Origin of the sequence: Pseudomonas sp. NPDC087814 (assembly GCF_044742865.1) — a bacterium.
Classification (GTDB): domain Bacteria; phylum Pseudomonadota; class Gammaproteobacteria; order Pseudomonadales; family Pseudomonadaceae; genus Aquipseudomonas.
Genome location: NZ_JBIUVK010000014.1, coordinates 55,616 through 109,545, shown reverse-complemented (window position 1 = coordinate 109,545; position 53,930 = coordinate 55,616). Strand labels below are relative to the sequence as shown.

The 53,930-nt window shown below is 61.0% G+C and carries 60 protein-coding genes; 37 read left to right on the top strand and 23 right to left on the bottom strand.

Going from position 1 to position 53,930, the window contains the following annotated elements; all coding sequences use genetic code 11:
• The first annotated feature begins 60 nt into the window (after positions 1 to 60).
• The 6 genes from argH to ACIOMR_RS13860 all read left to right on the top strand — a co-directional run bounded on the left by argH (position 61) and on the right by ACIOMR_RS13860 (position 6,603).
• Positions 61 to 1,488 (top strand): argininosuccinate lyase, encoded by a 1,428-nt coding sequence (argH, locus tag ACIOMR_RS13885; RefSeq protein WP_401194671.1) that lies wholly within the window; start codon positions 61 to 63, stop codon positions 1,486 to 1,488.
• Between the two features lie 269 nt (positions 1,489 to 1,757).
• Positions 1,758 to 2,636 carry an amino acid ABC transporter permease gene (locus ACIOMR_RS13880; protein ID WP_003211504.1) on the top strand — a complete coding sequence of 293 codons (879 nt, stop codon included), beginning with the start codon at positions 1,758 to 1,760 and terminating at the stop codon, positions 2,634 to 2,636.
• A 23-nt stretch (positions 2,637 to 2,659) separates the two neighbouring features.
• On the top strand, positions 2,660 to 3,424 hold the full coding sequence (locus ACIOMR_RS13875; RefSeq protein ID WP_003211502.1) for an amino acid ABC transporter ATP-binding protein: 765 nt from the start codon (positions 2,660 to 2,662) through the stop codon (positions 3,422 to 3,424).
• A gap of 25 nt (positions 3,425 to 3,449) precedes the next feature.
• Positions 3,450 to 4,271 (top strand): ABC transporter substrate-binding protein, encoded by an 822-nt coding sequence (locus ACIOMR_RS13870; protein ID WP_102605193.1) that lies wholly within the window; start codon positions 3,450 to 3,452, stop codon positions 4,269 to 4,271.
• A 147-nt stretch (positions 4,272 to 4,418) separates the two neighbouring features.
• Positions 4,419 to 5,588: an MFS transporter gene (locus ACIOMR_RS13865; protein WP_003211499.1), complete on the top strand. Its 1,170-nt coding sequence runs from the start codon at positions 4,419 to 4,421 to the stop codon at positions 5,586 to 5,588.
• A gap of 64 nt (positions 5,589 to 5,652) precedes the next feature.
• Positions 5,653 to 6,603: a hypothetical protein gene (locus tag ACIOMR_RS13860; RefSeq protein ID WP_401194666.1), complete on the top strand. Its 951-nt coding sequence runs from the start codon at positions 5,653 to 5,655 to the stop codon at positions 6,601 to 6,603.
• 12 nt (positions 6,604 to 6,615) lie between these two features.
• On the opposite strand, the gene ACIOMR_RS13855 is transcribed toward ACIOMR_RS13860, so the two are convergent.
• The 3 genes from ACIOMR_RS13855 to ACIOMR_RS13845 all read right to left on the bottom strand — a co-directional run bounded on the left by ACIOMR_RS13855 (position 6,616) and on the right by ACIOMR_RS13845 (position 8,562).
• On the bottom strand, positions 6,616 to 7,272 hold the full coding sequence (locus ACIOMR_RS13855) for a DUF6933 domain-containing protein (protein ID WP_102369730.1): 657 nt from the start codon (positions 7,270 to 7,272) through the stop codon (positions 6,616 to 6,618).
• 43 nt (positions 7,273 to 7,315) lie between these two features.
• Entirely contained in the window at positions 7,316 to 7,678 is a 363-nt protein-coding gene (locus ACIOMR_RS13850; RefSeq protein ID WP_003211495.1) for a hypothetical protein, read from the bottom strand.
• Between the two features lie 77 nt (positions 7,679 to 7,755).
• Positions 7,756 to 8,562, bottom strand: a complete 807-nt coding sequence (locus ACIOMR_RS13845) for a sulfite exporter TauE/SafE family protein (RefSeq protein ID WP_003211493.1) — start codon at positions 8,560 to 8,562, stop codon at positions 7,756 to 7,758.
• A 115-nt stretch (positions 8,563 to 8,677) separates the two neighbouring features.
• Here ACIOMR_RS13845 and ACIOMR_RS13840 point away from each other — a divergent pair, with 115 nt between their 5' ends.
• The 4 genes from ACIOMR_RS13840 (at position 8,678) to ACIOMR_RS13825 (ending at position 10,595) form a co-directional block, all read left to right on the top strand.
• Positions 8,678 to 9,448: an AraC family transcriptional regulator gene (locus ACIOMR_RS13840; protein ID WP_401194662.1), complete on the top strand. Its 771-nt coding sequence runs from the start codon at positions 8,678 to 8,680 to the stop codon at positions 9,446 to 9,448.
• A 103-nt stretch (positions 9,449 to 9,551) separates the two neighbouring features.
• A complete protein-coding gene (locus ACIOMR_RS13835) occupies positions 9,552 to 9,872 on the top strand; it encodes a helix-turn-helix transcriptional regulator (RefSeq protein ID WP_023659239.1) in 321 nt (106 codons plus the stop codon).
• A 47-nt stretch (positions 9,873 to 9,919) separates the two neighbouring features.
• On the top strand, positions 9,920 to 10,282 hold the full coding sequence (locus ACIOMR_RS13830) for a type II toxin-antitoxin system RelE/ParE family toxin (protein ID WP_003211487.1): 363 nt from the start codon (positions 9,920 to 9,922) through the stop codon (positions 10,280 to 10,282).
• The gene (locus ACIOMR_RS13825; RefSeq protein WP_003211485.1) at positions 10,257 to 10,595 is read left to right on the top strand and encodes a helix-turn-helix domain-containing protein; all 339 of its coding nucleotides are present in this window, start codon (positions 10,257 to 10,259) and stop codon (positions 10,593 to 10,595) included. The genes ACIOMR_RS13830 and ACIOMR_RS13825 overlap by 26 nt, the downstream gene beginning before the upstream one ends.
• A 28-nt stretch (positions 10,596 to 10,623) precedes the next feature.
• Here ACIOMR_RS13825 and ACIOMR_RS13820 read toward each other — a convergent pair whose 3' ends face one another.
• Positions 10,624 to 11,562: a GlxA family transcriptional regulator gene (locus tag ACIOMR_RS13820; RefSeq protein WP_102369732.1), complete on the bottom strand. Its 939-nt coding sequence runs from the start codon at positions 11,560 to 11,562 to the stop codon at positions 10,624 to 10,626.
• Positions 11,563 to 11,678: 116 nt separating this feature from the next.
• Between ACIOMR_RS13820 and ACIOMR_RS13815 the strand changes: the two genes are divergently transcribed.
• Positions 11,679 to 12,473: an SDR family oxidoreductase gene (locus ACIOMR_RS13815; protein WP_008432939.1), complete on the top strand. Its 795-nt coding sequence runs from the start codon at positions 11,679 to 11,681 to the stop codon at positions 12,471 to 12,473.
• Positions 12,474 to 12,479: 6 nt separating this feature from the next.
• Here the strand turns inward: ACIOMR_RS13815 and ACIOMR_RS13810 are convergent, their stop codons facing one another.
• From ACIOMR_RS13810 to ACIOMR_RS13800, 3 genes are all read right to left on the bottom strand, one after another.
• Positions 12,480 to 13,862 (bottom strand): amidase family protein, encoded by a 1,383-nt coding sequence (locus ACIOMR_RS13810; RefSeq protein WP_401194703.1) that lies wholly within the window; start codon positions 13,860 to 13,862, stop codon positions 12,480 to 12,482.
• 235 nt (positions 13,863 to 14,097) lie between these two features.
• Positions 14,098 to 14,862: a hypothetical protein gene (locus ACIOMR_RS13805; RefSeq protein WP_177049569.1), complete on the bottom strand. Its 765-nt coding sequence runs from the start codon at positions 14,860 to 14,862 to the stop codon at positions 14,098 to 14,100.
• Positions 14,863 to 14,985: 123 nt separating this feature from the next.
• Positions 14,986 to 16,044, bottom strand: coding sequence for an MBL fold metallo-hydrolase (locus ACIOMR_RS13800; RefSeq protein ID WP_008432945.1), 1,059 nt, complete (start codon positions 16,042 to 16,044; stop codon positions 14,986 to 14,988).
• A gap of 124 nt (positions 16,045 to 16,168) precedes the next feature.
• Between ACIOMR_RS13800 and ACIOMR_RS13795 the strand changes: the two genes are divergently transcribed.
• The 4 genes from ACIOMR_RS13795 to ACIOMR_RS13780 all read left to right on the top strand — a co-directional run bounded on the left by ACIOMR_RS13795 (position 16,169) and on the right by ACIOMR_RS13780 (position 20,191).
• Positions 16,169 to 16,789, top strand: a complete 621-nt coding sequence (locus ACIOMR_RS13795; RefSeq protein ID WP_003211473.1) for a TetR/AcrR family transcriptional regulator — start codon at positions 16,169 to 16,171, stop codon at positions 16,787 to 16,789.
• A 188-nt stretch (positions 16,790 to 16,977) separates the two neighbouring features.
• Positions 16,978 to 18,036 carry a diguanylate cyclase gene (locus ACIOMR_RS13790; protein ID WP_003211472.1) on the top strand — a complete coding sequence of 353 codons (1,059 nt, stop codon included), beginning with the start codon at positions 16,978 to 16,980 and terminating at the stop codon, positions 18,034 to 18,036.
• 239 nt (positions 18,037 to 18,275) lie between these two features.
• On the top strand, positions 18,276 to 19,595 hold the full coding sequence (locus ACIOMR_RS13785) for a PAS domain-containing methyl-accepting chemotaxis protein (protein ID WP_003211470.1): 1,320 nt from the start codon (positions 18,276 to 18,278) through the stop codon (positions 19,593 to 19,595).
• A gap of 80 nt (positions 19,596 to 19,675) precedes the next feature.
• Positions 19,676 to 20,191 (top strand): DUF1003 domain-containing protein, encoded by a 516-nt coding sequence (locus ACIOMR_RS13780; RefSeq protein ID WP_003211469.1) that lies wholly within the window; start codon positions 19,676 to 19,678, stop codon positions 20,189 to 20,191.
• A 38-nt stretch (positions 20,192 to 20,229) separates the two neighbouring features.
• Here ACIOMR_RS13780 and ACIOMR_RS13775 read toward each other — a convergent pair whose 3' ends face one another.
• Positions 20,230 to 21,114: a LysR family transcriptional regulator gene (locus ACIOMR_RS13775; protein WP_003211467.1), complete on the bottom strand. Its 885-nt coding sequence runs from the start codon at positions 21,112 to 21,114 to the stop codon at positions 20,230 to 20,232.
• Between the two features lie 79 nt (positions 21,115 to 21,193).
• Here ACIOMR_RS13775 and ACIOMR_RS13770 point away from each other — a divergent pair, with 79 nt between their 5' ends.
• Complete coding sequence (locus ACIOMR_RS13770) at positions 21,194 to 21,889, top strand: CTP synthase (protein ID WP_177054586.1); 696 nt, start codon at positions 21,194 to 21,196, stop codon at positions 21,887 to 21,889.
• Positions 21,886 to 22,209, top strand: coding sequence for an antibiotic biosynthesis monooxygenase family protein (locus ACIOMR_RS13765; RefSeq protein ID WP_401194651.1), 324 nt, complete (start codon positions 21,886 to 21,888; stop codon positions 22,207 to 22,209). Before ACIOMR_RS13770 ends, ACIOMR_RS13765 begins: the two co-directional genes overlap by 4 nt.
• 172 nt (positions 22,210 to 22,381) lie before the next feature.
• On the opposite strand, the gene ACIOMR_RS13760 is transcribed toward ACIOMR_RS13765, so the two are convergent.
• On the bottom strand, positions 22,382 to 22,705 hold the full coding sequence (locus ACIOMR_RS13760) for a DUF2025 family protein (RefSeq protein ID WP_177027667.1): 324 nt from the start codon (positions 22,703 to 22,705) through the stop codon (positions 22,382 to 22,384).
• A 232-nt stretch (positions 22,706 to 22,937) separates the two neighbouring features.
• On the opposite strand from ACIOMR_RS13760, the gene ACIOMR_RS13755 reads away from it, so the two are divergent.
• Together ACIOMR_RS13755 and ACIOMR_RS13750 are read left to right on the top strand one after the other, a co-directional pair.
• Positions 22,938 to 24,065, top strand: coding sequence for a glycerophosphodiester phosphodiesterase (locus ACIOMR_RS13755; protein ID WP_401194648.1), 1,128 nt, complete (start codon positions 22,938 to 22,940; stop codon positions 24,063 to 24,065).
• The gene (locus ACIOMR_RS13750; RefSeq protein WP_401194645.1) at positions 24,066 to 24,743 is read left to right on the top strand and encodes a helix-turn-helix domain-containing protein; all 678 of its coding nucleotides are present in this window, start codon (positions 24,066 to 24,068) and stop codon (positions 24,741 to 24,743) included.
• Here ACIOMR_RS13750 and ACIOMR_RS13745 read toward each other — a convergent pair.
• A complete protein-coding gene (locus ACIOMR_RS13745) occupies positions 24,684 to 25,613 on the bottom strand; it encodes a sterol desaturase family protein (RefSeq protein ID WP_401194642.1) in 930 nt (309 codons plus the stop codon). The two genes, ACIOMR_RS13750 and ACIOMR_RS13745, sit on opposite strands and share 60 nt — an antisense overlap.
• Before the next feature lie 140 nt (positions 25,614 to 25,753).
• On the opposite strand from ACIOMR_RS13745, the gene ACIOMR_RS13740 reads away from it, so the two are divergent.
• The 4 genes from ACIOMR_RS13740 (at position 25,754) to ACIOMR_RS13725 (ending at position 30,376) form a co-directional block, all read left to right on the top strand.
• Positions 25,754 to 26,059 (top strand): PepSY domain-containing protein, encoded by a 306-nt coding sequence (locus ACIOMR_RS13740; protein ID WP_003211453.1) that lies wholly within the window; start codon positions 25,754 to 25,756, stop codon positions 26,057 to 26,059.
• A gap of 185 nt (positions 26,060 to 26,244) precedes the next feature.
• Positions 26,245 to 27,420 carry a GAF domain-containing sensor histidine kinase gene (locus ACIOMR_RS13735; protein WP_134327194.1) on the top strand — a complete coding sequence of 392 codons (1,176 nt, stop codon included), beginning with the start codon at positions 26,245 to 26,247 and terminating at the stop codon, positions 27,418 to 27,420.
• A gap of 100 nt (positions 27,421 to 27,520) precedes the next feature.
• Complete coding sequence (locus tag ACIOMR_RS13730) at positions 27,521 to 28,543, top strand: transporter (protein ID WP_102369741.1); 1,023 nt, start codon at positions 27,521 to 27,523, stop codon at positions 28,541 to 28,543.
• A 216-nt stretch (positions 28,544 to 28,759) separates the two neighbouring features.
• Positions 28,760 to 30,376: an inorganic phosphate transporter gene (locus tag ACIOMR_RS13725; protein WP_401194639.1), complete on the top strand. Its 1,617-nt coding sequence runs from the start codon at positions 28,760 to 28,762 to the stop codon at positions 30,374 to 30,376.
• A gap of 123 nt (positions 30,377 to 30,499) precedes the next feature.
• Here the strand turns inward: ACIOMR_RS13725 and ACIOMR_RS13720 are convergent, their stop codons facing one another.
• From ACIOMR_RS13720 to ACIOMR_RS13710, 3 genes are all read right to left on the bottom strand, one after another.
• Entirely contained in the window at positions 30,500 to 31,474 is a 975-nt protein-coding gene (locus ACIOMR_RS13720; protein ID WP_401194636.1) for a biotin-dependent carboxyltransferase family protein, read from the bottom strand.
• Entirely contained in the window at positions 31,471 to 32,349 is an 879-nt protein-coding gene (locus ACIOMR_RS13715; protein ID WP_177042865.1) for an allophanate hydrolase subunit 1, read from the bottom strand. The genes ACIOMR_RS13720 and ACIOMR_RS13715 overlap by 4 nt, the downstream gene beginning before the upstream one ends.
• Positions 32,350 to 32,425: 76 nt before the next feature.
• Positions 32,426 to 33,184 carry a 5-oxoprolinase subunit PxpA gene (locus ACIOMR_RS13710; protein ID WP_003211441.1) on the bottom strand — a complete coding sequence of 253 codons (759 nt, stop codon included), beginning with the start codon at positions 33,182 to 33,184 and terminating at the stop codon, positions 32,426 to 32,428.
• Between the two features lie 232 nt (positions 33,185 to 33,416).
• On the opposite strand from ACIOMR_RS13710, the gene ACIOMR_RS13705 reads away from it, so the two are divergent.
• Positions 33,417 to 34,334 (top strand): LysR family transcriptional regulator, encoded by a 918-nt coding sequence (locus ACIOMR_RS13705; RefSeq protein WP_177019369.1) that lies wholly within the window; start codon positions 33,417 to 33,419, stop codon positions 34,332 to 34,334.
• Here the strand turns inward: ACIOMR_RS13705 and ACIOMR_RS13700 are convergent.
• Positions 34,255 to 35,226 (bottom strand): LysR family transcriptional regulator, encoded by a 972-nt coding sequence (locus tag ACIOMR_RS13700; RefSeq protein WP_008432970.1) that lies wholly within the window; start codon positions 35,224 to 35,226, stop codon positions 34,255 to 34,257. The genes ACIOMR_RS13705 and ACIOMR_RS13700 overlap by 80 nt on opposite strands.
• Before the next feature lie 112 nt (positions 35,227 to 35,338).
• Between ACIOMR_RS13700 and ACIOMR_RS13695 the strand changes: the two genes are divergently transcribed.
• Complete coding sequence (locus tag ACIOMR_RS13695; protein ID WP_003211435.1) at positions 35,339 to 36,097, top strand: SDR family NAD(P)-dependent oxidoreductase; 759 nt, start codon at positions 35,339 to 35,341, stop codon at positions 36,095 to 36,097.
• A gap of 57 nt (positions 36,098 to 36,154) precedes the next feature.
• Positions 36,155 to 37,063, top strand: a complete 909-nt coding sequence (locus ACIOMR_RS13690) for a LysR family transcriptional regulator (RefSeq protein WP_102605209.1) — start codon at positions 36,155 to 36,157, stop codon at positions 37,061 to 37,063.
• 57 nt (positions 37,064 to 37,120) lie between these two features.
• Here ACIOMR_RS13690 and ACIOMR_RS13685 read toward each other — a convergent pair whose 3' ends face one another.
• Positions 37,121 to 37,558: a multidrug/biocide efflux PACE transporter gene (locus ACIOMR_RS13685; protein WP_401194630.1), complete on the bottom strand. Its 438-nt coding sequence runs from the start codon at positions 37,556 to 37,558 to the stop codon at positions 37,121 to 37,123.
• Positions 37,559 to 37,647: 89 nt separating this feature from the next.
• Between ACIOMR_RS13685 and ACIOMR_RS13680 the strand changes: the two genes are divergently transcribed.
• On the top strand, positions 37,648 to 38,502 hold the full coding sequence (locus ACIOMR_RS13680; RefSeq protein WP_087693158.1) for a LysR family transcriptional regulator: 855 nt from the start codon (positions 37,648 to 37,650) through the stop codon (positions 38,500 to 38,502).
• A gap of 137 nt (positions 38,503 to 38,639) precedes the next feature.
• Here the strand turns inward: ACIOMR_RS13680 and ACIOMR_RS13675 are convergent, their stop codons facing one another.
• On the bottom strand, positions 38,640 to 39,482 hold the full coding sequence (locus ACIOMR_RS13675; RefSeq protein WP_003211429.1) for a LysR family transcriptional regulator: 843 nt from the start codon (positions 39,480 to 39,482) through the stop codon (positions 38,640 to 38,642).
• Between the two features lie 111 nt (positions 39,483 to 39,593).
• Between ACIOMR_RS13675 and ACIOMR_RS13670 the strand changes: the two genes are divergently transcribed.
• On the top strand, positions 39,594 to 40,319 hold the full coding sequence (locus ACIOMR_RS13670; RefSeq protein WP_178904005.1) for an SDR family oxidoreductase: 726 nt from the start codon (positions 39,594 to 39,596) through the stop codon (positions 40,317 to 40,319).
• A 138-nt stretch (positions 40,320 to 40,457) separates the two neighbouring features.
• Here ACIOMR_RS13670 and ACIOMR_RS13665 read toward each other — a convergent pair whose 3' ends face one another.
• From ACIOMR_RS13665 to ACIOMR_RS13650, 4 genes are read right to left on the bottom strand one after another with little or no spacing between them, the layout of a single operon-like run.
• Positions 40,458 to 41,669, bottom strand: a complete 1,212-nt coding sequence (locus ACIOMR_RS13665; RefSeq protein WP_401194700.1) for an RNA polymerase sigma factor — start codon at positions 41,667 to 41,669, stop codon at positions 40,458 to 40,460.
• 2 nt (positions 41,670 to 41,671) lie between these two features.
• Positions 41,672 to 42,154 (bottom strand): SRPBCC family protein, encoded by a 483-nt coding sequence (locus ACIOMR_RS13660; RefSeq protein ID WP_003213108.1) that lies wholly within the window; start codon positions 42,152 to 42,154, stop codon positions 41,672 to 41,674.
• 29 nt (positions 42,155 to 42,183) lie between these two features.
• Positions 42,184 to 42,528 carry a YciI family protein gene (locus tag ACIOMR_RS13655; RefSeq protein WP_003213107.1) on the bottom strand — a complete coding sequence of 115 codons (345 nt, stop codon included), beginning with the start codon at positions 42,526 to 42,528 and terminating at the stop codon, positions 42,184 to 42,186.
• Between the two features lie 42 nt (positions 42,529 to 42,570).
• Positions 42,571 to 42,990: a nuclear transport factor 2 family protein gene (locus ACIOMR_RS13650; protein WP_003213104.1), complete on the bottom strand. Its 420-nt coding sequence runs from the start codon at positions 42,988 to 42,990 to the stop codon at positions 42,571 to 42,573.
• Positions 42,991 to 43,136: 146 nt separating this feature from the next.
• Here ACIOMR_RS13650 and ACIOMR_RS13645 point away from each other — a divergent pair, with 146 nt between their 5' ends.
• Positions 43,137 to 43,622 carry an N-acetyltransferase gene (locus ACIOMR_RS13645; RefSeq protein ID WP_087693160.1) on the top strand — a complete coding sequence of 162 codons (486 nt, stop codon included), beginning with the start codon at positions 43,137 to 43,139 and terminating at the stop codon, positions 43,620 to 43,622.
• Between the two features lie 20 nt (positions 43,623 to 43,642).
• On the top strand, positions 43,643 to 44,248 hold the full coding sequence (locus ACIOMR_RS13640; protein WP_063027754.1) for a pyridoxamine 5'-phosphate oxidase family protein: 606 nt from the start codon (positions 43,643 to 43,645) through the stop codon (positions 44,246 to 44,248).
• Between the two features lie 46 nt (positions 44,249 to 44,294).
• Here ACIOMR_RS13640 and ACIOMR_RS13635 read toward each other — a convergent pair whose 3' ends face one another.
• Positions 44,295 to 44,780 carry a GyrI-like domain-containing protein gene (locus ACIOMR_RS13635; protein WP_087693161.1) on the bottom strand — a complete coding sequence of 162 codons (486 nt, stop codon included), beginning with the start codon at positions 44,778 to 44,780 and terminating at the stop codon, positions 44,295 to 44,297.
• A gap of 196 nt (positions 44,781 to 44,976) precedes the next feature.
• On the opposite strand from ACIOMR_RS13635, the gene alaC reads away from it, so the two are divergent.
• Complete coding sequence (alaC, locus tag ACIOMR_RS13630; RefSeq protein ID WP_003213096.1) at positions 44,977 to 46,194, top strand: alanine transaminase; 1,218 nt, start codon at positions 44,977 to 44,979, stop codon at positions 46,192 to 46,194.
• Between the two features lie 134 nt (positions 46,195 to 46,328).
• On the opposite strand, the gene ACIOMR_RS13625 is transcribed toward alaC, so the two are convergent.
• Entirely contained in the window at positions 46,329 to 47,684 is a 1,356-nt protein-coding gene (locus ACIOMR_RS13625) for a GntP family permease (protein WP_008431626.1), read from the bottom strand.
• Positions 47,685 to 47,768: 84 nt separating this feature from the next.
• The gene (locus ACIOMR_RS13620; RefSeq protein WP_401194620.1) at positions 47,769 to 48,302 is read right to left on the bottom strand and encodes a gluconokinase; all 534 of its coding nucleotides are present in this window, start codon (positions 48,300 to 48,302) and stop codon (positions 47,769 to 47,771) included.
• Between the two features lie 212 nt (positions 48,303 to 48,514).
• Between ACIOMR_RS13620 and ACIOMR_RS13615 the strand changes: the two genes are divergently transcribed.
• The 6 genes from ACIOMR_RS13615 (at position 48,515) to ACIOMR_RS13590 (ending at position 53,776) form a co-directional block, all read left to right on the top strand.
• On the top strand, positions 48,515 to 49,546 hold the full coding sequence (locus ACIOMR_RS13615) for a LacI family DNA-binding transcriptional regulator (RefSeq protein ID WP_167665540.1): 1,032 nt from the start codon (positions 48,515 to 48,517) through the stop codon (positions 49,544 to 49,546).
• A 341-nt stretch (positions 49,547 to 49,887) separates the two neighbouring features.
• Positions 49,888 to 50,124 (top strand): DUF6124 family protein, encoded by a 237-nt coding sequence (locus ACIOMR_RS13610; protein WP_178904008.1) that lies wholly within the window; start codon positions 49,888 to 49,890, stop codon positions 50,122 to 50,124.
• A 199-nt stretch (positions 50,125 to 50,323) separates the two neighbouring features.
• Complete coding sequence (locus tag ACIOMR_RS13605; RefSeq protein ID WP_401194617.1) at positions 50,324 to 50,956, top strand: glutathione S-transferase family protein; 633 nt, start codon at positions 50,324 to 50,326, stop codon at positions 50,954 to 50,956.
• 16 nt (positions 50,957 to 50,972) lie between these two features.
• Positions 50,973 to 51,710 carry an NAD-dependent epimerase/dehydratase family protein gene (locus tag ACIOMR_RS13600; protein ID WP_401194614.1) on the top strand — a complete coding sequence of 246 codons (738 nt, stop codon included), beginning with the start codon at positions 50,973 to 50,975 and terminating at the stop codon, positions 51,708 to 51,710.
• 11 nt (positions 51,711 to 51,721) lie between these two features.
• Positions 51,722 to 53,131, top strand: a complete 1,410-nt coding sequence (locus tag ACIOMR_RS13595; protein ID WP_177019375.1) for an MFS transporter — start codon at positions 51,722 to 51,724, stop codon at positions 53,129 to 53,131.
• Between the two features lie 135 nt (positions 53,132 to 53,266).
• Positions 53,267 to 53,776 carry a hypothetical protein gene (locus ACIOMR_RS13590; protein ID WP_008431614.1) on the top strand — a complete coding sequence of 170 codons (510 nt, stop codon included), beginning with the start codon at positions 53,267 to 53,269 and terminating at the stop codon, positions 53,774 to 53,776.
• The last annotated feature ends 154 nt before the right edge of the window (positions 53,777 to 53,930 follow it).

Below are 53,930 nucleotides of genomic sequence, written 5' to 3'. Positions count from 1 at the left end.
CATAAGGCCAAGCCACGTCCATCGGGCTTGTCACTTCTAAAAACAAGCGTGAGGAACACCATGTCTCAGCCCACCGATCGCCTATGGGGTGCTCGTTTCAAGTCCGGCCCGTCTGCTGCTTTGGCGGCGCTGTCCCGTTGCCCCGAGCGCTATTTTCGCCTGACGCCCTACGACCTGGCCGGCTCCCGGGCCCATGCCCGTGAGTTGCAGCGCGCCGGGTTGCTGGATGAGTCGGAAACCTTGCGCACCCTGGAAGCGCTGGACCGCATCGGTGAGGACTTTGCCGCTGGCCGCCTGCACCCGACGCTGGATGACGAGGATGTGCACACCTTCATCGAGCGGGTGTTGACCGAGCGTTTGGGCGCCCTGGGCGGCAAGTTGCGCGCCGGACGTTCGCGCAATGACCAGACGGCCAACGATTTGCGCCTGTTCCTGCGAGACCACGCGCGCACCATCACCACCGAGGTGTTGGGCTTGCAGCAGGCGCTGGTGGACCAGGCCGAGCAGCATATCGAGAGTATCTGCCCGGGCTTCACCCACTTGCAGCAGGCGCAGCCGATTGTGTTCGCCCATCACTTGCTGGCCCATGCGCAATCGATGCTGCGGGATGTGCAGCGCCTGGTGGATTGGGATGCGCGTACGGCGTTGTCGCCGTTGGGTGCTGCGGCGATGGCCGGCTCGGCAATTGCGCGCCAGCCGGAGCATTCGGCCAAGGAGATGGGTTACACCGGGCCGTGCGAAAACTCTATCGACGCTGTAGCCAGTCGCGACCACGTGGCGGAGTTTCTGTTTGTGGCAGGCATGCTCGGGGTGAATATTTCGCGGCTGTCGGAGGAGTTTTGCCTGTGGTCGTCGCGGCAGTTTCGCTGGGTGCAGTTGGACGATGCCTACGCCACCGGTAGCTCGATCATGCCGCAGAAGAAGAACCCGGACATTGCCGAATTGGCGCGGGGTAAAGCGGGGCGGTTGATTGGCAACCTGACCGGGCTGATGTCCACGCTCAAGTCGTTGCCGCTGTCGTACAACCGCGATTTGAGTGAAGACAAGCACAGTGTGTTGGACAGCGTGGATACGTTGCTGCTGGTGCTGCCGGCGATCGCCGGGATGGTCGCGACGATGAAGGTGCAGGTGGAAGAGCTGCGGCGTCAGGCGCCGATGGGTTTCACATTGGCAACTGAGGTGGCGGATTGGCTGGCCACTCGTGGTGTGCCGTTCAAGGAGGCCCATGAGATTACCGGTGCCTTGGTGCAGGCCTGTGAGAAGCATGAAATTGAATTGTGGGAAGCCTCGCCGGCGTTGTTGGCAGAGGTGGATACGCGGCTGACGCCGCAAGTGCGTGAGTGCCTGACCCTGGAAGCGGCGATTGCGGCGCGCAGTGGTTGGGGTGGGACGGCACCGGAGCGGGTAAGGGAGCAGATTGGGCGGTTGAAGACTGCGTTGGCTGTGCAGCAAGAGTGGGCACAGAGTTACACCGGTTTTCGGATTTGAGACAGCTTCACTTGTAGGAGCGAGCTTGCTCGCGAAAAACTCAAGAACGCCGCTGGGTGTCAGGTTTCCAGCGTTATCGTTCACGACCATCGCGAGCAAGCTCGCTCCTACAGGGTTAAAGATCGTTCCCACGCTCTGCGTGGGAATGCCGCCTTGGACGCTCCGCGTCCTGCCGCCAATGCAGGTGGTGACGCGGAGCGTCACGGGATGCATTCCCACGCAGAGCGTGGGAACGATCATCAGCGTAGTCAGTTGTTTGGAGAGTCACCATGAAACAAACCCCGGCAGAGCGCTTGCAAGCCGAGCGCCAGCAGACCGAGAACCAGTTCGATATCACCCAGTACGAGCACGTGCCCCGTCGCTATTACGGGCGGATGTTTTTTGCCACGTTGATCGTGATCGCACTGGCTGCCTTGCTGCGTGCATTCGCCAACGGTCAGATCGAATGGTCCTACATCGGTCAGTTCCTCACGTCCGAGGCGATCATCTGGGGCCTGGTGAACACCATCATCATGTCGATCCTGGCGATGGCGCTGGGCGTGGTGATCGGGGTGATCACGGCGATCATGCGCATGTCGGCCAACCCGATCCTGCGCTACGTGGCCATCACCTACACCTGGCTGTTCCGGGGTACGCCGCTGATTCTGCAACTGCTGTTGTGGTTCAACCTGGCGCTGATTTTCCCGGTGATCGCGATTCCCGGCCTGTTCAGCATCGATACCGTGGACCTGATGACGCCGTTCGTGGCCGCCCTCCTCGGCCTGAGCATCAACCAGGGTGCCTACACCGCTGAAGTGGTGCGCGCCGGCCTGTTGTCGGTGGACACCGGCCAGTACGAAGCCGCCAAGTCGATCGGCATGCCGAGCCTTCAGGCGCTGCGTAGGGTGATTCTGCCCCAGGCGATGCGGGTGATCATTCCGCCTGTAGGCAACGAGTTCATCAGCATGGTGAAAATGACCAGCCTGGCGAGTGTGATCCAGTACTCGGAGCTGCTGCACAACGCGCAAAACATCTACTACGCCAACGCCCGGGTCATGGAGCTGCTGATTGTTGCAGGCATCTGGTACCTGGCGGTGGTGACTGTTCTTTCATTCGGTCAGAGCCGCCTCGAGCGTCGTTTTGCCCGCGGCGCCGGCAAGCGCTCGTAAGCCCTGACTGAGGAGATTTGCCCATGAGAAGCATCGTCAAGGCCGTGAACCTGAACAAGTATTACGACCAGTATCACGCGTTGCAGGACATCAACCTGGAAGTCGAACAAGGCGAAGTGCTGTGCATCATCGGCCCGTCCGGTTCCGGCAAAAGTACCCTGCTGCGCTGCGTCAATCAGCTGGAAAAAATCGACAAGGGCGGCCTGTGGGTCGATGGCGAACTGGTGGGTTACCGGGTCGTCGGCAACAAGCTGCATGAGTTGAATGAATCACAGATTGCTCGTCAGCGCCTGGCCACCGGCATGGTGTTTCAGCGCTTCAATCTGTTCCCGCACATGACCGTGTTGCAGAACATCATCGAGGGCCCGTGCCAGGTGCTCAAGCGCTCGCCCAAGGAAGCCACCGAGGACGCGCTGGAGTTGCTGGCCCGCGTCGGCCTGGCGGACAAACGCAATGCCTACCCGGTGGAGTTGTCCGGCGGCCAGCAACAACGTGTGGCAATTGCCCGTGCGTTGGCGATGCGCCCCAAGCTGATGTTGTTTGACGAACCCACGTCAGCCCTCGACCCGGAGCTGGTAGGAGAAGTGCTGTCGGTGATGCGCGATTTGGCCACCACCGGCATGACCATGATTGTGGTCACCCATGAGTTGGGCTTCGCCCGCGAAGTGTCCAACCGCATGGTGTTTATGGATGCCGGCCAGATTGTGGAAGCCGGCAGCCCGGAAGAAATTCTAATAAGCCCACAAAACCCGCGTACCCAAAGCTTTATTTCTGCCGTTCGCACTTAACTAAAAAACTAACGAGAACGCCCCCATGAAAAATCTGTTTCTTCCAAGTTTGCTCGTAGGCCTGATGGCCTCCACTTCGGTTTTGGCGGCATTGCCGGCAGCGATCAAGGACAAGGGTGAGATCAGCGCGGCCATCGTGCCGAACTACCCGCCGATGGATTTCAAGGACACCGCCACCAACAAGCTCACCGGCCTGGACTTTGACCTGGGCAACGCCCTGGCCGAGCGTTTGGGGGTGAAGATCAAGTGGCAGGAAACCGGCTTCGAACAAATGCTCAGCGGCCTGACCACCAAGCGCGTGGACATTGTGCTGTCGGGCATGACCGACACTGCCGAGCGTCAGAAGGCGGTGACCTTTATCGACTACTTCACCAGCGGCCCGCAGCTGTACACCCTGGCCAAGCGTGAAGACCTCAAGGAATTGACTGACCTGTGCGGTAAAAAAGTCGGCACCAGCCGACGTACGACCTGGCCGTCGGAAATTGCCGCATGGAGCAAGGAAAACTGCGAGAAGGCCGGTAAGCCAGCCATCGTAGTGATTGGCACTGAGGGTTCGGCGGATGCGCGGGCACAGTTGCAGCAGAACCGTCTGGATGCGGCGATGCAAGGCAGTGAAACCATTCCTTACCTGATGTCGCTGGACAAAGGTAAATACAAGCCGGTGGGCCTGGCGATTTCCAAGCAGTTCACGGGGCTTGGGATTGAGAAGAGCAATACCGAGTTGGTCACGGCCATCAGTGAGGCGTTGCAGGGCATGATTGATGACGGGACGTACGGCAAGATTCTGCAGAAGTGGGATCTGGAGCAGGGTGCGGTGGAAAAAATCAGCATCAATGCCGGCCAGTAACTCGATCTAAATGTGGGAGCGGGCTTGCTCGCGAATGCGGTGGATCAGCCAGTACAGTTGGCACTGACACACCGCATTCGCGAGCAAGCCCGCTCCCACACTGGATCTTCATCGCCTTGAAAAAAGAATAAGGACATCCGCCCCACCGTGGCCACATACTCCCTGGTAATCCGCCGCCTGATGATCTGCTCGGTGACCATCGTCGTCAGCCGCGCCATGACCAGCCCATTGCTCGCCCTGTTGCTGAGCACCCGCCTGGGCCTCAACCAGCAAGACATCGGCTTGCTGATGGGCATCGCCGTCTTCATCGCCACCCTGCTGGGCCTCTACGGTGGCTACATCATCGACCGCCTGGAAAAGCGCAAGCTGCTGATCCTGGCGATGCTTTCCAGCTCCATCGGTTTTCTGTTGCTGACCTTTGCCAGCAACCTGTACCTGACCACCCTGACCCTGGTGATCACCGAAGCCGCTTCGGCGCTGTTCCTGATCGGCTCCAAGGCGATCATCAGCGAGAACCTGCCGGTGGGCCAGCGGGCCAAGGTGTTTTCCCTGCGCTACACCCTGACCAATGTCGGCTACGCCACCGGCCCGATGCTCGGCGTGGTGATTGCCGGGCAGATGCCCCTGGCACCGTTCCTGATCGCCAGCGCGATTGCCTTTGGCAGCCTGTTCCTGATGATCGGCATCCCACCGACCCAGCGCGACGACAGCAACAAACCCTTAAGTTTTCTCAGCACCCTGAGGACGCTGCGCAGCGATCGCACCTTGATCCTGTTCACCAGCGGCAGCCTGTTGAGCACCATTGTCCACGGGCGCTACACCCTCTATCTGTCGCAATTTCTGCTGGTGGCCTACAAGCCGGAGAACGCGCTGAAAATTCTCTCTGCGGTGCTGGCGTGCAACGCCATCACGGTGATCCTGATGCAGTACCAGATCGGCCGCTTCCTCAAGCGTGAACAACTGCGCTACTGGATCGTGCTCGGCACCTCACTGTTTATTGCCGGGTTGATCGGCTTCAGCATGGCGGACGGCCTGGTGTCGTGGTGTGTCGCGATGTTTGTGTTCACCCTCGGGGAGATGATCATCTACCCGTCCGAGTTCCTGTTTATCGACACCATCGCCCCGGACGCCCTGCGCGGCAGTTATTACGGCGCACAAAACCTGGCGGCATTTGGCGGCGCCTTGAGCCCGGTAATCTGCGGCTACCTGCTGATCAATGCATCCCCCGCCTCGATGTTCTATGTACTGAGCGGGTTGACGGCAGTGGGTGGCACCTTGTGTTTCCTGAGTGGCCGGCGTGTGGTGGTCCGTGCGTAATTTCTACTGATATTTGCTCGATATCCCGCTATTAATAGCGAAATCTCTCACGGACCCGAGCCCCATGAAATTCGACACGGCCTACAGCCTGAGTCTCGACGACAAGCTGTCGATCTATGACGTGCGCGACCTGAATTTCGACGAAACCGCCGCCTTCGATTCCGACAAGGACTGTTTCCTGTGCCCCAACGACGAATGCCGGGCGGCGTTTGCGGCGGGCAATGTGTTGGGCACGTTCAATGCAAAAAACGTCAATTACCTGCGTACGCCCCACTTCAAGAACATCCCCAGCACCCGGCATATTGAAGGTTGCCGGTACGCCAGTCGCCATGCCGGAAAAGGCGAAGCTGAAGACGGGCCGGAAGAAAATTTCCCGTCGGAATTTGTCCTGACGCGGCGCCAGTACGAACGCAAAACGCCGGTCATCGGTGCTGAGGCTGGCACCCCACAAGAACCACCGAAAACGCCGGCAACCCGCAACGCCTTGTCTCACAGCTCAAGCGACACCACCCCGGACAAGACCAGCGTCTTTGCCCACCCGGTGGAATGCTACGTGTCCAATATCGGCGATAAGGAAAAGCTGAAAAGCATGCCCTTGAAGATCGGCGATCACACCGCGACCTACTGGACGTTTTTCAAGAAGATCGAATACCTGCAAGACAATAAAGGCCTGATCTACTGGGGCAAGATCAAGGAGATCAAGGACTACACCAGCAGCTTTCGCATCGACTTCGAAAAGAAAGCCTGGCTCGACAAGAAGCCCTATTCCATCAACGTTTACCTGAGCAAAAAACTGATCGAGAACTACCGCAAGCGCAAGGCGTTCCTGGAGCAGATCAAGGCCGCGGTGGACAGTGATCGGCCGTTGTATTGCTTCTTCTACGGGGTGACGCCGGAGCTGAAACAGGTGCCAAGCAAGAAAAACCCCGAGCAGACGTTCGGGGTATTCAGTGCCAATATCGAGAACCTCGATCACCTGATTATTCGCGAGGCGCCGGGGTTGGGAGAACGGTAATGCGATTCCAGGTCAGGCCCTTCGGCTGAATAAACGGTACTTTTCACGTGCAAGTGCGGCGCCCGCAGGGTCCAAGCCGCCTACCGTGACCAACCAGTGAATCAGCATTTCCTCATCCGGTAAATGAAGCCCCTTCACATCTTTCAAGCTTCGAGGCGTATGGTTGATTCGAGCGTCGTAATGCAGAGCGCTCCAAGGCATTGCAACAAGATCCACGCCTTCTGCGTCCATCTCAAAACTCCGCAATATTTCGTTGATTTGAGTCTGCGCACTCCGATCACCCCGCTGCTGTAGAGAGTACGACTCGACCAAACTGACGAATTGCTGCTCAGGCACAGACGGATCAACCAAATCCAAAACATCAGACTTCAAGGCGAGATCCAAAACACCACTCATCCACCGATTAATAAAGGTGCGCACGAAGCCATCGGCGTCGGCTTTTTTCATATCAAAAAACAGCATGCAATAGCGGGTTTTCAGATGTATCGCCAACAGCACATGTTTACGTTGCACCGTCGCGGCATGGACCAGCCACTGATGAGGGTCGGCGTACAGGTCATCGCCCTGGCGCTCTTGTGTCGGCAGTTTTTGAACCGGGGTAATTTTTTTGCCTTTGTGAACCCGGCTAAAAAAATTACCAGCCGCCTGCGTACAATTAAAACTAAGCATCAAGATATTTCCTGAATATTCTGACTGAAGTCTAAGACAAGACTCAGTCGCCTTGTACGTGTGCAGCAACCCACTCGATTTCGTAACGCTGCCTGACCGCGTAGCCGATAGCGCTCAATGTCTCTTCGCTTAATACCGACAACTCTGAATCACTCAACAAATCATGCCTGATCATTTGCGCAAGGCTCTCGCGGGCTTTCGAACGACTGTAGAGATCAAACATTCGGACGACATCGTTATCGCGATCCCTGGTGAGGCTATACAGCGTCCTGTACCGAGCCTCGGCAGAAAGCGTTTCGCGCTCGCTGATGGTCTTTGCATCAGCCAGTACGCCTAGGTAAAAGCGTTCAAGCGCCAATGCCCTGAGGACCTTGAACTTCTGCCAATCGCTTTCGGAAATGGACATGACATCCCCCGGTCACTTTCTTTTGAATAGAGAAGTAACCCTAGCCTGCGGCTAAAAGAACGCAAAATCCACTTGCGTCAGACCAGCATGCTCACCATCACCACGCCCAACAACCCGATATACACCCGCGCATGCAGTGCATCCGGGATGCGACCGATCCACGGCGTGGCCAGGCGAATGCCCAGCAGCGAGCCCAGGGTGAGGATGGCGAACGCCAGCAAATCGACATAGCCGACATACCACGTGCCCAATTGCACCTTGGCGAATCCCGCCATGAGCATGTAGGTAAATGTACCGGCCAGCGCCACCGGCACGCTCAGCGGGTTGGCCATGGACGTGGACTGGGACATGCTCAAGCCACAACGGCGCAACAGCGGCACGGTCATCACGCTGCCGCCCACCCCCAGGAAGGTCGCGATCAGGCCAATGGCGATGCCGCCGCCCGTCACTTCCATGCCGCTCAGGCGTCGTGGCTGGAGTGTGTCGTCCTGGCTGAGAAAGCCCCTGCGCAACAGACAATCGACGATGGTGATGGCCAGGTAGGCGATAAAGGCGTACCGCATGAAATCGCCGCTGGCGAACATTGCAGCCCCTGCCCCCAGCACGGCGCCAACCCCGATGTACCCGCCCAACGGCCACAGGTAGTGGCGAATCAGATTACCTTTGCGACGGTGTTTTCCAGTGGCGATCAGCGCGTTGACGATCATCACGCAGGTCGAGGTGGCGACCGCGATATGCATCGCTGATCCACTCACGCCCGCGTCGTGGCTGAGCTTGAGCATGCCGTACAGCAACGGCACCACCACGAACCCGCCACCGAAGCCGAACAGCACAGCGGTTACGCCGGTCATGCAGCCGAACAGTGCCAGTAATAGATAGAACATCGAGAATCGCCTTCAGTATCAGGGAGAGCTGTCGACGATAGAGACTCAAGGCTTGGCCCGCTTGCGCATGTCGGCCAATAATGTGCGAGATATTGCCACTTCCGGAATCAGCTCCATGCGCAACGTTTCCATCGCTCAGCTCGACCTGACCCCGCGAACGGTCGTGGCAATCGGCACCGACTATCCCCACGGCTATCTGCTCAAGCGCCACAGCCATCGGCGCGGCCAGTTGTTGTATGGCGCCACCGGGGTGATGCAAGTCAGCACCCAGCAAGGCAACTGGGTTGTGCCGCCCCAGCGCGCGGTGTGGATTCCCGCCCAAGTGCCCCATGAAGTGCTGATGCTCGGCGTGTCGACGCGCAGCCTGTATATCGAACCGCACGCCGTCACCGACTTGGGCACCGACTGCCACGTCATCAACGTTTCCCCCCTGATGCGCCAGCTGCTGATGGAGGCGGTGGAGCTGCCGCTGGAATACGACGAGGCCGGGCGCGACGGTGCGCTGGTCAGCCTGCTGTTGCATGAACTGGCACGCGCCACGCACTTGCCCCTGCATATCCCGCTGCCGGAGGAACCACGGCTGCTTGAGCTGTGCCTGACGTTTCTGCAGCGGCCGGACGTGCACCAGTCACCGGTTCAATGGGCGCAACAATCGCACCTGAGCCTGCGCACCTTCAGCCGGCATTTCCGCCAACAAACCGGCCTGAGCTTCGTGCAGTGGCGCCAGCGAGCCTGTGTTGTGCAGGCCTTGGCGCGGTTGGCCAGCGGTACAAGCGTCACCCGGATCGCCCTGGACCTGGGCTATGAAAACCCGGCGGCATTTTCCAGCATGTTCCGCCGGGTGCTTGGGCAGTCACCGAGCACCTACCTGGAAGGGGCGAAATAGAGCGGCGGCAGCGCTATCGGAAAATCCAGTTGATGAGCGGTCAAAACAACTGTACAAAAACACAGTATAGTTTGCCCTCCCCCGTCGAACCTGGAGAAAGTCCATGTCCTCTCTGGCAATGAGCAGCACTGTAGAACAGCAGATCGTCCTTCATCAATTCACCCCACGGCACAGCGTCCAGGCCCGCCTGATGCTGGGCTGGAGCCGGGAAGACCTGGCTCGGGAAGCGGATGTGGAAGTGGACGCCCTTCAACGTTTTGAAAGCCATGGCGATGTGGACGATGCTGTCCGCCTGAGTGTGGCGTTTCGCCTGGAGGCTGAAGGGTTGGTTTTTTTCCCGGGCTTTGCGCCGGGTTGGGGGATGAATGTGCGGGGCTCTTTGCCACTGTCGTCAGAGCATTCAGTGCTTGAAACGGTTGAGTAAGATTTCTCTTCGCGCTGACGCTTATCCCTATTTAGGTATATCCTCTCATGAGTTCATGGAAGCCACTCCTCTGGGTGGGCGGTAGCAAGAAAGATCTGCAGCAAATGCCTGGGCCTGTTCAAGATGTGTTTGGCTTTGCGCTCCACCTCGCCCAAGGAGGAGGCAAGCACTCACAGACCAAGGCATTGAAAGGGTTTGGCGGTAACGCGGTACTTGAGGTGGTGGAGGATTTCGACAGCAACACTTATCGTGGTGTGTATACCGTCCGTTTCGACTCAGCTGTTTATGTCCTTCATTGCTTCCAGAAAAAGTCGACGAAAGGCATCGCTACAGCACAGCACGACATACAACTGATCAAACAGCGACTCAAGGCGGCGCAGGATCATGCACAAGCATCACAACGCGATTGAGATCGAAGAAAGCACCGGCAATGTCTATGAAGACATCGGGCAGCCCGACGCCAGTGAAATGCAGGTCAAGGCACAGCTGGCGACGAAGATTGGTGAGATTCTCAAGGCACGTAGCCTCACTCAGGCACAAGCCTCCGTCATTCTCGGTTTATCCCAACCCAAGGTGTCTGAAATGCTGCGTGGCAGGTTTCGGGGTATCAGTGAAGCCAAAATGCTTGAGTGTTTGTCGCGCCTGGGGCGCGATGTGCAAATCGTTATTACGGCTGCGCCAGCTTCACGTACTCAAGGACGTATTGAAGTGCTATTCGCCTGAGTTGCCCTAGGTTCTGGCTCCCGCAAGTTCACGCCTGCAACTGCAACGCCCGACGGATCATTTGTGGCGGTTGGCCAAACGCTCGCAGGAAGGCTCGACGCATGCGCTCCGGGTCACCGAAGCCCGTCTCCCGGGCGACAACGTCGATGGAGTGGCTGCCGGATTCGAGCATCAACCTCGCCGCTTCAATGCGCAGGTGTTCTACCGCCTTGGCCGGCGATTGCCCGGTTTCGGCGCGGAACAGTCGGCTGAACTGACGCGGGCTGAGGTGTGCCGCTTGCGCCAGTTGCTCTACCGAGAGGTCCTCGTGCAAGTGCCCTTTGGCCCACGCCAGGGCGGTTTGTACGCGGTCGGACTTTGGGTCCAGTTCCAGCAACGCCGAGAACTGTGACTGGCCACCGGCACGGCGATGGTAAACCACCAGTTTTTTCGCCACGTCGCGGGCCACTTCCACGCCCAAATCGTGCTCGACCAGGGCCAGGGCCAGGTCGATGCAGGCGGTCATCCCGGCAGAAGTCCAGAGCGGGCCATCGACGGTGAAGATCCGGTCTTCCTCCAGCTTCACGTTGGGGTAGCGCTGGCGAAACGTCATGGCGTGGTACCAGTGGGTGGTTGCCTTGCGCCCTTCCAACAGGCCGGCCGCTGCCAGGTGGAACGAACCGGTGCAGGCCGATGTAACCCGGCGCGACGCCGTCAACGACGCTTGCAGGTACTCCACCATGCCAGGAGTGGGCTTAAGTAGTTCGTTGTCCCCCAGCACCAGGATCGTGTCGTAGACCTGCTGCCCGAACGCCAGGCTATCAATGGCAAAGCCCATGGAGCTTTTTATCGGCCCGCCATGCTCCGACAACAAGTCCACGCGGTAGAACGGTCGCCCCACCACGAAGTTGGCAAACTCGAACACGCTGCTGGTGGACAGGCTGAGCACCTGGAAACCGGGAAAAAGCAGGATACCGACGGACACCATGGCCAAACCTCATGTCTCTAAAGGAGGGATATACGACATTGCAGCCACCACATTACACCCATAATCTTGGTTCCAACAAGGCCGCCCCCCTCCCCGGCCCATTTGGAGCAACTGCCATGTCGCAACACAAAGGTTATGCCCTGATTACCGGTGCCTCGTCAGGAATTGGTGCGGTGTATGCCGACCGCCTGGCCCGTGCCGGCTACGATCTGATTCTGGTGGCCCGCAACCAGCAACGTCTGGAGCAGTTGGCAACACGCTTGAAAGCCAATACCCAGCGTGACGTGCAGGTGATAGCGGCCGATCTCAATCTGCCAGCCGACTTGGCGCGAATCGCCCGGATCGCGCACGAAGACAGCCGTATCAGCCTGCTGGTGAATAACGCCGGTGTGGGCGCCACCGCTTCGTTGCTGGAGTCGGATGCCGACAAAATGGACGCGATGATTCTGCTGAACGTACTGGCGCTGACCCGCCTGGCCAAAGCCGCGGCAACCAACTTTGTCGCCCAAGGGCGTGGCACGATTATCAATATCGGCTCGATTGTCGCTCTCGCTCCCAAAGTGCTGAACGGCGTGTATGGCGGTACCAAAGCGTTCGTGCAGGCGTTCAGCGAATCGCTGCAGCATGAGCTGAGTGACAAGGGCGTAGTGGTCCAGGTGGTGCTGCCAGGCGCTACCGCCACGGAGTTCTGGGACATCGCCGGCCTGCCTGTGAACAACCTGCCGGAAGCCATGGTGATGACCACCGAAAACCTGGTGGACGCCGCCCTGGCAGGCCTCGCCCAAGGCGAAGCCGTGACGATTCCGTCCCTGCCGGACAGCGCCGATTGGGACACCTACGAAAGCGCACGGCTGGCCCTAGGCCCGAACCTGTCGCACCGTGAACCCGCCGCTCGTTATGGGTTGAAGTAATCCGGACTAGCGCAGGCCGGGCGTAAACGCAGGCTTCCTGATTGCATGGGAGGCCTGCTCATACCCGTAGGCGACCGACAGCAACGTGGCTTCGCTCAAATTTGCCCCATAAAAGTGAACGGCCGTTGGCATCCCTTCGTCGTCCATTCCCGATGGCATGGAGATACCGGGATAACCGGCCACTGCCGAGTAGTAGTAACTGTACGAGTGAAAATTGGACACTATTGCGTCAAGCTTATGCTCGGCCAGCGGCTTATCGATGGTGCTTTTGAAAATCGGGCCGATGGCAGCCCATAACTCATTGCGCGCCTCATCACTGATATCCATCCCGTTGATCATGGTGAGCATCTGTTGATCCGGCACACCCGGACCGCTGTTGCGCTCGTTGAATTCAATCAGCTCAGCCAGCGACTTCACCGGCAAGCCTGCCCGTCCGGCCAGGTAGGCTTCAAGCTGGTGTTTAACGTCCGATAACAACGCGTCGTTATATTGTTCATGGGTTTCGTACGGGACGCCCTCACCCAGTTGACCCACGGGTACCAATGTCGCGCCCTTGCCCCGCAGCAACGTAATGGCATCCTCGAAGTGCTGCCTGTCGGCTTTTTTCGCCGGGTCGTTGGCATCTTCTGCTGATAACTCAGGCAACGGCGTATAGCCGATGCGCTTGCCCACCAAGGCGTCAGGCTTGATTCCCTGGGTGTAGCGGTTGGTATCCGTCATCGCATCCAGTGCTTGCGCCGCATCACGCACGTTACGGGTGAAGGTGCCCACCGTGTCCTGGCGGGAACTGGTCATCACCCCTTCAGTGCTCACTAACCCTTCGGTCGGTTTGAAACCAATAACACCGTTGTAAGCCGCCGGCGTAATGATTGAACCATTGGTTTCGACCCCCAATGCCAAGGGCACAATCCCTTGAGCAACGGCTACCGCAGAGCCCGTACTCGAGCCCGCCGCCTGGCCATCCAGCCGATGCGGGTTGAGGGTCAAGCCGCCCCTGGAGCTCCAGCCATCAACCGGCGCCTCAGAGCGAAAATTGGACAATTCGCTCATGTTGGTTTTTCCAATAATCACAACGCCAGCCTTCAGCAGGTTGTCCACCACCTTGGCGTTCCTTGAAGCGGGCCTGCCCACTAGCGCCATGGAGCCACCGCTGGTCTGCATCTTGTCGCTGGTTTCGAACACATCCTTGAGCGCTATCGGAACGCCATGCAAAGGCCCGCGCACTTTGCCTTCGGCCCGTTCCAGATCCAGCGCACGGGCGTTCACACGAGCGTCAGGATTGATTTCAATGAACGCATTGCCGCCCTGCAAGCCCTTGTCCATGTTGGCGATCAGCTTCAGCGAGTCCCTCACCACCGAATCGGAACTGGCCCCATTGGGCCGGGTCATGGCCACTGCCAAATCGTCGGCACTCCTGTAGGCCTGTGGCGGGTTCACCACTGCATCGAAAAGCCCCGCTGCCCATCCCGCGCCCAAACCTGGTCCGATCATAAATACTCCCCGCCTGCCTGAATGTTGGGAATACCGTTCGATATCCCTGCCTCAGTCTAAGAAGCGAAATACTCGATGACTCGGGGGCAACTCTTACCGCGGCGTACGATCACTCTCCCCATGGCGTAGGCCCTTAAAGCCGCCCTAGAACCTGCTGACAACCTCGCACCAACGCCGCCAGACGATCTCTGGACCAGTGCGCACCATAGAACCAGACGACCCTCGACACTCCGTCGACGTCGGTGCCCGCGGGCACGCTGAAGCGTGGGTTATCGGCAGTCGCTGCTTTGTGGAAAGCAACACCTTGCGCATCCGCCACCACCCCATCCAGGCGGTTTTCCGTGACCCGGTCGTTAATCTCATTGCCGGGGTCCAGGGTGAAGTGACGTGTGTCATCGGTCACCCGCGCCGTCACAGGCACCAATTGCGCACCGGCTGCACGCAGTACGTCCAGTACCCGGGCAAAGTGCGGGCTGTGTTTGGCGGGTTTGCGCACATCACCAGTAACGTACTCGCTGGCAAAACCAATACGGCTGCCAGCCAAAGGCGGTGTGTTGATCAGATGACCCGGATCAGCGACGGGTGGAATCTCCACCATCACCCGCCCCTCGGGGTCGACACCGCTGAGGGCAATCAGTGATAACGCGGGATCGCGCACGCTGTGCATCATGGGGCCAGGGAGGTCGAGCCTGGGGCCGTAACCGCCCGTGGAGCCAAACTCCAGGCCGCCCTGGTGAGTGGCCGAATTGACGATCGTACCGGCCGCATGACTGCCAAACACGACGCCCTGGCTGGCAGTGGGGGCGCAAGGCTGGGGAGTACAACTGTCCCCCGACCCTGAAGGCTTGAACAGGCAGCGCACGCCCGGCCCCGTGACCTTCCTACTCTTATCGTCCATACACTCCCACGCCCCGGAATAAAGTTTCGAGGCGTGATTGCATCCCTTAAGCGAGGTGGATGTCTGTCGGAAATGGCTGGTTATGGCTCGTTCAAAATCCCTGAGCGCGCGATCAGACGGTGATTATCCGCTGACGTGCGCTTCACTGCCCTGATGCTCGACGTCCAGCCACCAGGCCTGCCCGCGCTCCGGCTGGTTGAGCATGAACGCCTGCCCCATCGCCGGTGTGGTGATCGACACGTTACGCTCCCATGCCAGCGCCATGATGCGGTCGAAGGGTTCGTGCCATGCATGAAACGCCAGGTCGAACGTGCCGTTATGGATCGGCAGCAGCCAGCGGCCCTTCAAGTCGATGTGCGCCTGCAGGGTTTCTTCCGGTTGCATGTGCACGTGGGGCCAGTCGACGTTGTAGGCACCCGTCTCCATCAGGGTCAGGTCAAACGGGCCGTACTGCTCGCCGATACGCTTGAAGCCCTCGAAATAGCCGGTATCACCGCTGAAGAAAATTCGCCGTGAGCCGTCGATCATCACCCACGAACACCACAGCGTCTGGTTGCCATCGAACAGGCCGCGCCCGGAAAAGTGCTGGGCCGGCGTGGACACAAAACGAATCCCGTCCACTTCAGTGCCCTGCCACCAATCCAGCTGCCGCACCTTGCTGGCATCCACGCCCCACTTGACCAGGGTATCGCCCACACCCAGCGGCGCGAGGAAATAGCGGGTCTTGTCCGCCAGTTGCACCACCGCCTTGTGGTCCAGATGGTCGTAGTGGTTGTGGGAAAGAATCACCGCCTCGATCGGCGGCAGGTCCTCAAGGCTGATCGGCGGCTGATGGAAACGCTTGGGGCCCGCCCAACTGAACGGCGAAGCACGCTCGGCGAACACCGGGTCGGTCAGCCAGAACTTGCCGCGCATTTTCAGCAGCACGGTGGAATGGCCGAGGCGGAAAACGCTATGGTCCGGGGCGGCAAACAGTTGCTCGCGAGTCAGCGGCTGCACCGGGATCTCACCCACCGGGCGCGTGCTACGGGGCTTCTGGAAGAGCATCTTCCACATGATGCCCAGGGTCTTGCCCAAGCCGCCATGCTGGATGGGCTTCTGATTGGTGAAGTGACCTTGATGCTGTTCGGAAGACTTGGGCGCTGTAGAAGAACTGTCGAGACGGGTTGAGATCGTGGCCATTACCGAGGAACTCCTGCAGACTGCTCTAAAAATTACACTGCACAGTGTAGTTTCTAGATTGCAACAAAACCGGGAGCAAGTAAACTACCGAGTGTAAGTTTCCCTTCAGAGCCGAACTCCCACCATGACTGTACCCCTGCGCCTCACCGACCGTAAACGCGAAGCCATCGTGGCAGCCGCCATTGCCGAGTTTCGTGACAACGGGTTCGAGGTCACCAGCATGGACAAGATTGCCGCCACGGCGGGGGTTTCCAAGCGCACGGTGTACAACCACTTCCCGAGCAAGGAAGAGCTGTTCGCCGAGATCCTGCATCAACTGTGGGCCAGCAGTGTTGCGCAACTGGACGTCAGCTACGCCAGCGACCGCCCGCTGCGAGAGCAACTGCGCGGGTTGCTGCAGGCCAAGATGACGATGATGTCGGACGCCAACTTCCTCGACCTGGCCCGGGTCGCGATTGCCGCCACCATCCACTCGCCGGAACGTGCCCAGGACATGGTCAACCGCCTGAGCAAGCGTGAAGAAGGCTTCACCCAATGGGTGCGCGCCGCCCAGGAAGACGGCCGGCTGAGCTGCACCGACCCATGCTTCGCCGCCCACCAGGTGCAAAGCCTGCTCAAGGCCTTTGCCTTCTGGCCACAGATCACCCTCGGCCAGCCGACCCTGGACGCCGACGCCCAAGCGAACGTCATCGAGTCGGCCATCGACCTGTTCCTCGCAGGCTATGAGGTCGTGCCGCAGCACTGACCTGTTGCAGGAACGACATCCAAGGTCGTTTTTATCTGATTCGCCGCGTGTCCTTTGCAAATGGCCTGGAAGGACACTGATTATTCCCACGCGAATAACTGACAATATTCACACGTATTATCCGACCAGTGGTTTTCCCGATCACGTGTGCCGTCGTACCTGCAAAAAAAGAATCGACCCAGGAATCTATGGAAAACCAACGAGGCAAAGGGCTGTCATTTGCCAGACGTATCTACAGGCCAAGGATCATCGGCCTGGGCATCGGCTGCATCAGCGTCATCGCCGCGCTCTACCCACTGCAAATGCCAGGCTGGGTCTGGGCGTTGCTGCTGTTCAATGGTTTTGGCTGGGCGCACCTGGCCTATCAACTTTCGACCCGCTCCGATTTCCCCTACAAGGCGGAACGGCGAAACCTGCTCTACGACTCACTGCTCGGCGGGTTCTGGGCGGCGACTACACAATTCACGCCACTGACGGCCGTGACCATCCTGTCGATGATGACCATGAACAACGTCGCCGCCGGCGGCAAACGCCTGTTCCTCCACGGCATCGTGGCGCAACTGGCAGGCATCGGCGTGTCCTGGCTGCTGTTTGGCATCCACTTCAATCCCGACGTCAGCCTGGTCCAGGTCTACGCCTGCCTGCCGATGCTGACCCTGTATCCCATGGCGCTGGGCATGGTCTGCTACCGCCTGGCGATCAAATTGTCGGAACACAAACGCGCCCTGAGCGCCTTGAGCCGCACCGACAGCCTCACCGGCCTGCTCAACCACGGTTCGTGGAAAGACCTGCTGCACCTGAAGTTTCACAAGTGCCAGCAACAACATGGGAACGCCACCATCGCGCTGATCGACATCGACCATTTCAAGCAGATCAACGACAGCTATGGGCACATCATCGGTGACCAGGTTCTGCGCCAACTAAGCCTGGAACTTCGACGCAACCTGCGGGCAAACGACCTGGCCGGGCGATACGGCGGCGACGAGTTCTGTGTGATTCTTCCGGACATGCCCATGGAACAGGCCGCGCAAGTCATGGAACGCATGCGCGAGGTGTTCAGCAATTACCGCAACCCGGAAATCCCCGAACTGCGGGTCAGCCTGAGCATTGGCCTGGCGTCTTTCCAGAGCACCTTCACCGACGCGGCCATGTGGCTCAACGCAGCGGACCGCGCGCTGTACGCGGCCAAGGACACCGGCCGTAACCGAGTCAATATCAGCGACTACGTGGTCGCCCATTCCGCCTGAATCCCGCCCTCTGCATCTCGTCTGAATTAAACGCGCCCGTCGCCGACCGATAGCATAATGCCGCCATTGGTCGACTGGCGTAGAACTTCTTGCCGGCCATACGACTCAGAACCCGCTGTTCCACCCCGCTGCCAGCACAAGGAAGCTGGCAATGAGCACGTTTGCCGTATGGCCAGGCCTTACGGTGGCAGGCGCCCCCATGGATACCCCTGACGCTTGCTTCCCCCGAGCACACGACCATGCTATTCAACGCCCATAAAAAAACCATCAGTACCCTGCAAGCCACCCTTGCCCAGCAAGCCAGCCTTCTCGACGCCATCGACCGCTCCATGGCGGTGATTGAATTTGATCTGCAAGGCACAGTCCTGCGGGCCAACGAGAATTTCCTCAAGGTCATGGGCTACACCGCCGACCAAGTCGTGGGCCAGTCCCACCGCCTGTTCTGCACCCCGGCCTTTGCCCGCAGCGCCGAGTACGGCCAACTGTGGACGCAATTGCGCAACGGCCAATTCCAGTCCGGGACCTTCGAACGGGTGACCAGCGGCGGCCAGCCGATCTGGCTGGAGGCCAGCTACAACCCGGTGCGCGACGAATCCGGCAGCGTGGTGAAAGTGGTGAAGTACGCCATGGACGTCACCCCGAAAATGCAGGCCGAGAGTGAAGCCAACGCCAAGTTGCAGGCCATCGACCGCGCCATGGCGGTGATCGAGTTCAATCTCGACGGCACCATCATCAGCGCCAACCAGAATTTCCTGCAGCGCATGGGCTACAACCTGGCGCAGGTGCAGGGCAAGCATCACCGCATGTTCTGCACACCGGAGCTGGCCAACAGCAGCGCCTACAGCGATTTCTGGCGACGGCTGAACCAGGGTGAGCTGTTCAACGGCCAGTTCGAACGCATCGACAAAAACGGCCAGGTGGTGTGGCTGGAAGCCAACTACAACCCGGTGTACGACGCCAGCGGGCGCCTGTGCAAGGTGGTGAAATACGCCTCCGACGTCACGGCCATGGTGGAGAAACACGCGGCCGACGCGCAAAGCGCCACCCAGGCTTATCACATCTCGCTGCAAACCCGGGACATCGCCGAAAAAGGCGCCGAGGTGATCCAGCAGACCGCCACCGGCATGCGTGAGATTGCCGCCAATATCGACGGTTCTTCCGCGCTGATCGCCAAGCTGGGCGAGCGTTCGCAGCAGATCACCGCCATCGTCAACACCATTCGCGGGATTGCCGACCAGACCAACCTGCTGGCATTGAACGCTGCCATCGAAGCCGCACGCGCCGGCGAACAAGGGCGTGGCTTTGCGGTGGTGGCCGATGAAGTGCGGCAATTGGCGGCGCGCACCAGCGGTTCAACGGCCGAGATTTCGTCGATGATCGAGATGATCCAGACCGAAACCCGCCAGGCCATCGACAGCATGGACGGTACCCGCGACCGCGCCGCCCAGGGCGTGGACCTGGCCAACCAGGCCGGCACGGTGATCCTGCAGATTCGCGAAGGCGCCAGCGAGGCGGTGCAGGCTGTGAGTGCGTTTGCCAATGAACGGGGCAACAGGTAAGCGACAGGCTTCTTCATGTGCCAGGCCGAGGGCTCGGTCTATAGTGGTGGCTTGTCTTACGCCACGGATTCGAGCCCGCCATGACCCCGGATAAACCTGAAGCCAACGTTGACCACCTGCGCTTTCATCGTAAACACGCCCATCTCGCGCCGACCTTTGGCAACGACACCTTTGCGTTGAAAGCCGAAGCCTTCGCGCGCTTCTTTGGCACCCCGACGTTCCTGGGGGCGCAAACGGCAATCGTGATTCTGTGGGTCGTGCTCAACATGACCGGCATCACGCACTTTGACGTCTACCCGTTCATCCTCTTGAACCTGGCGTTCAGCCTGCAATCGGCCTATGCCGCCCCCTTGATTTTGCTCGCCCAGACCCGCCAGGCCGCACGGGACAAGGCCCAATCCGACGCCGACGCCCAGCACCGCGAAGCCCTGGCCGTGGCCAACACCGAACGCCAGGCCCAGGCGGCGCAGACCACCAAGCAACTGCTGGAACTGTTGGAGCAGAACACCAAGCTCACCGAGATGACCAAACAACTGACCGAACGCATCGAAGGGCTGACCAGCGAAATGCACGACCAATTCGTGCGCAAGACCTGACCCTCCCACGCATCCCGTGTGGGAGCTGGCTCCCACAGTTATCTCACCGGCAAACGCACATGCTGGCCCAACTGATCAAATAACGTCACCACCGAGCGCAAGGCCCGGCAATCGGGGCGCGTCAGCAGCCACAGGGCGGTGTCGTGCCCCACCAGCGGCGGGCTCAACGGTTGCAGGTCCGCGCCCAGCAGGTAATCCGGCAACGCGGCCACGCCGAGTCCCGCGCGCACCAACTCGGTTACCGAAACCATGCTGTTGCAGCGATAGGCCGGCATCACTCCCGGCAAGTGCTGGCGCCGCCAGGTGACGGTGGGGTGATCCGGCAGGAAGTCATCCGGCGCGATCCAGTTCAGGGCCGCCAGTTCCTCCCCAGCATGCTGGCGGGCATAGTCGGCACTGGCGCACACCCGATACGACACCGTGCCCAGGCAACGTCCTACCAGATGCTCGGGCGGTGCCTTGGTCAGGCGCAGGGCAATATCCGCATCGCGGCGGCTGAGGTTGGCGAAGTCATTGGACGTGCTCAGCTCCAGGGTCAACGCCGGGTAGCCCGGCATGAACTGCGCCAGGGCCGGCAGCAACAGTGACTGCAATACCGAGTCCGTGCACGTCAGGCGCACCGTACCGCTGATCACTTCACCGCCCTGCTCCACTCCCACACGTGCTGCCTCCAGCGCCTGTTCGGCACGTTCGGCCTGCTCGGCGAGGGTGGTGGCCAAGGTGGTGGGCAGGTAGCCGGCGCGGCTCTTTTCGAACAGCGTCTGGCCCAGTGCCGTCTCCAGCCGCCGCACCGCGCGAAACACCGTAGACACATCCACCCGCAGCAACGCCGCCGCCCGCGCGAGCGTGCCGCCGCGCACCAGGGCGAGGATCAGGGAAAGGTCTGGGTAGTCGATCTGATAGTGCGCCGCTGCATTGAACATGTGTGTTAACGCCAATATTGATTGCGTGAACGCCAATCTATAGTGAGCGCCAGGACTCAACAAGCCACGGACACCCTCGATGAATAAAACCACCCTGCACCTGGCCCTGATCGGCGACTACGATGCACAGGTCACCGCCCACCAGGCCATTCCCCTGGCGTTGCAACAGGCCGGCGCGGCGCTGGGCCTGACGGTGCGGTTCGACTGGCTGGCCACCGACACGATCAAATCCACCGAACAACTGCAGCACTACGACGGCTTCTGGTGCGTCCCCGCCAGCCCCTACCGAGACCTTGACGGCGCGCTGCTGGCCATCCGGTATGCCCGTGAACAAAAGCGCCCGTTCCTCGGCACCTGCGGCGGTTTTCAACACGCGGTGCTGGAATATGCCCGCAACGTGCTGGGCTGGGCCGACGCCGAGCATGGCGAACTGGCCCCCGACTCGCCGCGTGCAGTGCTGACACCGTTGACCTGCGCGCTGGTGGAAGCGACCGACACCATCCGCTTGATGGCCTATACCCGCATCGCCGAGGCCTACGCCACCCTCGATATCCATGAAGGCTACCGTTGCCGCTATGGCATCAATCCAGCGTTCGAAAGTGCATTGCTGGAAGCCGACCTGATTGCCAGCGGCCATGACTCGGCGGGCGACCTGCGAGCGGTGGAGTTGCTGGGCCATCCGTTTTTTGTCGCCACCCTGTTCCAGCCGGAACGTGCGGCGCTTAAAGGCGTCACCCCGCCGCTGGCCATTGCGCTGCTGAAGGCCTGCGCATGATCGCCAAGACACCCAAACCGCCGTACTACGCCGTGGTGTTCAGTTCATTGCGCACTGAAGGTGACAACGGTTACGGACAAGCCGCCGACCGCACGCTGGAACTGGCCCGGCAACAACCCGGTTTTCTCGGCGTGGAATCGGCGCGCGGGGACGACGGGCTGGGCATCACGGTGTCCTACTGGAGCAGCGAAGCCGCGATCCTGGCCTGGAAGCAGCACGCCGAACACACTGAGGTGCGCGAACAGGGCCGCGCCACCTGGTACTCGGCGTGCCATACGCGGGTGTGCAAGGTGGAGCGGTCTTACGCGTTCGAGCGCTGAAACCTCAGCCTGTGTAAAACACTTAATGTGGACAAGGGAGGCTCTGTGGTGAGGGCGCTTGCTGTAGTGAGGGAGCTTGTGTGGTGAGGGAGCTCCCTCACCACAGCAAGCTACCTGCCACAGCAAGCTCCCTAGCCACAAAAAGCGCTCCAGCCGCAGGGCTATGCGGCACTCAACTGACCAGACTGCGCACCGCACTGATCTGTGGAATCTCCACCCGACGCATGTACACCCGCAGCGGTTCGGTGATGTTGATGCGATCGTCGATGTTCTGGTCCAGCAACAACTGGATCCGCTCGCGGGACAAGGTCATGGCCTGCCCGTCGATCGGCAGCCAGACAAACTCGGCGGTCGGGATAATGCCGTCATCGGCCACGTCCATGCCGAAGGAGTCTTCGCTGAAACGGACGATGTACTGGCCAGTCTTGCGGTTCAGGCCGACAAAACCCTGGAGTTGGTCGGCGGCCTGGCAGATAAGCTCGGAGGTGATGCGCATGGTAAACCTCACTGAAAAGTCCTACTTGGACTGGAAAGATGGTTTACACGCGTGGCAGGAAAATCTGCCCTCTGATGGGGCATTTCAAAGCAAGAGTACTGCATCGCACCGCACAAAAGTGCAGAAAAATGGCCGGTGAACACGTTAATGTCGGTTTGGTGATAGCGCCATTCGCAAGCAATTGTTAAAAAGGAGCCCTTCTCAAAGTTACCTCCACGAAAGGACTTCGCATATGCCTGTCACGTTTACCAAGAGTGCCCTGCTGCTGGCCCTGATGCTGGGCCTTGGCCAGGCACAGGCGGCAAGCCCGATCTGCCCTACCGAACTCGCGGCCAACGAAGGCATCCCGCACCCTGCCGTGATTGCCCACCGTGGCGCCTCCTTCGATGCACCGGAATCCACCGCCGCCGCCTACAAAGTCGCGCGCGACCTGGGTGCCGACTACCTGGAAATGGACCTGCAACGCAGCAAGGACGGCGTGCTATTCGCCCTGCATGACAACAACCTGCAACGCACCACCGACGTCGCCACCAAGTTCCCCGAGCGCAAGGACAGCCCGGCCAACGAATTCACCTGGGCCGAGCTTAAAACCCTGGACGCCGGCAGCTGGTTCAACGCCGCCTACCCGGACCGTGCCCGCCCGGGCTTCGTCGGCCTGAAAATCCTCAGCCTGGACGAAATCATCAAGATCGCCGAAGGCAACCCGCAGCACAAACCCGGCCTGTACATCGAAACCAAAGAGCCGAAGCAATTCCCGGGCATCGAGGCCGACCTGAAGAACAAGCTGCTGGATAAAGGCTGGTTGAGTTCCACCGGCTCCAACCAGGCCCAGAAAAACATCGGCGTCGGCCAGGGCAAGGGCCGCGTGGTGCTGCAAACCTTTGAGAAAGACAGCCTGAAAGAACTGCAAAAAGAGATGCCCAACACCCCGAAAATCCTGCTGTTGTGGGTAGGTGAAGGCAGCATCGAACCGAAATCCAAGGTGCCCTTCGCCGAGTCCGGCGAGCCGAGCAAAGCCGCCTACTACGCCAAGCAGGAGCCGAAGGACGCCGCCGAGTTCGAAAAATGGATCGACGAGGCCAAGAGCCTGGGCGCCATCGGTACCGGCCCTTCGGCACAACTGACCAACCTGGGCGACCAGAGCTACTCCGACCTGGTCAAACCCGAGATGAACCAGTTGACCCACGACAAGGGCTTGCTGGTGCACGTGTACACCGTGGATGAGCCGGTGGACTTCGACAAGGTCATGAAAGCCGGCGTCGACGGCATCTTCACCAACCGCGCTGCCGAACTGCTGAAGTACTACAAGCGCTGGCCGTCCTCGAGTGTGGCCGACCTGCTGCAGGACAACGGTTACTGAGTGAGCCCCGAATGGTCAGGTCGCCTGTGGCTGGGGCCTGACTACGGGCTGATCCAGGGCACACCGGGGCGCACCGCGCCCCATGCACACTATGCCCATCAGCTGATGTTCTCCGCGGTCGGGCCGGTCACGGCCAGCCTCGATGGCCGTGCCACCACGGCCCATCGCCTGTTTATCCCGTCCAGAATGCCCCACGCCATCCTCCAAACCCATGGTGAGGTATTGATGGTGTATGCCGAACCCGGCGCCTTTGACTTCGACTCTTTGCAGGCCGCCCTGGCCGACAGTGAACGGTCCCTGGAAGCACTCGAGCGCACGCTGCGCCAATTGCCGAGACGCGCACTGGAAGATGCCAGGGTGGAGCGCGCGCTGTCGGCGCTGGATCAGCAACTGAGTGGCAAGGTCTCGGCCCACGCCCTGGCACAGGCGGCGCACGTTTCGTTAAGCCAGCTGGAACGTTTGTTCGCCAACCAACTGGGTTTGCCCGTGCGTCGTCTGGTGTTGTGGCGGCGCTTGCGAGTGGCGCTGGGACTGGCGCTCGGCGGCAGCACCCTGACCGAGGCTGCCCATGGCGCCGGGTTCGCCGATTCGGCGCATTTTTCCCGGACCATGAAACAACTATTCGGCGTCACGGCCGGGGCGTCGTTGCGCAACCTGCACGTACGAATCCTCGACTAGACCCGCGGGAACCGGCGGCTCCTTGCTCAAGCGCACCGTCCTGAACGGGTCGCGCAACTGCGCCACATACTCCCGCGGAAAATCCGGCCGGCTGCCAATCCCCAAGTCGCCCTGCCCCATTCGATAGTCATGGCTGTAAAACGCCGTACCCAAGAGCCAATCCCACAGATTGAAAAACAAGCCGAAATTCACATCCCCAGCCCGGCCATATTTCATGTGATGAAAACGATGCACCGGCGCCCAGGCGAACACCCAGCGCAGCGGCCCCAGGCGCATGTCGACATTGGAATGCTGCAACAGCAGCTGCACGGCAATCGCCAGGGCCAGCAGCAGCGCCACCTCCGTGGGAATGCCCAGCAGGATCAACGGCGCCAACCCGGCCGTGGCTTCCAGCATCTGGTGCAACGGATGCTTCATCAAGCCATTGAAGCCATACAGCCGTTGCACGCTGTGGTGCACCGCATGCAGGCGCCACAAGACAGCGACTCGGTGGCTGGCGTAATGCATCAGGGTGATGCCCGCATCGGCAATGAAGATCGCCAGCAGCAATTGCGCCCAGAGCGGCCACGCCCGCGGCCATACACCGTCGACGGCCAACAGCGCGGTCAGCACCGGCAAGATCAACAAGCCCGCCGCATTGAGGCCCTCATTGACCAACGCGTGAATCAAGTCGCGACGACGATCACCCTGGTTGCGATTCCACTGCGGCTCATAGGGCAACCACCACTCGGCGATAAACGACACCGCCACCGCCAGAACAAATACCAGCCCCAGCCACTGCAGCGCATCCCTCTGCACCAGCCACAGCGCCCACCCGATAAACCCCGCCCAGAACAAGGGCGCATACACCCAGGCCATTAACTGTTTCATCTGTGCCTCCCGTAAGTGAGACGCCAGCATGAAACCCCGCACTCGCCGCCGATTGAACAAACGGCGCAATCTTAAGGGTGAGTTAAGTTGCGCTGGTTAACCTGATCCCACTTAAACAGCTCACCCCAAAGGATCACATCATGAAAAACCTGACCGCTCTGTTCGCTGCTGCCGCCTTGACCCTTACCGCCGGTTTGGCCCAGGCCGATGTTCGCCCGGACCAGATTCCGAGCCTGCTCAAGTCCGGTGCCGTGATGGATTTTGAAAAGCTCAACGCCAAGGCCGTGGCCCAGCACAAAGGCGCCACCATCGTTGACACCGAACTGGAAGACAAAGCCGGCCGCCTGGTCTACGAGACCGAACTGCGTGACACCAGCAACGTGAAGTGGGACGTGAAGCTGGATGCCAAGACCGGCGAAGTCCTGGAAAACAAGCAAGACACTTGAGTTGAACCGCAAAAACGCCGCGCCGCCTTCGGGCCGCGCGGCTTTTTTATGCGCGCTCGTCGCCCAGAAGAGCAATTAGTCTAATTAGCGTGAACGAATTTGTACCTTACGCCGCCAAGCTCGCTAGAATCCCAACCATCAGCCAAGGCACAACGCCAGCAGCATCAGGACCGGAACCGTTCGCCATGGGGCAAAAAGCCGTCGACATTGCCACCATTGGCAGAATCAGCGCCGTCCCGGCGATTCTCCAGGTAGTCAGCGAGATGACCGGCTTGCGTTTTGCGGCCGTGGCCCGGGTCACCGACGATTCCTGGACCGCCTGCGCCGTGCGCGACCAACTGGACTTCGGCCTGCCCGTGGGTGGCGAGCTGGACCTGACCACCACCCTGTGCCACGAAATACGCGACTCCCACGTCTCGATCGTGATCGACAAAGCCAGCGAAGACCCGCTGTACCGCGACCACCACACGCCGCGCATCTACCACTTTGAAAGCTACATCTCGGTGCCGGTGTTCCGCACCGACGGGCGTTTCTTCGGCACCATCTGTGCCCTGGACCCGAACCCGGCGCAACTGCGCAGCAGCACGATCCAGTCGACCATGGAGTCGTTTGCCCGGGTGCTGTCGCTGCAGATCGAAGCCGAAGAAAGCCTCCAGCAGACCGAAGCCGACCTGCAGCAGGAGCGCGAAACCGCCGAACTGCGCGAACAATTCATCGCCGTGCTCGGCCACGACCTGCGCAACCCGCTGTTCGCCATCAACGTCGGCGCCGAACGTCTGCTGCGCAAACACCCGGACCCGGCCACCGACACCCTGGTGCGGCACATGCTGGCCAGCGGCCGCCGGGCCTCGCAACTGGTGGAAGACGTACTGGACTTTGCCCGTGGCCGAATGGGCAGCGGCATCCCGGTGAACATCAGTGAATGCACCGGGCTTGAAGACACTTTGCAGCATGTGGTGGAAGAGGTGCAGCACGTGCACCCCAAGCGGCTGATCCACGCCCGCATCGGCAATCTCAAGGGTGTGAAAGGCGACCGCGAGCGGCTCGCGCAATTGCTCTCCAACCTGGTCGCCAACGCCATCAGCCACGGCAACCCGCAAGGGCCGGTTGAAGTCAGTGCGCAGGTCAACGCCGGCACGTTTGAGTTAACGGTGAAAAACCTTGGGCTGATCAGTGAGCAAGCCATGCCGTTGCTGTTCCAGCCCTACTCCCGACCGACGGGCGCCCTGCCCCAGGCAGGGTTGGGCCTGGGGTTGTACATCGTCAAGCAGATTGCCGACGCCCATGGCGGGCGGCTGGAAGTGTCTTCCAGCGAGCAGGACGGCACGGTGTTCAGCTTCAGTTTGCCCGCGGGCGATTGACGGCCACCTCAAACCGTCACAAAAGCGTCAAATTCAGTTGCCATGATGCGCTCAGGTGAACCTGTGAAATTTCCTACAGGCACTTTCCCTGCGAGCCTCCATGAACCACAGCATCGACCACAGCCACCAGGACTCAGACCTGTTTGGCTTGCTCTACGGTTTTCGTTTCCGCCCCGGTGAAAAGGGCGAACAGATTGATTCAGCCACTGCCCTTGCGGCCTTGCAGCAGCCCGGAGACCCCAACGAATTTCTGTGGCTGCATTTGAACCTGGCCCACGCCGCCTGTGAGCGCTGGATGCAGGCGCACCTGAACCTGCCGGAAGAATTCTTCGAAGCCTTGCACGAAGGCTCACGCTCCACCCGCATCGAACACGTGGACTCGGCCTTGCTGGCGGTGGTCAACGACGTGGTCTTCAACTTCAGCAGCATGGTGTCTTCAGACATTTCCACCTTATGGGTGTGCGCCCGCAGTCGGCTGCTGATCAGCGCGCGCCTGCAACCGCTGCATTCGGTGGACAAGCTGCGCTCGTCGGTGAAGGCCGGTGAACACTTTCGCTCGCCGCTGGAACTGCTGGTGCATTTGCTGCGGGACCAGGGCGAGGTGCTGACACAGATCGTGCGCAAGACCAGCCTCAGCGTCGACCAGATCGAGGACCAGTTGCTGTCGTCACGCCTGTCCACCAACCGCGCCGAACTGGGTGCCGCGCGCCGGGTGCTGGTGCGCCTGCAACGGTTGCTGGCGCTGGAGCCGGGCTCGTTGCTGCGGCTGCTCAATCGCCCGCCCCAGTGGTTGCAGAAGGAAGACGTGAAAGAGCTGCGCAAATCCACCGAGGAGTTTGCGCTGATCATCAACGACCTGATGGCGTTGGGTGAGCGCATCAAGCTGCTGCAGGAAGAGATCGCCGCCAACCTCAACGAACAGAGCAACCGAACGTTGTTCACCCTGACCGTGGTCACGGTGCTGGCGTTGCCGATCAACATCATTGCCGGTTTTTTTGGCATGAACGTTGGTGGCGTGCCGCTCTCCACAGACCCGGAAGGCTTCTGGATTCTGGTGGCGCTGGTGGCGACATTCACCCTGATTGCCGGACGCTGGGCATTTCGCAAGCGCAAGGATTATTGAATTTGAAATGCGATCAATGTGGGAGCTGGCTTGCCTGCGATAGCGGTGGTGACTGATACACCGCTATCGCTGGCAAGCCAGCTCCCACATTTTATCGGCGGTGTTTTATAGACCGGCGGCAACTTCAATTCCCTAAACACTGATTTACCGCAGCATCTCTGTAACATTCTGCAACGATCATGACGGATATCCTCCCTCAACACTGGATGTTCCGGCATGGCAACCCCTTCGCTGACCGCCTCCACCGCCTCCGTCACCAACGATCCCAAACCGCGCCTGGACAAAAAACCGGGCCTGGTGACGGTGATCATTTTCTTCGCCGTACTCGCCATGGGCCTTTTGTTCACCGCCTACAGCCTGATGCACGACATGCACGAGCTGGGCACGGTGGTCACCACCTGGACGCCGTTCCTGCTGCTGGGCGTGGCGCTGTTGATCGCCCTGGGCTTCGAGTTCGTCAACGGCTTCCACGACACCGCCAACGCGGTGGCCACGGTGATTTACACCAACTCATTGCCACCGCATTTCGCGGTGGTGTGGTCGGGCTTTTTCAACTTCCTCGGCGTGCTGCTATCCAGCGGCGCGGTGGCGTTCGGCATCATCGCCCTGCTGCCGGTAGAGCTGATTTTGCAGGTCGGCTCCTCCGCCGGCTTTGCGATGATCTTCGCGCTGTTGATCGCCGCGATCCTGTGGAACCTCGTCACCTGGTGGCTGGGGTTGCCGGCGTCGTCGTCCCACACCTTGATCGGCTCGATCATCGGCGTGGGCGTGGCCAACGCACTGATGCATGGCCGCGACGGCACCAGCGGTGTGGACTGGGGCCAGGCGATCAAGATCGGTTATGCGCTGCTGCTGTCGCCGCTGATCGGCTTCGCCTTCGCTGCCCTGCTGTTGCTGGCGCTGCGGGCCTTCGTGAAAAACCGCTCGCTGTACAAAGCGCCAAAAGGCGATACCCCGCCGCCTTGGTGGATTCGCGGCATGCTGATCGCCACCTGCACCGGTGTGTCGTTTGCCCACGGGTCCAACGACGGCCAAAAAGGTATGGGCCTGATCATGTTGATCCTGGTGGGCACCCTGCCGATGGCCTACGCGTTGAACCGCACCATGCCGGCCGGTGAGTCGTTGCAGTTTGCCGCGGTGGCCGAAGTCACCCAGGCCGCCCTGGTAAAAGCGGCGCCGCAACTGGCCCCCGCCGACTCTCGCGGCACCTTGTCGACCTACGTACGCACCAAGGAAGCCACCCCGGAACTGGTGCCCGCCCTGGCCGCCATCACCGGGCATATCGGTGAGGAAGTGAAGAGCTACGGCTCCCTCGCCGCCGTTCCGGCCGAGGCCGTGGGCAACGTGCGTAACGACATGTACCTGACCAGCGAAACCATCCGCCTGATGGACAAGGGCAAGGTCGGCAACTTCGATGCCGACACCCAGAACAAGCTGCAACTGTTCAAGCAACAGATCGACAACGCCACACGGTTTATCCCGCTGTGGGTCAAGATCGCCGTGGCCATCGCCCTCGGGCTCGGCACCATGGTCGGCTGGAAACGTATCGTGGTGACGGTGGGCGAGAAGATCGGCAAGACCCACCTGACCTACGCCCAGGGCGCATCCGCCGAGATGGTGGCAATGCTGACCATCGGCGCGGCAGACATGTATGGCTTGCCGGTGTCCACCACCCATGTGTTGTCGTCGGGTGTGGCCGGGACCATGGTGGCGAACGGCGGTGGCTTGCAGATGAAGACCATCCGCAACTTGCTGATGGCCTGGGTGCTGACCTTGCCGGCGGCGATTCTGTTATCGGGTAGCCTGTACTGGCTATTCACCCAATTGTTCTGACACAACCCGATAAAAATGTGGGAGCGGGCTTGCTCGCGAATGCGGTGGCTCAGTCACAGACTTATTGACTGACACTCCGCTTTCGCGAGCAAGCCCGCTCCCACATTGGGTTCAGTGGTGAGTTCAGGTGCTAAACAACCCGCCCATCAGCTTCAACCGCTTCTTGTACACCCGCCGCGCCTCCAACGCTTCCTCCAGCGTCACCGCCACAAACCCCGCCCGCTGGTTCGGTTGCATCTGCCCGATCAGATCCAGGTCGGCACTGATCACCGTGCCAATCATCGCGTAGCCCCCGCCCGACACCGCGTCCCGGTGCAGCACAATAGGCTCCAGGCCCGCCGGCACCTGGATCGAGCCGATGGGGTAGCAACTGTCGACGATGTTCGACGGATCGGACCCGGCGCCAAACGGTTGTTCGCGTGGCTGAAAGCTCAAGGCATTGCCGCCCTTGAAGCGATAGCCGATGCGGTCGGCCTCCGACCCTACCGTCCAGGGCTCGGCAAAAAAGCTGCTCTTGGCGGCGGGCGTCAGGCGCTCGTAATACAGCCCTGGCACCACCCGCAGGGTCACGTCCCCACCCACCGATTGGCGCAACGCCATGGGCAAACTGTTCCCCGCCCGGCCTTTGCCGCTGGCTTCGCCCACGGGCAGTTCATCACCCTCCACCAGCCGCCGCCCGTGAAACCCGCCCAACGCACCCAGGGTGTAAGTGGACCGGCTGCCCAATACCAGCGGCACGTCAATACCACCAGCCACCGCGAGGTAAGTCCGTGCGCCGGCCTTGGGAAATTCAAAGCGCAGCACTTGCCCGGCCCGCACTTCAAACGCGGTGTCCTGATGCACCACTACGCCGTCCAGGCGCGGCGACATCAGCGCCCCGCACAACGCCACCAAGGCATCCTGCTGAAACTCCAGCTCCGGCCCGATCAACGTGCATTCCAGCCCGGCAGCGCCGATGGGGTTGCCCACCAGGTGGTTGGCCGCGCTCAACGCGTATTGGTCCAGGGCGCCGGATGGCGGGATGCCGAGGTGGTAATAACCTTCGCGGCCAAGATCCTGCACGGAGGTGGCGAGGCCGGGTTTGAGTACCTTGATCATGCCAGCGCCTCCTGCAGGGTTTTCGGGTAACCGATGGGGTCGGCGAGAAAGGCGTCGAGGGAAAACTCCACCGGGCGGATGCGCAGGTCGAAGCGCCCTGCGTCCACTTCTGCCACGGCCAGGTCATAGGCGTCGCGGTCCATGGGTTTGAACTGCACGATGTCGCCGGGACGGAAGAACACCATGTGTTCCTTGAGGTACGCCAACTGCTGTTGCGGGTCGTAGATCGGCGCCGGGGTGACGCCGAACATCTGGTAGCCGCCGGCGCCGCGCACCGAATAAATACAGCCGAAGCAGCCGCCGTGGCCGAGGGTCAATTTCGGCGTGTCGGTGCGCGGACGCAAATACTTGGGCACCTGCAACTGCCGCTCGCGTTCCACCATCTGGAACATGAACGGCAAACCCGCCACAAACCCCACCATCGAGACAAACCACGGCGCGCCACTGTGGGCCGCGATAAATGCTTCCACGTCTGCCAGGCCGTTGATCCGCGCGGCGTATTCCAGGTCGGTGCCGGTGGGGTCTTGATGGCGGTCGCGAAAACGCATCAGGGTTTCATGGGTCCAGGGGTCGTTGTACAGCACCGGGATTTCGATGATGCGGGTGTGCAAGGTGCGTTCGGCCACGGCTTGGGCTTCGGCGCTTTGCACCGCGTCGAGCAGCACGTGGGGCGCGATGCGGTCCGGGTCGAAGCGAATCTGGAACGAGGCATTCGCCAGGCAGACATCCAGCACACCGTCCAGGGCCAGGCGTTCCACCGCTCGGGTGACGGCCATGCCCTTGAAGAAAGCCTCCAGGGACATGCTCTCGCTGACCTCGGCAAACAGGTGTTCATCACCGCCAAAGCTGTAGCGGATCGGGGAAGATTCAGCCATGTCTGTTCCTCTTGGAATCATTGTAGAAAGGCAGGCAAAAAATCAGTCAGACCCGGTGTCTGGGCACCGGTGTCGGTCAGCGGGGTGTGCGTACTTCGATGCCCGCCTGATCCAGCGCTTCACGGGTGGCTTCCACCAGTTCAAGGGCGCCGGGGGTGTCGCTGTGCAGGCAGATGGAATCGAATTCGATAAACAGGTCTTCGCCTTCAACCGTACGTACCAGCCCGGTCTGGCAAGCCCGTAGTACGCGTGCCGCGACCGTTGCCGGATCCAGCGCCCGCACATTGCGGGTAAACACGATGGAGCCGGTGAGATCGTACTCACGGTCGGCATAAAACTCCCGCACCACCGGCTGGCCGAGTTCCTTGGCGATACGCCAGATCACCGAATTCGGCATGCAATACAGCAGCAGCGTGGGCTCCAGCCGTTGCAGGTTTTCCACCAGCAACCGCGCCGCTTCTTCGTCCCGCGCCAGGTGCATGTACAGCGCGCCGTGGGGCTTGATGTGTTGCAGCGTGAGGCCCTGCACCCGGGCAATTTCCCGCAGGGCGCCGAGTTGATAGAGCATGTCGTCCACCAGCTCCTGGGCCGGGGCGTTGATATGGCGTCGGCCGAAACCTACGAGGTCGCGAAACCCCGGGTGCGCGCCAATCGCCACGCCCAACTGCTTGGCGCGTTCGACGGTACGGCGCATGGTGCCCGGGTCGCCGGCGTGAAAGCCGGTGGCGATGTTGGCCGAGCTGATGTAGGCCATCAGTTCGCTGTCGACGCCGTCGCCGATGGTCCAGGGGCCGAAGCCTTCGCCCATGTCCGAATTGAAATCCACTGCCTGCATCGGGGTCGCTCCGTTGAAGTTCTTGCGATGGAAATTAGGCTGCCCCTTGACCCCTTGGGAAGATCTATTATCAGATGGCCCATCTTCTGAAAATCAGATACCCGATACTGATCGTTCCCACGCTCCGCGTGGGAATGCCGCCCTGGACGCTCTGCGTCCGCCTTTGAAATCGTGACGCAGAGCGTCACAGGATGCGTTCCCACGCAGAGCGTGGGAGCGAGCGGAGAAACCAATGTCCCTGACCCTGCGCCAAATCCGCTACTTCGTCGCCACCGCCGAAATCGGCCAGATCTCCCAGGCGGCGATTCACCTGAACATCTCCCAATCGGCGGTGACCACCGCGATCAAGGAGCTGGAAGCGATGCTCGGCGCGCAGCTATTCGTGCGCTCGGCCCAGGGCATGAGCCTGACCGACGCCGGGCGGCATTTCCTCAACCGGGCGTATGTGATTGTGCGCAGCGTCGACGATGCCCTGAACAGCCCGCTGCCGGACTACCGCGCCAGCGGCGTATTGCGGGTGGCCGCCAGCTACACCGTGCTCGGTTACTTCCTGCCGCACCACTTGCAGCGCATGGAACACTGGCACCCGGACGTGACCATCGAGGTGTTCGAACAGGAACGCCAGGCCATCGAACACGGCCTGCTCAACGGCCAGTTCGACATGGCCGTGGTGCTCACCGCCAACCTCACCCACGCCGATATCGTCTCGGAAATCCTCTTCAACTCCGAACGCCGCCTGTGGCTGCCCAGCCATCACCCGTTGTGCGAACGCCCCGCCGTGAGCCTCGCCGATGTGGCCAGGGAGCCGTACATTTTCCTCACCGTCGACGAAGCCGAACAAAGCGCCATGCGCTACTGGGAACAGGCCGGGCAAACCCCCACGGTGCGGCTGCGCACCAGTTCGGTGGAGGCAGTGCGCAGCATGGTCGCCAACGGCAGCGGCGTGGCGATCTTGTCAGACCTGGTGCATCGCCCGTGGTCACTGGAAGGCAAACGCATCGAAACCGTGAGCGTCACCGACAAGGTCACGCCCATGAGCGTCGGCCTGGCCTGGCACCGCGAGCGCGATTTCACGCCGGCGATGCAGGCGTTTCGGGATTACTTCCATGATGCATTCCTGGCGCCGCAGCAGTTGTCTGCCCGGCGTTGAAAGCAGCCTGCAAGGTGGCGGCCAGCCAATCCATGAACACCCGCACCCGCAGCGGCAAATGCCGTTGGCCGGCGTACAGCAGGGACACGTCCAGTGCCGGCGCCGGATAGTCCGGCAGCACCGCCACCAACTCGCCGCTGGCCAGTTGATCGTGAATGCCCAGGGCGGGCACCTGGGTCAGGCCAAAGCCACCGATGCACGCCGCCCGGTAAGCGTCGGTGCTGTTGACCGTGACGCGCCCGGCCATGGGAATCCGCTGCACCTTGTTGCCTTGTACGTATTCAAACCCTGGAGAACGTGAGCCCAGCGGGCGTACGTAATGCACCAGTTGATGGTGAGCCAAATCAGCGAGCGTCCTGGGTACGCCGTGGCGTTTCAGGTACGCAGCACTGGCGCAGTTGATCATCGGCATGCTGCACAACAAGCGGGCTACCACCGACTGGTCCGGCTGCGCACCGACGCGCAAGACGCAGTCGAAACCTTCCGCCAGCAAATCAACCTGGCGGTCGGTGCTGCTGATTTCCAGCTCGATCAGCGGGTGCAGGTCCATGAACTCGGGCAGGCGCGGCAGGATCAATTCCCGGGCCATGACATTGGGCATGTCCACCCGAATGCGCCCCGCCAGCTGCGCTTCATCCTGGCGAAACAAGCCTTCCAGCTCTTCCATGTGCGACAGCAAATCCTTGCTGCGCTCATACAGCACGCGCCCGTCCTGGGTCGCCTGGACCTTGCGCGTGGTGCGCTGCAACAGGCGCGCGCCCAGCAACTCTTCCAGTGCCTGCACATGCTCGGAAACCGTGGAGCGCGGCAAGCCCAGGCTCTCGCCCGCCTGGGTGAAACTCGACAGTTCGGCAACGCGCACGAAGGTACGCAGCAACTCTAGTTTGTTCATGGGATTGTTCGCCTTATCCGGCCAGTGATTCCGGTATAGCTCTGTTTATCACGTTATGGCCGGACAAATACACTCAGTCCCACGAACCATCACACGCCCAGAGGACTTCACCATGACCCGTAAAATCGCACTCATCACCGGCGCCAGCCGCGGCCTGGGCAAAAGCGCTGCGCTGCACCTGGCGGCACAAGGCGTCGACATTATCGGTACCTACAACAGCGCGGCGGACGAAGCCCAGGCCGTGGTCGCCCAAGTCGAAGCGCTGGGCGGCAAGGCGGCCATGCTGCAACTGGACGTCAGCCAGAGTTCCACCTTCGAGGCGTTCACCGCCCAGGTCGGCTCGGTATTGAAGGACGTGTTCGGCCAGGCGCACTTCAACTTCCTGATCAACAACGCCGGGATCGGCGCCCACGCCAGCTTCGCCGACACCACCGAAGCGCAGTTCGACCAACTGGTGGCGATCCACTTCAAGGGCCCGTTTTTCCTGACCCAGAAACTGCTGCCGCTGATCAGTGACGGTGGCCGCATCATCAATATCTCCAGCGGCCTGGCGCGCTTCAGCCTGCCGGGTTATTCGGCCTACGCCTCGATGAAAGGCGCGGTGGAAGTGCTGACCCGCTACCAGGCCAAGGAACTGGGTGCCCGTGGCATCACCGTGAACACCCTGGCCCCCGGCGCGATTGCCACCGACTTCAGCGGCGGCGTGGTGCGCGACAATCCGGACGTGAACGCGATGGTCGCCAACAACACCGCCCTCGGTCGCGCGGGCTTGCCGGATGACATTGGCGGAGCGATTTCCACCCTGCTGGCCGACGGCAGCAACTGGATCACCGGGCAACGGGTCGAGGCCTCGGGCGGGATGTTTCTGTAACGCTCTCGGATTCTCCGCTAGCATCAATGCTTTCGGATACCTGACAGGCAATCACCCATGAGTTTTGATCCAGGACTGGCCGGTGGCATGGGCGTACTGGCCGCCGTGGTCGACAGCGGCAGTTTCGCCCGCGCCGCCGACAGCCTCGAGATGACGCCTTCGGGGGTCAGCCGGGCTATTTCGCGGCTGGAAAAACGCTTGGGCATCCGCCTGTTCGACCGCACTACCCGCTCGGTGCAATTGACCGACGAAGGTCGGCGTTTCTACCAGGAAATCGCCCCCCTGCTGGCCGGCCTGGAAGAAGCCGCCAGCTCGGCGGCCGACAGCGCCCTGACGGTGCGCGGGCGGTTGCGGGTGAACATCGACCCGTACTTTTCGCGGCTGGTGCTGGGGCCGGTGCTGGGTGAATTCATGAGTCAGTACCCGCAATTGCAGTTGGACCTGCACACACGGGATCAACTCGGGGACCTGGTGGCGGATGGCTTTGATTTGGCCATCCGTTTTGGCATTCCGCAATCGTCCTCGTTGATCGCCCGCAAGCTGATGGAAGTGCGGGTGCTGACGTTGGCCTCGCCAGCTTATCTCGAGCGGCATGGTCGCCCTTCACACCCCAAGGACCTGGAAGACGGCCAGCACGTGTGCATCGACTTTCGCGACTCCCAGACCGGCCGGCCGTTTGGCTGGGAATTCCACCGGCCGGGCGAGCAGGTCAACATCGCCACCAGCGGGCGGCTGGTGGTCAACGATGCCGGGACCTTGTACAGCGTGTGCGAACACGGCCATGCAGTGGCGCAAATGCTCGACCTTGGGCTGGCACCGGCGCTGGAATCCGGCGCGTTGATCGAGTTGTTTCCCGACTGGCCCGACGAGCGCTTCCCGTTGTATGCCTTCTACCCGTCGCGGCACTTGCCAGCGGCCAAGGTGCGGGCGTTCCTCGATTTTGTGGCCGCCCTACAACCCCTGTAGGAGCTGGCTTGCCGGCGATGACGTATCCAAAATCGCCATCGCCGGCAAGCCGGACTCCTACGCGGTGCGCATCCGTTTCTGCATAATCCGCTCCCGCGCGGCGTCATACCCCCAGTGATACACATAGGTGTACGGCAGGAAAAACAGCAACACGCCGATGTCGAGGATAAACGCCTGCATCAGGCTGATGTTCAGCCACCAGGCAATCAACGGCACACAGATCGCCACCAGCCCGCCTTCAAACATCAACGCATGCAGCACGCGGGTCCACACCCCGCCGGACAGTTGCAGGCGCGCCTTGAGACGGTCGAACAGGCCGTTGAAAATCACGTTCCAGGCCAGTGCCATAAGGCTGATGGCCAAGGTCACGACGCCCATCTCCAGGGCCGGTTTATCCATGATCCACGCCAGCAGCGGTGTACAGATCAACAAGGCCAAACCTTCAAAACCAATGGCCTGCCAAACGCGTTCAGTAATCGACTTAGTGGGTGTCATGACCCGTTCTCCGTGAGTGACGATGGTTGCCATCATTACCCTTTGACTCGATACTTCATAACCAGTAACCATCGATCAAGGCGATAGTCATGGCATCCCACGAAGTGCTTCAGGCGTTTGTGCAGGCGGCGACCCACGGTTCGTTTTCAGCGGCGGCGCGCAAGCTGGGCAAGAGCCAGTCCACCGTCAGCGCGGCGGTGGCCAGCCTGGAGATTGACCTGGATGTGGTGCTGTTTGATCGCAGCAGCCGCAAGCCGACGCTGACCCCGGCCGGGCACGTGCTGCTGCAACGCGCCGAGCAGGTGCTGGAAGCCAGCAGCCGCCTGGAGTTGGCGGCCAGTCAGTTATCCCAGGGGTTGGAACCGAAGCTGAGTATCGCGATGTCCGATACGTATCAGTCGGACCGTTTCGAAACCGCCCTCAGCGCCTTCGAACAGCGCTACCCGGACCTGGAGCTGGAATGCCTGATCGCCGAATGCGAGGACTTGATCGCCCTGGTGCAAAGTGGCCGGGCGCAGATTGCGTTTATCGAGATGCAGGAGGTTTACCCGCCGGACCTCACCAGCACCACCGTGGAAGAGCGCACGGAAATCGCGCTGTTTGTCTCACCCAGACATCCGCTGGCGAACCTTGCGGACATCGACCAGCAAACCCTGGAACAACACCGCGAACTGCGCCTGGCGAGCATCATCAACCCGAATGAAACCCGCGGCCTGGGCCGGGTGTGGTCAGCGCCCAGTTACCTGATGCTGATGGAAATGGCACAACTGGGTTTTGGCTGGGCACCGCTGCCGCGCTGGCTGGTGGAGCGGTTTGGCGGCGACCACCTGTGTGAAATCAAGGCCCGGGGCTGGCCGCGCTCGGTGGCGGTGGACGCGTTGTGGTCACGCCAGCATCCGCCCGGCCCGGCCGGCAGTTGGTTGCTGGGCAAGATGCTGGAATAACGGCGGAACACACTATTCGCAACAATGAAGATCAAATGTGGGAGCTGGCTTGCCTGCGATAGCGGTGTGTCAGTCACCACCGCTATCGCAGGCAAGCCAGCTCCCACATTGAATTTGCGGTGAATTCAAAGGCGCCGTCAGGCGGCTTCAATCTGCGGCGGGCGGTTGTTCTGGAAATACTCATGCAAGGCCCGCAACGCCGGCAACTCCAGGGCCTGGGCGGCAAAGCACAACCCCACCCGGCGCGTCGGTGCCGGCAGGTGCCAGGGGCGAATCACCACCCCGGCCCGCTCCGCCGCCAGCGACTGCGGCAACATCGCCACGCCGACACCGGCCGCCACCATGTGCAATGCCTGGGTCAACGAACCGGCATGCCCGGCCACCGCCTGGGGCGAGCGGCCGTACAAGGCCATCAGCCGTTGGTGGGAATCATGCTGCGGGCAGGTAATCCAGTCTTCGATCGGCGCCCAGGCCTGCTCCTTGCCGCCCGCCGCCATCGGGTGCGCAATCGGCAGCGCCATCACGTAGGACTCTTCCCAAAGCGGCAGGAACAATTCGTCCTCGCAGCACATTTCCTCTACCGCCAGGCGCCCTTCTCCTTCGCAGCCTTCCTGCAAGGTCAGCAGCAAACCCGGCAGGCCCTGGTGCGCCATGCGCAGGAAGGTTTCGATCTGGCTGTCGGCAATATCGCCTTCCACACCCAGTTCCAGGGCGATGCGGTTTTCGCGCCCGCGAAACAAGCGGCTCAACGCATCGGCCTCGGCCACCATGCGCCGGGCTTGCGGGTACAGCACCCGCGCCTCGTCACTGACCTCGACCCCACGAGGCTGGCGCAGAAACAGCGCCACGCCCAGTTCTTCTTCCAGTTGCTTGATAGTCACCGACAACGTCGGCTGGCTGATGAACAGGCGCTGGGCGGCGGCGGTGATATTGCGTTCCTCGAATACCGCGAGAAACGCCTTGAGATGACGCACATCCATAGTTAATACCGATGACAGACAGAGGAATAAGGCATTTTTCAGCCAGCCGAGGGCTAAATATACTGCGCTCCACGTTCAGTTATTTGTTTTTCTTATTTCAGGAGTTCCACCATGAGCAAGCCATTGATCATCATTACCGGCGCCAGTTCGGGCATTGGCGAAGCCACCGCGCGCTTGCTGTCGGCCGCCGGCCACCCGCTGTTGCTGCTGGCCCGCCGCATCGACCGGCTGAATGCGCTGGAGTTGCCGAACACCTTGTGTCGCGGTGTCGACATCACCGATCGCGCTGCGCTGGTGGCGGCGGTGAAGGAAGCTGAAGCGCAATTCGGCCCGGCCGATGCACTCATCAACAATGCCGGCGTGATGCTGCTGGGCGCGGTCAGCGAACAGGACCCGGCACAGTGGGAGCAGATGCTCGACGTCAACGTGAAAGGCTTGCTGAACGGCATTCATGCAGTGGCCGGCAGCATGGTCGAGCGCAAGGGTGGCACCATCATCAACGTCAGCTCGGTAGCCGGGCGCAAGACCTTCCCCAACCACGTCGCCTATGTAGGCACCAAGTTCGCCGTGCATGGAATTTCGGAAAACCTGCGGGAAGAAATGTCGCCGCACAATGTGCGTGTGATCACCATTGCGCCGGGCGCGGTGGAAACCGAACTGCTGAGCCACACCACCGACGAAGCCATCAAGACCGGCTACCAGGCGTGGAAACAGGACATGGGCGGCACCGTGCTGAGCGCCGATGATGTGGCTTCGGCGATTGCCTATGCCTACCAGCAGCCGCAGCATGTGTGCATTCGCGAGATCGTGTTGGCGGCGACGCGTCAGCAGCCGTAACTCATTCATCAAGACAACATCGAACAAATGTGGGAGCGGGCTTGCTCGCGAATGCGGTGGATCAGTCACTGAAATGTTGACTGACACACCGCATTCGCGAGCAAGCCCGCTCCCACATTTGGATCTCCGGCGCCTGCACTATTTGAGTTCGGCCAATCGCCGCTCGATAAAGCGCTTTTCGGGCACTTGCTGGGTCAATGCCAGCGCCCGTTCAAACGCTCGCCGCGCGTCCTCCACTCGGCCCAATCGCCGACAAAACTCGCCCCGCGCCGAGTACGCCAGGTGATAGTCCACCAACTCCCCCCGCGCCAGAATGCCGTCCACCAATTGCAAACCGGCCTGCGCTCCATCGCGCATCGCAACGGCCACCGCGCGATTCAGCTCGATCACCGGCGATGGCATCGCTCCAAGCAACACGTCATACAGCCCGACGATCTGCGGCCAATCAGTCTCATCGGCGCTCACGGCTTCAGCGTGTACCGCCGCAATCGCTGCCTGCAGGCTGTAGGGCCCGAAGCGGCGTGTGGTCAGGGATTTCTCCACCAGGGCGCATCCTTCAGCAATCAACGACGCATCCCACAGCGAACGCTCCTGCTCATCCAGCAGCACCAATTCGCCGCCCGCCGAGGTGCGTGCCGGGCGCCGGGACTCGTGGAGCAACATCAGCGCCAGCAAGCCCATCACTTCCGGTTCCGGCAACAACTCCATCAGCAAACGGCCCAGGCGAATCGCTTCGCGGGTCAGGTCTTCACGGGTCAGGTCGGCGCCCATGGACGCCGAATAGCCTTCGTTGAACACCAGGTAAATCACCCGCAGCACACTGTCCAGGCGCTCGGGCAACTCCGCCAGGGATGGCACCTGATAGGGGATCTTCGCTTCGCGGATCTTGCCCTTGGCCCGCACGATGCGCTGGGCGATGCTAGTGGGCGTGGCGAGAAACGCCCGGGCGATTTCCTCGGTGGTGAGGTCGCAGATCTCACGCAAGGTCAGCGCCGCCTGGGCATCCGCCGCCAGCGCCGGGTGGCAGCAGGTGAAGATCAGGCGCAGGCGGTCGTCTTCCACGTCTTCAACGCTCCAGTCTGCCGCTTCCAGCGCATCGGCTTGCGCCTGCAACAACGGGGTAAAACGCGCCTGGCGACGTAAACGGTCGATGGCCTTGAAGCGCCCGGTCGAGACCAGCCAGGTCCGGGGGTTATCGGGCACACCGTCCTGCCCCCAGCGCTCGACTGCGACGAAGAACGCCTCGTGCAAGGCTTCTTCAGCCAGGTCGAAATCGCCAAGCAAGCGAATCAGGGTCGCCAGGATGCGCCGCGATTCGCTGCGATAAACCGCTTCAACCCGGGCCTGCACCGTCAATCGCGCAGGCCTTCGGTCACCAGCGTCACCAGCCGGTCTAGGCTCTGCCCCCAGCCTTCGTGAAAGCCCATGGCTTCGTGGGCCTGCTTGGTTTCGGCGCTCCAGTGCATGGCGCGGGCGGTATAGAGGGTTTTGCCGTCGACGTCTTCAAAGGTAACTTCTGCGGTCATGAATGGCTGGCCCGAAGGGATCCAGCCGGGGGTGAAGGCGTCGGTAAACACCAGCCGACTGGGGGCGGTAATCTCCAGGAATACGCCCTGGGTTGGGTATTCGCTGCCGTCCGGCGCGCGCATCAGCGTGCGAAATTGCCCACCCACCCAAAGGTCCATTTCGCACTCGGGAGTGGTCATGCCGTGTGGGCCCCACCACTGCTGCAACAAGGCCGGCTCGGTCCAGGCGCGAAACACGCGGCTGCGAGGGGCATCAATCAAGCGACTGATGGACAGTTCAAATTCGGCGGGTTTGGGTTGAATGCTCATGGGAAACCTCCTGGGTTTTATTGTTGTGATCAGAGATTCAATTCACGCACGGGGCGCACTTCCACACTGCCGACCCGGGCCGCCGGTATGCCACCGGCCACCTGGATCGCTTCATTCAGGTCCTTGGCTTCGATCAGATAAAACCCGGCGAGCTGCTCCTTGGTTTCGGCAAACGGCCCGTCGGTGATCGACAACTTGCCATTGCGCATGCGCACGGTGGTGGCGGTGCTCACCGACTCCAGCGGCTCGGCGGCGAGCATGCGCCCGCTGGCCTGCACGGATTGGCCATAGGCGAAACATTCCGGGTCCTTGGGGCTGTCGGGCGAATCGTGCAGCACCTGTTCGTTGCTATAGATCAGGCAGAGGTATTTCATGGGATTCTCCGTTTTCGGACAACTGACTATAGTTCGCGGCGCTCAAGGTTTCAGGTCGAACAGACCGGCGCCGGTTTCCATGTCGAACGGTGCCGACCAATGTTCATGCACCACTTTCCACTCGCCGCCAACGCGCTGGTAGCCGGCGCTGACGCGCATCCAGCAGGTCTTGAGTACGCCGTCGGGCCCGGTGCCGCCACAGTGCGCGAGCCAGTGGGCAAAGGCGCTGTTATCGCCGGCGACGATACGCATCTCATGGAAGTCAAAGACCCCAGGGCCCGGGCAGAACTCCATGCACGCCTTCCAGTGCGCCTGATAGGCGGCCTTGCCCTTGAACTGCAGGGCGCTGACGGCGTCGAACGCGACGATATCGTCTGCGTAAAAGCTGACTATTTTCTCGACATCCTTGGCGGTGACCGCCTGTTTCCATTGTTCGATCAAGCTGCTGATTGCGGTGCTCATGGCGATACTCCTTGCGGGAAAAATCACGGAAGACACCCTTAGTCGACTGAGCCCCGGGCCAATCGACAGTCCCGCAAAAAATAATTGCGACTACCGCAAACCCGCTAGAATCCGCGCTTCTATGTAGGATTTCGGATGCTACGCCGATGGAAACCCGCCTCGTCGCCTATCAGACGTTGACTGCCCTGCAACAACAGCAACTCAACGTACTGGAAGTGCATCCCGAACAACTGGGTTTTTCCGGCGATATCTACTGTGCGCTGAACACCCTGCTGGTCAATCCGAACCCTGGCGTGGCAGGCTTTGCGTTACTCGCCGACGAGATTCCCGTGGCCTTCCTGCTGCTCAAACGCCCACCCTGCCTGCCCCATTGGGCGGATGAACACAGCGCCACGCTGCATGCGTTGCAAGTCGATCGCCATCAGCAAGGCCTGGGGTTTGGCAAAGCCTGCCTGCAAGCCCTCCCCGCCGCCGCGCGCCTGGTTTGGCCGCAGATCAAGGCGCTGGAGCTGTCGGTGGACACGGACAATGTGGCGGCGATGGGGCTGTATTTGCAGCAGGGCTGGGTGGACAGCGGGGAGGCGTATAAGGGGCGGATTGGGTATGAGCGCCGGTTGGCGTGGGTGTTTTAAACAATAAGGAGCTGGTGAAGATGCTAACAACCCTGGAACAACTCGAATCCCTCTACGGCCTGCCCCACGAACGGGCCGTGCGCAAGGAAATCCCGTTTCTCAACGAGGATTACCAGGCCATGGTCCGCGCGTCACCCTTGGTGGTGGTGAGTTCATCCGGCCCGGACGGCATCGACGGTTCGCCCCGTGGCGACGTGCCAGGTTTTGTACGAATTATCGACGAGCGCACGTTGGCGATTCCGGATCGGCCGGGGAATAACCGCCTCGACACCCTGCGTAATCTGGTGGTGGACCCGCGCATAGCGTTGCTGTTCATCATCCCGGGCATTGGCGAGACGTTGCGGGTCAATGGCCGGGCGCAGATTTCCATCGAGCCTGAGTTGCTGGAGAGCTTTGCGGTAAATGGCAAAGCGGCCCGTTCGGTGATTCTGGTGCAGGTGGAGGCGGCATATTTCCATTGCTCCAAAGCCTTTGTGCGCTCCGATTGCTGGAACCCGGAAAAGCATCTGGATCGCTCGGCACTGCCCTCCGCCGGGGCGTTTCACAAGCGCTTGAATGATGGCGCGTTCGACGCCGAAGCCTATGACCGCGAGATGCCGGAGCGGGTCAAGGCCACGCTGTATTGAGAGGCCATTGCAGGAGCGAACGTGCTCGCTCCTGCCGGTGGCGCGGTCAGGTGGATTCGGCGTTGATGGGGATCCAGATTTCCACGGAGCCCGTGCCTTTACCCACATCGAAATCGGCGCTGTAGCGCTCAAAATCAGCCCCGACCACCTTGTACCCGGAGGCCGGCAGCCATTCGAACATGATGCGTTCATAGGTCTGCGCCAGCGCCTGCACCGGGCCAAAATGCGGGAACACGGCATAGCGATGGGCCGGGATTTCAATCGACTGGAAGTTGCTCGGTACATCGCCCTTGGCCGGTACTTCAACGCCGGCCAGGTAGTCAAATTCATCGTGTTTGGCGTTGTAGCACACGCCATAGGTTACGCCGCCGACGCGTTTCTTGATCTCTTTGAAGCAGCTGTCGAACAGCTCCCACAACTTGGGAATATCGCCAATCGTGGCCTTTGAATAACGCCCTTGCACACCCGCGATCACCAGGGCCTTGCCCTCTTCCATGCGCGGCTGTAACGGCAGTTTTGTCTGTTGATCCATCTGAACAGTCTCCTTCTCATGAGGGAACAAACCCGCGTCGAGTATAGGGGCATATCCCCGTCGCACTCCAAGCAGAAATTTTTCCCACAGCATCTGGACAATTGGCCATCACCGACCGTATTGTCTGCCCCGCAGGCCACCGCAGTGGCCGACGTCGCTCGGACGGTTCCGGGCGCTTACGTATTTCGAGGCAACAATGGCCGAACCCCGTTCGCCGCGCCGCTTTGCGCGCATAGATCGACTCCCCCCTTACGTGTTCAATATCACTGCCGAGCTGAAGATGGCTGCGCGTCGGCGCGGCGAAGACATCATCGACTTGAGCATGGGTAACCCGGACGGCGCCACTCCACCGCACATCGTGGAAAAAATGGTCACCGTTGCCCAACGCGAAGACACCCACGGTTACTCCACTTCCAAAGGCATTCCGCGGCTGCGCCGGGCGATTTCGCGCTGGTACAAAGACCGCTACGAAGTGGACATCGACCCGGAAACCGAAGCCATCGTGACCATCGGTTCCAAGGAAGGCCTGGCGCACTTGATGCTGGCCACCCTGGACCAGGGCGACACGGTGCTGGTGCCCAACCCCAGCTACCCGATTCACATCTACGGTGCCGTGATTGCCGGCGCCCAGGTGCGTTCGGTGCCGCTGATTCCGGGGGTGGACTTCTTCGCTGAACTGGAACGTGCGATTCGTGGCTCGATCCCCAAGCCGAAGATGATGATCCTCGGCTTCCCGTCCAACCCCACCGCACAGTGCGTGGAACTGGACTTCTTCGAACGGGTGATCGCCCTGGCCAAGCAGTACGACGTGCTGGTGGTGCATGATTTGGCCTACGCCGACATCGTCTACGACGGCTGGAAAGCTCCGTCGATCATGCAAGTGCCGGGCGCCAAGGACATCGCGGTGGAGTTTTTCACCCTGTCCAAGAGCTACAACATGGCCGGCTGGCGCATCGGTTTCATGGTGGGCAACCCGGAACTGGTCAACGCCCTGGCGCGGATCAAGAGCTACCACGACTACGGCACCTTCACCCCGCTGCAAGTGGCGGCGATTGCGGCGCTGGAAGGCGATCAGCAGTGCGTGAAAGACATTGCCGAGCAGTACCGTCAGCGCCGTAACGTGCTGGTGAAAGGCCTGCATGAGCTGGGCTGGATGGTCGAGAACCCGAAGGCGTCGATGTACGTCTGGGCGAAGATTCCCGAGGCGTATGCCGCGATGGGCTCGCTGGAGTTTGCCAAGAAGCTGCTGCTTGAGGCGAAGGTGTGTGTGTCGCCGGGGATTGGCTTTGGTGAGTATGGTGACGACCACGTGCGCTTTGCACTGATCGAAAACCAGGACCGGATTCGCCAGGCGGTGCGGGGCATCCGGGCGATGTTCCGAGCGGATGGGCTGGTCAAGAAAGCTGACGCCTGACCCGATCCAACTGCAGGAATGATCGTTCCCACGCTCTGCGTGGGAATGCCGCCTTGGACGCTCTGCGTCCGCTTGTGACGCGGAGCGTCACAGGATGCGTTCCCACGCGGAGCGTGGGAACGATCACTTACCGCCTAGACCACCAGCGACAGCAACATGATAAAGCCCAACGCCACCACCGACAGAATGGTCTCCATCGCCGTCCAGGTCTTGAACGTCTCGGCCACGGTCATATTGAAGTACTGCTTCACCAGCCAGAACCCCGCATCGTTGACGTGAGACAGCACCAGCGAGCCCGCCCCCGTCGCCAATACCAGCAACTCGCGGTTCACCCCCGGAATCATCCCCACCACCGGCACCACAATGCCGGCACCGGTAATGGTCGCCACCGTCGCAGAACCGGTAGCCACACGAATCACCGCCGCCACCAGCCAGGCCAGCAGGATCGGGTTGATCTGCGCGGTCACCGCCATATGGCCGATCACATCACCTACGCCGCTGGTCACCAGCATCTGCTTGAAGCCACCACCGGCGCCGATGATCAGGATGATCGCTGCAGTCGGCGCCAGGCTGGCGTCGAGCAGCTTGAGGATTTGCTTGGAGCCGATGCCCTGGCGATGGCCAAAGGTGTACAGCGACAACAGCAAGGCCAGCAGCAAGGCGGTGATCGGGTGACCGATCATGTCCATCCAGTTGCGGATCACATGGCCGTCCGGCAGGGCGACGTCGGCGAAGGTTTTCAGCAGCATCAGGAACACCGGTAACAGCACGGTGATCAGGGTGATGCTGAAGCTCGGCAGGGTCTTGGATTCCGGTTGCTCACTGGCCAGTTGGTCTACCAGTTCCTGGGACGGGTTGCCCGGAATGTACTTGGCGATAAACGAACCGTAGAGCGGGCCGGCGATGATCGCCGTAGGCAGCGCGACGATCAGGCCGTAGAGAATGGTCTTGCCGATGTCGGCACCGAACACGCCGATCGCCAGCAGAGGGCCCGGGTGCGGTGGCACCAGGCCGTGCACCGCCGACAGGCCGGCCAGCAGCGGAATGCCGATCTTGATCAGCGACACACCGGTACGGCGCGCGACGATAAACACCAGCGGGATCAGCAACACAAAACCGATCTCGAAGAACAGCGGAATGCCCACCAGGAACGCGGCGAACATCATTGCCCACTGCACCTTCTCCTTGCCGAAGGCCCGCACCAGGGTTTGCGCGATCTGATCGGCACCGCCGGAATCGGCCATCATCTTGCCGAGCATCGTACCCAGCGCGAGGATAATCCCGACAAAGCCGAGCACCCCGCCGAAGCCGTCCTGGAAGGCCTTGATGATCTTGTCCACGGGCATGCCCGAGGTCAGGCCGAGAAAGCCTGCGGCGATGATCAGCGCAATGAACGGGTGGACTTTGAACCGGGTGATCAACACGATCAGGCCGATGATGGTCACCACTGCATCGAGCAGCAGATAGGTATCGTGGGACAAGCCAAACATGGGGGTCTCTCCTGTTTGTTGTTGTTATTAAAGCCGGTAAAAAATTCAGTGCAGGCGGACAGCGCTATCTTGTCCGGCAAAAAATTATTTGTTTGGTTCAAAGCCGTGTTCGAGCCACCAGGCATTGGTTTGCTCGGCCAGTTCTTCGACGCTGTCTACGCTGGCGTTGAGGGCCAGGGTCAACGGCTCGCCCACCGGCGATTCAAGAGTGGCGAACTGGCTGTCTATGAGGCTGGCCGGCATGAAATGGCCGGGGCGATGGGATACACGGTCGGCGGCGACTTCGCGGGTCAGCTCAAGAAACACAAACCCCAGGCCCGGCGCGGCTTCGCGCAGGTGGTCGCGGTATTTCTTCTTCAGGGCCGAACAGGTGAGCACCGGATGCTCGCCGGCCTTGAGCGAGCGGCGCAGCTCATCGCACAGGATGTCGAGCCAGCCGGCGCGGTCTTCGTCGTTAAGGGGATGGCCGGCGCTCATCTTCTCGATGTTCGCGGCGGGGTGAAAGCTGTCGCCTTCGATGGCGGTGGCGCCGTTCAGCAGGCACAGGGCGTCGCTGACGCTGGACTTGCCACAGCCGGAAACACCCATGATCACGAGGGCAGTAACAGGTTGACTCATGAAACACCTCAAGACGCAGATAGCGCTACCTTTGCACGCTGTAAGGCTAGTGCAAAAACAGGCTTTTCCCGCGCCGTCTTGTCATTTTTATGGAGTGACGCGTGCATCTGCTCCAAAGGTTTGAACGGGAACAGGCATCCCGACGTTCAAGAATTTGCAGGGTCTTGGAGACAGCGCTACCTTAGTGCCTCGATTTTTGTTTGGCAAGCCGCCTGATGACTCCCAAGAACGATAAAAATACCCGCACCACGGGCCGCCCTACCCTCAATGAAGTGGCCCGCCTGGCTGGCGTGAGCCCGATTACCGCCTCCCGGGCCTTGCGCGGCATCAGCACCGTGGCCACCGAACTGGTGGAAAAAGTACAAAAAGCCGCTGCCGAACTGAGCTACGTGGTCAACCCGGCCGCCCGTGCCCTGGCATCTGCCCAGAGCCAGTCGGTGGTGGTGTTGGTGCCGTCACTGTCCAACCTGCTGTTTATCGAAACCCTGGAAGCCATCCACCAGGTGCTGCGGCCCAAGGGCTTTGAAGTGCTGATCGGCAACACCCACTATTCCCGCGACGAAGAAGAAGACCTGCTGCGCAACTACATGGCCTACCAGCCACGGGGTTTGCTGCTGACCGGGTTTGACCGTACGGAAAGTGCCCGGCGCATGGTGGAATCGAGCAATGTGCCGTGTGTGTACATGATGGACCTGGACCCGGGCGCCGGACTGAACTGCGTAGGATTTTCGCAATTGAACGCCGGGGAAACAGCGGCGGCGCATTTGATCTCACGGGGGCGCAAGCGGTTGGCCTACATTGGCGCGCAATTGGACCAGCGGACTTTGCTGCGCGGCGAAGGCTTTCGCCGGGCGTTGCAGCAGGCTGGGTTGTACGACCCGGCGCTGGAAGTGCTGACACCACGGCCATCGTCGCTGGGCCTGGGTGGTGAATTGTTCCTGCAGTTGCTGGCCAGCCATCCGGATGTGGACGCGATCTTCTTTGGCAACGACGACCTGGCTCAAGGTGCGCTGCTGGAAGCGCTGCGCCATGGCATCAAGGTGCCGGAGCAGATCTCGGTGCTGGGCTTCAACGACCTGCCCTCCTCCTCGTTCATGGTGCCGCGACTGAGCAGCATCAGTACGCCGCGTGAAGCCATTGGCCGGCGCGCGGCAGAGCATTTGCTGACGGTGATGGCCGGCAACAAGATCGCCCGGCCGGTGGTGGACATGGGGTTTGAGTTGAAGGTGCGCGAGAGTACCTAGGCGGTAGCTGTAGGAAGTGGCTGGTGTTGCTGGCAGCGCCTTGCTCCGTTACCTACAGGTACGTCAGAATCCGCCGGCTTGTGCGCTTGGGTAGGGCTCTCTAAGGTTGCCCGGTCGCTGAATTTCTCAGTGATCGGGTTTAGTAGCCTGGACAGTCATACAGAATGAGCATGAGCTTCATCTATCAGACTTACGTGTCTGTGCTTGATGGTGGCTGTGCGCAGGGCGCCCTTGTGGCGCGCCGGATTTTTGTGTGACTTTGCCGGTCTACTAACCTGCGTGCAGCCGCCACCCTTTCGTTTAGTAGCGATCAGGTGATGGCCCAGATAGAGGTCACGCTTATGTTCAAAGTTACTCCCAATCCTCCTTCCTTATTCACCGTCAGCCCCGACGCCAGCAGCGAAAGCCTGATCGCCAACAGCTACGAGACGTTTTCCTCGGTCAGCACGTTATTGCTCGACCTGTCTGATGAACTCACCGGCAAAGACCGCGACACCGCATTGGCGATTCACCAGTTGAGTGAGTTGGGCGTATTGCTGATGGGCAAGCTGATGGACCAGGAATCACCACTGATCTAACAGACCGCACGCGGTCAAACTGTGGGAGCGGGCTTGCTCGCGAATGCGGTGTGTCAGCCGACCTTTCCATCACTGATACACCGCATTCGCGAGCAAGCCCGCTCCCACATTTTTGATCCTGCCCACTTAACAACCTCGCCGTGCCTTCTGGCCCCTGCTAAATTGCCCCCTGCCTTCTCACCCTCGTCAGGAAAGCACCATGGGCCATTCGCTGAAAATCCTCGGTCGCACTTCTTCCATCAACGTGCGAAAAGTCCTGTGGACCTGCCAGGAACTGGATATCCCCTACGACCGCGAAGACTGGGGCATCGGCTTCGCCTCCACCCAGTCCCCCGAATTCCTGGCCCTGAACCCCAACGCCCAAGTCCCGGTGATCATCGACGACAACGGCGTGCTGTGGGAATCCAACACCATCTGCCGCTACCTCGTGAGCCTGCACCAACGCCACGACCTGTTGCCCACCGAGCCGGTCGCCCGTGCGAAGGTCGAGCAATGGATGGACTGGCAAGCCACCGAACTCAACCCGTCGTGGGGCTACGCCTTCCACGCTCTGGTACGCAAGAACCCGGACTACCAGGACCCGCAACGCATCAAAGCCGGGGTAAAAAGCTGGAACGACAAGATGGGCCTGCTTGAAGCGCAACTGATCAAAACCGGCGCCTACGTCGCCGGTAACAACTTCACACTCGCCGACATCCTCATCGGCCTGTCGGTGCACCGCTGGTGGATGACGCCCATGGAGCATCCGTCCTACCCGGCGGTCAGCGCTTACTACGAAACCCTCAGCCAACGCCCCGGCTTCAAAACCTTCGCCCTCGACGGCCACAACTAAAAACAAGGACTACCCAATGAACGGACTCAACGTACTACTCACCGGCGCCTGTGGCCGCATCGGCAAGACGTTTTTCGAAGCGTCGAAAGACCGCTACCGCTTCACCCTCACCGACCGCATCGAGCCGGATTTCGCCCTCGGCGAGCACCGTTTCATCCCCGCCGACCTGAGCGACAAAACCGCCCTCGCCGCCCTGCTCGACGGGATTGACGTGATCGTGCACCTGTCGGGCATCCCCCACGCCAGCGCGACCTTCGACGAGTTGCTGCCCAACAATATCCTGGCCACCGCCTACCTGTTCGAAGCCGCCGTGGCCGCAGGTGTGAAGCGCCTGGTGTTCGCCAGCAGTGCCCAGACCATCGAAGGCTACCCGGTAGACCGGCAGATCACGCCGGGCATGCCGGTACTGCCCGCCAACCTATACGGCGTGAGCAAATGCTACGGCGAAGCCCTGTGCGGTTTTTACGCGGCCAAAACCCCGCTCTCCACCATCGCCCTGCGCATCGGTGCGTTTGAATTCCCCGAAACCCACGACCTGAACAACGCCCGCGACCTCAGCGCCTGGCTCAGCCCCCGCGACGCCGTGCAACTGCTGCAACGCTCGGTGGAAACCATCGGGGTGAAACACCTGATCGCCCATGGCATTTCCAATAACCGTTTCAAACGCCTGGACCTCAGCGAAACAACCCGTGTGCTGGGTTACCAACCGGTGGATGATGCGTTCCAGGAATTCGAGATCCCGATCACTTATTGAGTCTTCTGCCCATGTCTTCACCCTCTCTTGCAGACGGTATCGACCCGATCCGCGCCGCGCACATCAGCGCGCGCATTGATCGGTTGCCCGCCGTCGCCACTGTCTGGCGCCTGGTGGCGCTGCTGTCGATTGGCGGCTTTTTCGAGCTGTATGACTTGTTCCAGACTGCCTATATCAGCCCCGGCCTGATCAGTGACGGAATTTTCCACACCGGCAGCCAGGGCGTATTCGGCTTCTCCGACCAGGCGGCCTTTGCCTCGGCGACCTTTCTCGGCCTGTTCCTCGGCGCCAGCCTGCTCAGCCCGATTGCCGACCGCTACGGGCGCCGGGCGATCTTCACCTTTGCGTTGATCTGGTACACCGTCGCCACCGTGTTGATGGGTATCCAGACCTCCGCCCTGGGCATCATCTGCATGCGCTTCCTGGTGGGCATTGGTTTGGGCATCGAGCTGGTGACCATCGACGCCTACCTCTCGGAACTGGTGCCCAAGCGCATGCGCAGCTCGGCGTTTGCCTTTGCGTTTTTCATCCAGTTCCTGTCGGTGCCGGCGGTGGCGTTGATGTCGTGGTGGCTGGTACCCCAGGCACCGTTCGGGATTTCCGGCTGGCGCTGGGTAGTGGTGAGCAGTGCGGTATTTGCGCTGTTTATCTGGCAACTGCGCAAGCGCCTGCCGGAATCGCCGCGCTGGCTCGCACAAAAAGGCCGTTTCGAGGAAGCCGGGCAGATCATGGACAGCCTCGAAGCGCGCTGCCGGAAAGACCACGGCAAGCCACTCGATGAGCCGGAACCGCAAGCCGTCAGCGTGCAGGGCCAAGGGCGCTTCGCCGATATCTGGCAACCGCCGTACCGGCGCCGGGCGTTGATGCTGATTGTGTTTCATGTGTTCCAGGCCATCGGCTTTTTTGGCTTCGGCAACTGGCTGCCGGCGCTGCTCTCGGGCCAGGGCGTGAGCGTGACGCACAGCCTGGGCTATGCCTTCATCATCACCCTCGCCTACCCGCTGGGGCCGCTGCTGTTTGTGAAGGTGGCGAACCGTTTTGAAAACAAATGGCAGATTGTCGGCTCGGCGCTCGGCGCCGTGATCTTCGGCAGTTTGTTCGCGCTGCAAACCACCGCCGTGGGCCTGGTGATCTGCGGGGTGATGATCACCTTCTGCAACGCCTGGCTGAGTTTCAGTTATCACTCCTACCAGAGCGAACTGTTCCCCACCAACATCCGCGCCCGGGCGGTGGGTTTCTGCTATTCGTTCAGCCGGTTGTCGACGGTGTTCAGCAGCCTGTTGATCGGCGTGATCCTCGAACACCTCGGCACGCCCGGCGTGTTGGCGTTTATCGCCAGCAGCATGTTGATCGTGATGATCACCATCAGTTGGTTCGGCCCGCGCACCCGCAACCTGGCGCTGGAGAACATTGCCCACTAGCGGCAAACAATGGCCGTCGGCACGCCAACGCTTGCCGACGGTAGCGGCCAAAAGCCCCGTAAACACGGGGCCATACCACTGGGCACGCTAATTGCTCCACCTGTGGCACCGCCCACATCCACAGGTGTCCTGATCATGCTGATCAACAACAACCCCCAGGCTCAGTCGACGATCCAACGCATCAAGCGCGCAGACATGGACCCGGCCAACGCCGCGGCCAGCGCGCTGTACAGCGGTGCTGCGCAAAACGTGCAACAGGGCACTACCACTGTATCGACCACACAGGCAGCGGCCGACGCCACTGCCGACAACATCAATGCCGCCTTCGCCAAGACCCGTGTGCAGTTGCAAGCCACCACCGCAACCGCCTCGACCACCGATACGGCCAAGACTGACTCCACCACGTCGGCCCGCAGTGACTTCACCGACTACATGAAGAAAAGCCCGGCTGAGCGCATCCGCGAGCAACTGCTCAAGGAACAGGGTTTGACCGAGGATGATGTGAAGAACATGCCTCAGGACAAGCAGGATGCTATTTCCAAGGAAGTTGCAGAACGCCTGAAGGAGCAGCAGGCGCAGCAGGTAGCGGCGAAGACCGCTGACCCGCAGGCGCAGAACGTGAAAGAGACCCTGGCTGCGATCTAAGCGCTGACAATACAAACCCTGGTCAGGGAACTTGCTGGAGTGAGGGAGCTGCTGTGGGGGGGGGGGGGTGGTGCCCCGGGGGGGGGCGCGGGGGGGGCGGGATTTGGGGGCGGGGCCCCCCCCCCGTGGGCCCGGAGCCCCCCCCCACCCCGGC

Coding starts and splice junctions, on each gene's coding strand:
- ACIOMR_RS13815 (WP_008432939.1), top strand. CDS start 11,679: ATGTCGCAACACAAAGGTTATGCCCTGATTACCGGTGCCTCGTCAGGA.
- ACIOMR_RS13600 (WP_401194614.1), top strand. CDS start 50,973: ATGAACGGACTCAACGTACTACTCACCGGCGCCTGTGGCCGCATCGGC.
- ACIOMR_RS13720 (WP_401194636.1), bottom strand. CDS start 31,474: ATGATCAAGGTACTCAAACCCGGCCTCGCCACCTCCGTGCAGGATCTT.
- ACIOMR_RS13605 (WP_401194617.1), top strand. CDS start 50,324: ATGGGCCATTCGCTGAAAATCCTCGGTCGCACTTCTTCCATCAACGTG.
- ACIOMR_RS13810 (WP_401194703.1), bottom strand. CDS start 13,862: ATGACCCGGCCCAATGGGGCCAGTTCCGATTCGGTGGTGAGGGACTCG.
- ACIOMR_RS13765 (WP_401194651.1), top strand. CDS start 21,886: ATGATCGCCAAGACACCCAAACCGCCGTACTACGCCGTGGTGTTCAGT.
- ACIOMR_RS13830 (WP_003211487.1), top strand. CDS start 9,920: ATGAGTTCATGGAAGCCACTCCTCTGGGTGGGCGGTAGCAAGAAAGAT.
- ACIOMR_RS13795 (WP_003211473.1), top strand. CDS start 16,169: ATGACTGTACCCCTGCGCCTCACCGACCGTAAACGCGAAGCCATCGTG.
- ACIOMR_RS13735 (WP_134327194.1), top strand. CDS start 26,245: ATGGGGCAAAAAGCCGTCGACATTGCCACCATTGGCAGAATCAGCGCC.
- ACIOMR_RS13670 (WP_178904005.1), top strand. CDS start 39,594: ATGAGCAAGCCATTGATCATCATTACCGGCGCCAGTTCGGGCATTGGC.
- ACIOMR_RS13695 (WP_003211435.1), top strand. CDS start 35,339: ATGACCCGTAAAATCGCACTCATCACCGGCGCCAGCCGCGGCCTGGGC.
- ACIOMR_RS13625 (WP_008431626.1), bottom strand. CDS start 47,684: ATGTTTGGCTTGTCCCACGATACCTATCTGCTGCTCGATGCAGTGGTG.
- ACIOMR_RS13875 (WP_003211502.1), top strand. CDS start 2,660: ATGAGAAGCATCGTCAAGGCCGTGAACCTGAACAAGTATTACGACCAG.
- ACIOMR_RS13610 (WP_178904008.1), top strand. CDS start 49,888: ATGTTCAAAGTTACTCCCAATCCTCCTTCCTTATTCACCGTCAGCCCC.
- ACIOMR_RS13880 (WP_003211504.1), top strand. CDS start 1,758: ATGAAACAAACCCCGGCAGAGCGCTTGCAAGCCGAGCGCCAGCAGACC.
- ACIOMR_RS13860 (WP_401194666.1), top strand. CDS start 5,653: ATGAAATTCGACACGGCCTACAGCCTGAGTCTCGACGACAAGCTGTCG.
- ACIOMR_RS13855 (WP_102369730.1), bottom strand. CDS start 7,272: ATGCTTAGTTTTAATTGTACGCAGGCGGCTGGTAATTTTTTTAGCCGG.
- ACIOMR_RS13655 (WP_003213107.1), bottom strand. CDS start 42,528: ATGAAATACCTCTGCCTGATCTATAGCAACGAACAGGTGCTGCACGAT.
- ACIOMR_RS13645 (WP_087693160.1), top strand. CDS start 43,137: ATGGAAACCCGCCTCGTCGCCTATCAGACGTTGACTGCCCTGCAACAA.
- ACIOMR_RS13660 (WP_003213108.1), bottom strand. CDS start 42,154: ATGAGCATTCAACCCAAACCCGCCGAATTTGAACTGTCCATCAGTCGC.
- ACIOMR_RS13755 (WP_401194648.1), top strand. CDS start 22,938: ATGCCTGTCACGTTTACCAAGAGTGCCCTGCTGCTGGCCCTGATGCTG.
- argH (WP_401194671.1), top strand. CDS start 61: ATGTCTCAGCCCACCGATCGCCTATGGGGTGCTCGTTTCAAGTCCGGC.
- ACIOMR_RS13710 (WP_003211441.1), bottom strand. CDS start 33,184: ATGCAGGCAGTGGATTTCAATTCGGACATGGGCGAAGGCTTCGGCCCC.
- ACIOMR_RS13620 (WP_401194620.1), bottom strand. CDS start 48,302: ATGAGTCAACCTGTTACTGCCCTCGTGATCATGGGTGTTTCCGGCTGT.
- ACIOMR_RS13595 (WP_177019375.1), top strand. CDS start 51,722: ATGTCTTCACCCTCTCTTGCAGACGGTATCGACCCGATCCGCGCCGCG.
- ACIOMR_RS13715 (WP_177042865.1), bottom strand. CDS start 32,349: ATGGCTGAATCTTCCCCGATCCGCTACAGCTTTGGCGGTGATGAACAC.
- ACIOMR_RS13790 (WP_003211472.1), top strand. CDS start 16,978: ATGGAAAACCAACGAGGCAAAGGGCTGTCATTTGCCAGACGTATCTAC.
- ACIOMR_RS13760 (WP_177027667.1), bottom strand. CDS start 22,705: ATGCGCATCACCTCCGAGCTTATCTGCCAGGCCGCCGACCAACTCCAG.
- ACIOMR_RS13690 (WP_102605209.1), top strand. CDS start 36,155: ATGAGTTTTGATCCAGGACTGGCCGGTGGCATGGGCGTACTGGCCGCC.
- ACIOMR_RS13745 (WP_401194642.1), bottom strand. CDS start 25,613: ATGAAACAGTTAATGGCCTGGGTGTATGCGCCCTTGTTCTGGGCGGGG.
- ACIOMR_RS13730 (WP_102369741.1), top strand. CDS start 27,521: ATGAACCACAGCATCGACCACAGCCACCAGGACTCAGACCTGTTTGGC.
- ACIOMR_RS13870 (WP_102605193.1), top strand. CDS start 3,450: ATGAAAAATCTGTTTCTTCCAAGTTTGCTCGTAGGCCTGATGGCCTCC.
- alaC (WP_003213096.1), top strand. CDS start 44,977: ATGGCCGAACCCCGTTCGCCGCGCCGCTTTGCGCGCATAGATCGACTC.
- ACIOMR_RS13705 (WP_177019369.1), top strand. CDS start 33,417: ATGTCCCTGACCCTGCGCCAAATCCGCTACTTCGTCGCCACCGCCGAA.
- ACIOMR_RS13850 (WP_003211495.1), bottom strand. CDS start 7,678: ATGTCCATTTCCGAAAGCGATTGGCAGAAGTTCAAGGTCCTCAGGGCA.
- ACIOMR_RS13635 (WP_087693161.1), bottom strand. CDS start 44,780: ATGGATCAACAGACAAAACTGCCGTTACAGCCGCGCATGGAAGAGGGC.
- ACIOMR_RS13740 (WP_003211453.1), top strand. CDS start 25,754: ATGAAAAACCTGACCGCTCTGTTCGCTGCTGCCGCCTTGACCCTTACC.
- ACIOMR_RS13675 (WP_003211429.1), bottom strand. CDS start 39,482: ATGGATGTGCGTCATCTCAAGGCGTTTCTCGCGGTATTCGAGGAACGC.
- ACIOMR_RS13775 (WP_003211467.1), bottom strand. CDS start 21,114: ATGTTCAATGCAGCGGCGCACTATCAGATCGACTACCCAGACCTTTCC.
- ACIOMR_RS13650 (WP_003213104.1), bottom strand. CDS start 42,990: ATGAGCACCGCAATCAGCAGCTTGATCGAACAATGGAAACAGGCGGTC.
- ACIOMR_RS13840 (WP_401194662.1), top strand. CDS start 8,678: ATGCGCAACGTTTCCATCGCTCAGCTCGACCTGACCCCGCGAACGGTC.
- ACIOMR_RS13680 (WP_087693158.1), top strand. CDS start 37,648: ATGGCATCCCACGAAGTGCTTCAGGCGTTTGTGCAGGCGGCGACCCAC.
- ACIOMR_RS13820 (WP_102369732.1), bottom strand. CDS start 11,562: ATGGTGTCCGTCGGTATCCTGCTTTTTCCCGGTTTCCAGGTGCTCAGC.
- ACIOMR_RS13845 (WP_003211493.1), bottom strand. CDS start 8,562: ATGTTCTATCTATTACTGGCACTGTTCGGCTGCATGACCGGCGTAACC.
- ACIOMR_RS13785 (WP_003211470.1), top strand. CDS start 18,276: ATGCTATTCAACGCCCATAAAAAAACCATCAGTACCCTGCAAGCCACC.
- ACIOMR_RS13835 (WP_023659239.1), top strand. CDS start 9,552: ATGTCCTCTCTGGCAATGAGCAGCACTGTAGAACAGCAGATCGTCCTT.
- ACIOMR_RS13640 (WP_063027754.1), top strand. CDS start 43,643: ATGCTAACAACCCTGGAACAACTCGAATCCCTCTACGGCCTGCCCCAC.
- ACIOMR_RS13825 (WP_003211485.1), top strand. CDS start 10,257: ATGCACAAGCATCACAACGCGATTGAGATCGAAGAAAGCACCGGCAAT.
- ACIOMR_RS13805 (WP_177049569.1), bottom strand. CDS start 14,862: ATGGACGATAAGAGTAGGAAGGTCACGGGGCCGGGCGTGCGCTGCCTG.
- ACIOMR_RS13685 (WP_401194630.1), bottom strand. CDS start 37,558: ATGACACCCACTAAGTCGATTACTGAACGCGTTTGGCAGGCCATTGGT.
- ACIOMR_RS13725 (WP_401194639.1), top strand. CDS start 28,760: ATGGCAACCCCTTCGCTGACCGCCTCCACCGCCTCCGTCACCAACGAT.
- ACIOMR_RS13770 (WP_177054586.1), top strand. CDS start 21,194: ATGAATAAAACCACCCTGCACCTGGCCCTGATCGGCGACTACGATGCA.
- ACIOMR_RS13780 (WP_003211469.1), top strand. CDS start 19,676: ATGACCCCGGATAAACCTGAAGCCAACGTTGACCACCTGCGCTTTCAT.
- ACIOMR_RS13800 (WP_008432945.1), bottom strand. CDS start 16,044: ATGGCCACGATCTCAACCCGTCTCGACAGTTCTTCTACAGCGCCCAAG.
- ACIOMR_RS13700 (WP_008432970.1), bottom strand. CDS start 35,226: ATGAACAAACTAGAGTTGCTGCGTACCTTCGTGCGCGTTGCCGAACTG.
- ACIOMR_RS13590 (WP_008431614.1), top strand. CDS start 53,267: ATGCTGATCAACAACAACCCCCAGGCTCAGTCGACGATCCAACGCATC.